The organism is Amycolatopsis sp. NPDC049252 (assembly GCF_043197175.1).
In the GTDB taxonomy this organism is placed as follows: domain Bacteria; phylum Actinomycetota; class Actinomycetes; order Mycobacteriales; family Pseudonocardiaceae; genus Amycolatopsis.
Window position 1 is genome coordinate 1 of sequence record NZ_JBICSQ010000018.1, and the last position, 56,572, is coordinate 56,572.

51 protein-coding genes and 1 pseudogene (1 of these 52 cut by a window edge) are annotated in these 56,572 nt (G+C 69.6%); 26 read left to right on the forward strand and 26 right to left on the reverse strand.

The features are described 5' to 3' along the window. Positions 1-180: pseudogene (locus ACGFMK_RS21080) on the reverse strand (hypothetical protein); the annotation flags it as partial. A gap of 299 nt (positions 181-479) precedes the next feature. Beyond that, on the reverse strand, positions 480-1,163 hold the full coding sequence (locus tag ACGFMK_RS21085) for a DNA-binding response regulator (protein WP_392765560.1): 684 nt from the start codon (positions 1,161-1,163) through the stop codon (positions 480-482). A gap of 114 nt (positions 1,164-1,277) precedes the next feature. Between ACGFMK_RS21085 and ACGFMK_RS21090 the strand changes: the two genes are divergently transcribed. Further along, positions 1,278-2,120, forward strand: coding sequence for an NAD(P)H-binding protein (locus ACGFMK_RS21090; protein WP_392765562.1), 843 nt, complete (start codon positions 1,278-1,280; stop codon positions 2,118-2,120). Positions 2,121-2,164: 44 nt separating this feature from the next. Here ACGFMK_RS21090 and ACGFMK_RS21095 read toward each other — a convergent pair whose 3' ends face one another. Beyond that, on the reverse strand, positions 2,165-2,758 hold the full coding sequence (locus tag ACGFMK_RS21095; RefSeq protein ID WP_392765564.1) for a TetR/AcrR family transcriptional regulator: 594 nt from the start codon (positions 2,756-2,758) through the stop codon (positions 2,165-2,167). Positions 2,759-2,838: 80 nt separating this feature from the next. Between ACGFMK_RS21095 and ACGFMK_RS21100 the strand changes: the two genes are divergently transcribed. Further along, positions 2,839-3,741: an SDR family oxidoreductase gene (locus tag ACGFMK_RS21100; RefSeq protein WP_392765567.1), complete on the forward strand. Its 903-nt coding sequence runs from the start codon at positions 2,839-2,841 to the stop codon at positions 3,739-3,741. Positions 3,742-3,873: 132 nt separating this feature from the next. Here ACGFMK_RS21100 and ACGFMK_RS21105 read toward each other — a convergent pair whose 3' ends face one another. Next, a complete protein-coding gene (locus ACGFMK_RS21105; protein WP_392765568.1) occupies positions 3,874-4,440 on the reverse strand; it encodes a TetR family transcriptional regulator in 567 nt (188 codons plus the stop codon). A 180-nt stretch (positions 4,441-4,620) separates the two neighbouring features. Here ACGFMK_RS21105 and ACGFMK_RS21110 point away from each other — a divergent pair, with 180 nt between their 5' ends. After that, on the forward strand, positions 4,621-6,870 hold the full coding sequence (locus ACGFMK_RS21110; protein ID WP_392765571.1) for a CocE/NonD family hydrolase: 2,250 nt from the start codon (positions 4,621-4,623) through the stop codon (positions 6,868-6,870). A gap of 190 nt (positions 6,871-7,060) precedes the next feature. On the opposite strand, the gene ACGFMK_RS21115 is transcribed toward ACGFMK_RS21110, so the two are convergent. After that, the gene (locus tag ACGFMK_RS21115; protein WP_392765573.1) at positions 7,061-7,690 is read right to left on the reverse strand and encodes a TetR/AcrR family transcriptional regulator; all 630 of its coding nucleotides are present in this window, start codon (positions 7,688-7,690) and stop codon (positions 7,061-7,063) included. Positions 7,691-7,833: 143 nt separating this feature from the next. Between ACGFMK_RS21115 and ACGFMK_RS21120 the strand changes: the two genes are divergently transcribed. The 3 genes from ACGFMK_RS21120 to ACGFMK_RS21130 all read left to right on the forward strand — a co-directional run bounded on the left by ACGFMK_RS21120 (position 7,834) and on the right by ACGFMK_RS21130 (position 10,812). Continuing rightward, a complete protein-coding gene (locus tag ACGFMK_RS21120; RefSeq protein WP_392765577.1) occupies positions 7,834-8,622 on the forward strand; it encodes an SDR family NAD(P)-dependent oxidoreductase in 789 nt (262 codons plus the stop codon). Positions 8,623-9,083: 461 nt separating this feature from the next. After that, complete coding sequence (locus ACGFMK_RS21125) at positions 9,084-9,722, forward strand: SDR family NAD(P)-dependent oxidoreductase (RefSeq protein WP_392765580.1); 639 nt, start codon at positions 9,084-9,086, stop codon at positions 9,720-9,722. A gap of 157 nt (positions 9,723-9,879) precedes the next feature. Next, complete coding sequence (locus ACGFMK_RS21130) at positions 9,880-10,812, forward strand: cupin domain-containing protein (RefSeq protein WP_392765583.1); 933 nt, start codon at positions 9,880-9,882, stop codon at positions 10,810-10,812. Positions 10,813-10,864: 52 nt separating this feature from the next. Here the strand turns inward: ACGFMK_RS21130 and ACGFMK_RS21135 are convergent, their stop codons facing one another. After that, positions 10,865-11,473, reverse strand: coding sequence for a TetR family transcriptional regulator (locus tag ACGFMK_RS21135; RefSeq protein WP_392765586.1), 609 nt, complete (start codon positions 11,471-11,473; stop codon positions 10,865-10,867). Positions 11,474-11,613: 140 nt separating this feature from the next. On the opposite strand from ACGFMK_RS21135, the gene ACGFMK_RS21140 reads away from it, so the two are divergent. Next, positions 11,614-12,105: a nuclear transport factor 2 family protein gene (locus ACGFMK_RS21140; protein ID WP_392765589.1), complete on the forward strand. Its 492-nt coding sequence runs from the start codon at positions 11,614-11,616 to the stop codon at positions 12,103-12,105. A gap of 46 nt (positions 12,106-12,151) precedes the next feature. Continuing rightward, entirely contained in the window at positions 12,152-13,102 is a 951-nt protein-coding gene (locus ACGFMK_RS21145; protein WP_392765591.1) for an NADP-dependent oxidoreductase, read from the forward strand. A 605-nt stretch (positions 13,103-13,707) separates the two neighbouring features. Here ACGFMK_RS21145 and ACGFMK_RS21150 read toward each other — a convergent pair. Both ACGFMK_RS21150 and ACGFMK_RS21155 read right to left on the reverse strand, forming a co-directional pair. Beyond that, positions 13,708-15,798: a hypothetical protein gene (locus ACGFMK_RS21150; RefSeq protein WP_392765593.1), complete on the reverse strand. Its 2,091-nt coding sequence runs from the start codon at positions 15,796-15,798 to the stop codon at positions 13,708-13,710. A gap of 642 nt (positions 15,799-16,440) precedes the next feature. After that, entirely contained in the window at positions 16,441-17,166 is a 726-nt protein-coding gene (locus ACGFMK_RS21155; protein WP_392765596.1) for an MIP/aquaporin family protein, read from the reverse strand. A 463-nt stretch (positions 17,167-17,629) separates the two neighbouring features. On the opposite strand from ACGFMK_RS21155, the gene ACGFMK_RS21160 reads away from it, so the two are divergent. The 3 genes from ACGFMK_RS21160 to ACGFMK_RS21170 all read left to right on the forward strand — a co-directional run bounded on the left by ACGFMK_RS21160 (position 17,630) and on the right by ACGFMK_RS21170 (position 21,088). Continuing rightward, entirely contained in the window at positions 17,630-18,895 is a 1,266-nt protein-coding gene (locus ACGFMK_RS21160) for an FAD-dependent oxidoreductase (protein WP_392765598.1), read from the forward strand. Positions 18,896-19,211: 316 nt separating this feature from the next. Beyond that, the gene (locus ACGFMK_RS21165; RefSeq protein WP_392765600.1) at positions 19,212-20,213 is read left to right on the forward strand and encodes an amidohydrolase family protein; all 1,002 of its coding nucleotides are present in this window, start codon (positions 19,212-19,214) and stop codon (positions 20,211-20,213) included. Further along, positions 20,210-21,088, forward strand: coding sequence for a patatin-like phospholipase family protein (locus ACGFMK_RS21170; protein ID WP_392765602.1), 879 nt, complete (start codon positions 20,210-20,212; stop codon positions 21,086-21,088). Before ACGFMK_RS21165 ends, ACGFMK_RS21170 begins: the two co-directional genes overlap by 4 nt. Before the next feature lie 19 nt (positions 21,089-21,107). Here ACGFMK_RS21170 and ACGFMK_RS21175 read toward each other — a convergent pair whose 3' ends face one another. Further along, a complete protein-coding gene (locus ACGFMK_RS21175) occupies positions 21,108-21,797 on the reverse strand; it encodes a TetR/AcrR family transcriptional regulator (protein WP_392765605.1) in 690 nt (229 codons plus the stop codon). A gap of 165 nt (positions 21,798-21,962) precedes the next feature. Here ACGFMK_RS21175 and ACGFMK_RS21180 point away from each other — a divergent pair, with 165 nt between their 5' ends. From ACGFMK_RS21180 to ACGFMK_RS21200, 5 genes are all read left to right on the forward strand, one after another. Then, positions 21,963-22,835, forward strand: a complete 873-nt coding sequence (locus tag ACGFMK_RS21180) for an NmrA family NAD(P)-binding protein (RefSeq protein ID WP_392765608.1) — start codon at positions 21,963-21,965, stop codon at positions 22,833-22,835. Continuing rightward, complete coding sequence (locus tag ACGFMK_RS21185) at positions 22,832-23,704, forward strand: SDR family oxidoreductase (RefSeq protein WP_392765611.1); 873 nt, start codon at positions 22,832-22,834, stop codon at positions 23,702-23,704. The genes ACGFMK_RS21180 and ACGFMK_RS21185 overlap by 4 nt, the downstream gene beginning before the upstream one ends. A gap of 62 nt (positions 23,705-23,766) precedes the next feature. After that, entirely contained in the window at positions 23,767-24,609 is an 843-nt protein-coding gene (locus ACGFMK_RS21190; protein WP_392765614.1) for an alpha/beta fold hydrolase, read from the forward strand. A 37-nt stretch (positions 24,610-24,646) separates the two neighbouring features. Further along, entirely contained in the window at positions 24,647-25,180 is a 534-nt protein-coding gene (locus tag ACGFMK_RS21195; RefSeq protein WP_392765617.1) for a cupin domain-containing protein, read from the forward strand. A 422-nt stretch (positions 25,181-25,602) separates the two neighbouring features. Next, a complete protein-coding gene (locus ACGFMK_RS21200) occupies positions 25,603-26,496 on the forward strand; it encodes a hypothetical protein (RefSeq protein ID WP_392765620.1) in 894 nt (297 codons plus the stop codon). A gap of 264 nt (positions 26,497-26,760) precedes the next feature. On the opposite strand, the gene ACGFMK_RS21205 is transcribed toward ACGFMK_RS21200, so the two are convergent. Together ACGFMK_RS21205 and ACGFMK_RS21210 are read right to left on the reverse strand one after the other, a co-directional pair. Further along, complete coding sequence (locus ACGFMK_RS21205) at positions 26,761-27,612, reverse strand: alpha/beta fold hydrolase (RefSeq protein WP_392765622.1); 852 nt, start codon at positions 27,610-27,612, stop codon at positions 26,761-26,763. Beyond that, positions 27,609-28,619, reverse strand: a complete 1,011-nt coding sequence (locus ACGFMK_RS21210) for a VOC family protein (protein WP_392765625.1) — start codon at positions 28,617-28,619, stop codon at positions 27,609-27,611. The genes ACGFMK_RS21205 and ACGFMK_RS21210 overlap by 4 nt, the downstream gene beginning before the upstream one ends. A 124-nt stretch (positions 28,620-28,743) precedes the next feature. Between ACGFMK_RS21210 and ACGFMK_RS21215 the strand changes: the two genes are divergently transcribed. Then, positions 28,744-29,217: a MarR family winged helix-turn-helix transcriptional regulator gene (locus ACGFMK_RS21215; protein ID WP_392765628.1), complete on the forward strand. Its 474-nt coding sequence runs from the start codon at positions 28,744-28,746 to the stop codon at positions 29,215-29,217. A gap of 198 nt (positions 29,218-29,415) precedes the next feature. Here ACGFMK_RS21215 and ACGFMK_RS21220 read toward each other — a convergent pair whose 3' ends face one another. Then, positions 29,416-31,125, reverse strand: a complete 1,710-nt coding sequence (locus tag ACGFMK_RS21220; RefSeq protein WP_392765631.1) for a serine/threonine-protein kinase — start codon at positions 31,123-31,125, stop codon at positions 29,416-29,418. A gap of 978 nt (positions 31,126-32,103) precedes the next feature. Between ACGFMK_RS21220 and ACGFMK_RS21225 the strand changes: the two genes are divergently transcribed. Together ACGFMK_RS21225 and ACGFMK_RS21230 are read left to right on the forward strand one after the other, a co-directional pair. Further along, on the forward strand, positions 32,104-32,727 hold the full coding sequence (locus tag ACGFMK_RS21225; RefSeq protein WP_392765634.1) for a hypothetical protein: 624 nt from the start codon (positions 32,104-32,106) through the stop codon (positions 32,725-32,727). 306 nt (positions 32,728-33,033) lie between these two features. Then, on the forward strand, positions 33,034-35,064 hold the full coding sequence (locus ACGFMK_RS21230) for a serine/threonine protein kinase (protein ID WP_392765636.1): 2,031 nt from the start codon (positions 33,034-33,036) through the stop codon (positions 35,062-35,064). Between the two features lie 622 nt (positions 35,065-35,686). On the opposite strand, the gene ACGFMK_RS21235 is transcribed toward ACGFMK_RS21230, so the two are convergent. The 3 genes from ACGFMK_RS21235 to ACGFMK_RS21245 are packed head-to-tail and all read right to left on the reverse strand — an operon-like array spanning position 35,687 to position 39,052. Then, a complete protein-coding gene (locus ACGFMK_RS21235; protein ID WP_392765639.1) occupies positions 35,687-36,985 on the reverse strand; it encodes an NAD(P)/FAD-dependent oxidoreductase in 1,299 nt (432 codons plus the stop codon). Further along, positions 36,975-37,829 carry an alpha/beta hydrolase gene (locus tag ACGFMK_RS21240; protein ID WP_392765642.1) on the reverse strand — a complete coding sequence of 285 codons (855 nt, stop codon included), beginning with the start codon at positions 37,827-37,829 and terminating at the stop codon, positions 36,975-36,977. The genes ACGFMK_RS21235 and ACGFMK_RS21240 overlap by 11 nt, the downstream gene beginning before the upstream one ends. Continuing rightward, entirely contained in the window at positions 37,826-39,052 is a 1,227-nt protein-coding gene (locus tag ACGFMK_RS21245) for an amidohydrolase family protein (protein WP_392765644.1), read from the reverse strand. The genes ACGFMK_RS21240 and ACGFMK_RS21245 overlap by 4 nt, the downstream gene beginning before the upstream one ends. 51 nt (positions 39,053-39,103) lie before the next feature. On the opposite strand from ACGFMK_RS21245, the gene ACGFMK_RS21250 reads away from it, so the two are divergent. Then, positions 39,104-39,679 carry a TetR/AcrR family transcriptional regulator gene (locus ACGFMK_RS21250; protein WP_392765646.1) on the forward strand — a complete coding sequence of 192 codons (576 nt, stop codon included), beginning with the start codon at positions 39,104-39,106 and terminating at the stop codon, positions 39,677-39,679. Positions 39,680-40,530: 851 nt separating this feature from the next. On the opposite strand, the gene ACGFMK_RS21255 is transcribed toward ACGFMK_RS21250, so the two are convergent. Then, on the reverse strand, positions 40,531-41,109 hold the full coding sequence (locus tag ACGFMK_RS21255; protein WP_392765648.1) for a TetR/AcrR family transcriptional regulator: 579 nt from the start codon (positions 41,107-41,109) through the stop codon (positions 40,531-40,533). Positions 41,110-41,179: 70 nt separating this feature from the next. On the opposite strand from ACGFMK_RS21255, the gene ACGFMK_RS21260 reads away from it, so the two are divergent. Next, positions 41,180-42,724, forward strand: a complete 1,545-nt coding sequence (locus ACGFMK_RS21260) for an FAD-dependent monooxygenase (RefSeq protein ID WP_392765651.1) — start codon at positions 41,180-41,182, stop codon at positions 42,722-42,724. A gap of 227 nt (positions 42,725-42,951) precedes the next feature. Here ACGFMK_RS21260 and ACGFMK_RS21265 read toward each other — a convergent pair whose 3' ends face one another. The 5 genes from ACGFMK_RS21265 to ACGFMK_RS21285 are packed head-to-tail and all read right to left on the reverse strand — an operon-like array spanning position 42,952 to position 46,783. Further along, a complete protein-coding gene (locus ACGFMK_RS21265; protein ID WP_392765653.1) occupies positions 42,952-43,494 on the reverse strand; it encodes an SRPBCC family protein in 543 nt (180 codons plus the stop codon). Between the two features lie 22 nt (positions 43,495-43,516). Next, positions 43,517-44,746, reverse strand: coding sequence for a cytochrome P450 (locus ACGFMK_RS21270; RefSeq protein ID WP_392765655.1), 1,230 nt, complete (start codon positions 44,744-44,746; stop codon positions 43,517-43,519). Then, a complete protein-coding gene (locus ACGFMK_RS21275) occupies positions 44,743-45,957 on the reverse strand; it encodes an NAD(P)/FAD-dependent oxidoreductase (RefSeq protein WP_392765657.1) in 1,215 nt (404 codons plus the stop codon). Before ACGFMK_RS21275 ends, ACGFMK_RS21270 begins: the two co-directional genes overlap by 4 nt. Then, a complete protein-coding gene (locus ACGFMK_RS21280; RefSeq protein ID WP_392765659.1) occupies positions 45,954-46,148 on the reverse strand; it encodes a ferredoxin in 195 nt (64 codons plus the stop codon). Before ACGFMK_RS21280 ends, ACGFMK_RS21275 begins: the two co-directional genes overlap by 4 nt. Continuing rightward, positions 46,145-46,783, reverse strand: coding sequence for a VC0807 family protein (locus tag ACGFMK_RS21285; protein WP_392765662.1), 639 nt, complete (start codon positions 46,781-46,783; stop codon positions 46,145-46,147). Before ACGFMK_RS21285 ends, ACGFMK_RS21280 begins: the two co-directional genes overlap by 4 nt. 191 nt (positions 46,784-46,974) lie before the next feature. Here ACGFMK_RS21285 and ACGFMK_RS21290 point away from each other — a divergent pair, with 191 nt between their 5' ends. Both ACGFMK_RS21290 and ACGFMK_RS21295 read left to right on the forward strand, forming a co-directional pair. Beyond that, entirely contained in the window at positions 46,975-48,087 is a 1,113-nt protein-coding gene (locus ACGFMK_RS21290) for a sensor histidine kinase (protein ID WP_392765664.1), read from the forward strand. After that, a complete protein-coding gene (locus tag ACGFMK_RS21295; RefSeq protein WP_392765667.1) occupies positions 48,084-48,755 on the forward strand; it encodes a response regulator in 672 nt (223 codons plus the stop codon). The genes ACGFMK_RS21290 and ACGFMK_RS21295 overlap by 4 nt, the downstream gene beginning before the upstream one ends. A gap of 357 nt (positions 48,756-49,112) precedes the next feature. On the opposite strand, the gene ACGFMK_RS21300 is transcribed toward ACGFMK_RS21295, so the two are convergent. After that, entirely contained in the window at positions 49,113-50,507 is a 1,395-nt protein-coding gene (locus ACGFMK_RS21300) for an MFS transporter (RefSeq protein WP_392765669.1), read from the reverse strand. A 201-nt stretch (positions 50,508-50,708) separates the two neighbouring features. On the opposite strand from ACGFMK_RS21300, the gene ACGFMK_RS21305 reads away from it, so the two are divergent. Beyond that, the gene (locus ACGFMK_RS21305; protein WP_392765671.1) at positions 50,709-51,281 is read left to right on the forward strand and encodes a TetR/AcrR family transcriptional regulator; all 573 of its coding nucleotides are present in this window, start codon (positions 50,709-50,711) and stop codon (positions 51,279-51,281) included. 816 nt (positions 51,282-52,097) lie between these two features. Here the strand turns inward: ACGFMK_RS21305 and ACGFMK_RS21310 are convergent. Further along, positions 52,098-52,955, reverse strand: a complete 858-nt coding sequence (locus tag ACGFMK_RS21310; protein WP_392765673.1) for a PaaX family transcriptional regulator C-terminal domain-containing protein — start codon at positions 52,953-52,955, stop codon at positions 52,098-52,100. Positions 52,956-53,074: 119 nt separating this feature from the next. On the opposite strand from ACGFMK_RS21310, the gene ACGFMK_RS21315 reads away from it, so the two are divergent. Both ACGFMK_RS21315 and ACGFMK_RS21320 read left to right on the forward strand, forming a co-directional pair. Next, the gene (locus tag ACGFMK_RS21315) at positions 53,075-54,376 is read left to right on the forward strand and encodes an MFS transporter (protein ID WP_392765676.1); all 1,302 of its coding nucleotides are present in this window, start codon (positions 53,075-53,077) and stop codon (positions 54,374-54,376) included. Further along, the gene (locus tag ACGFMK_RS21320; RefSeq protein ID WP_392765679.1) at positions 54,373-55,734 is read left to right on the forward strand and encodes an alpha/beta hydrolase; all 1,362 of its coding nucleotides are present in this window, start codon (positions 54,373-54,375) and stop codon (positions 55,732-55,734) included. The genes ACGFMK_RS21315 and ACGFMK_RS21320 overlap by 4 nt, the downstream gene beginning before the upstream one ends. A 313-nt stretch (positions 55,735-56,047) precedes the next feature. On the opposite strand, the gene ACGFMK_RS21325 is transcribed toward ACGFMK_RS21320, so the two are convergent. The 3 genes in view from ACGFMK_RS21325 to ACGFMK_RS21335 are tightly spaced (at most 15 nt apart) and all read right to left on the reverse strand, a layout consistent with a single transcriptional unit that may run on beyond the window. Beyond that, entirely contained in the window at positions 56,048-56,302 is a 255-nt protein-coding gene (locus tag ACGFMK_RS21325; RefSeq protein WP_392765681.1) for an SDR family oxidoreductase, read from the reverse strand. Next, a complete protein-coding gene (locus ACGFMK_RS21330) occupies positions 56,299-56,493 on the reverse strand; it encodes an SDR family NAD(P)-dependent oxidoreductase (RefSeq protein WP_392765684.1) in 195 nt (64 codons plus the stop codon). The genes ACGFMK_RS21325 and ACGFMK_RS21330 overlap by 4 nt, the downstream gene beginning before the upstream one ends. 15 nt (positions 56,494-56,508) lie before the next feature. Continuing rightward, positions 56,509-56,572, reverse strand: the 3' portion of a protein-coding gene (locus ACGFMK_RS21335; RefSeq protein WP_392765687.1) for a putative quinol monooxygenase. The gene runs 224 nt beyond the window's last position; only the last 64 of its 288 coding nucleotides appear in the window; its start codon lies off the right edge, out of view; its stop codon occupies positions 56,509-56,511.

Below are 56,572 nucleotides of genomic sequence, written 5' to 3' on the forward strand. Positions count from 1 at the left end.
CCCGAGAGCCCATTCGAACGGCGACAGCGTGTGGCGCCTGGCCAACGGGACCACGACGGCCATGATCACCCAGAACAGGCCGAACCCGGACTGGTGCCAGTCGAACCGCGCGAGGATGAACCGCTGCGGCCGTCCCGACCACAGCAGCCGCTCACCCGGCAACAGAACATTCGTCGGCACACCCACGGAGACCTCCCGGTGTTCTTTGCCGGACTGACGCCCGGAAAGGCCCTGCGGGTTGCCCAGGCGGCGGAACTGCCCGGTTCCGGCTGAGCCGGCGCTGGACACCGGAGCTGCTCGGAAGACCGCATCGCGGCGCCGTCGCGGAATTCGGCCACCCCACTCCACCACACCCCCATCCCTTCGCGGGCGGTCACCGCGCCCCTGACCGCCCGCGACCAGAACGACACCTTCGGCACCGCGGCGATCACCTTCCCCGACGAAGACCGCATCCGTGCGGCGTGTTCGGGCATCGGCAGCTAGTCGAGCTCTCCCGACATCCCCGCCAGTCCGAGTTCGCCTGCCCGCACCCCGCCCTGGAACCGCGAGCGGGCTTCGAGCACGGCCATCAGGTCGGCGACCCGCCGCCGATACGTGCGCAGCGAGGTGCCGAGGCTTCGTGCGGCCGCCTCGTCGGTGTTGCCCGCGCAGAGCGCCCGCAGGACCACTCTTGCCTCGGGAGCGAGTTCGGGTATGTCGCCGCGCAGGTAAACGTCGAGATCGGTGGCTGTGTCCCAGGCCGCGGTGAACAGCGCATGAATCCCGCTCACCAGGATCGGGGAGGCGGTCACCGTGTATTCCCGGCCGAGCGGTGACGGCGCTCCGGCCACGATGGCCACCCGCCGGTCCAGGATGATCGTCTCGTGCGGGAACGGCGCGGAACCGATCCGCATCCGTGTGCCGCCGGCGTCGAGCCGCCGTACCAGGGCACGCTGCGCCTCGGCGGCGAGCGCCAACGGGCTCAGCAACTTGCGCACGGCGACGTTTCGCTTGCCGGGCTCCAGGACCCTGCGGGCGAGTGCCGATCGCAGCTCTGGCTGTGACCAGGCATCCAGGTCGCCGGCCACGAGCACGAACTCCTCCCGCACCGCGTCGAACAGATCGCCCGCCCTGGCCACGAGTTCCGCGTCGCCACGCACCGTGCTGGTCTGTGTATCGGTCACGTCTCCAGTTTGACAGGCGCTGCCGAGGAGGCCAGGTGGCAGGAAGTGGCCAGTGCCTCGCCGTGGCCGCGGGACCGGGAAAGACTCGTGGGTGCCAACATGAAAGGACTTCAGATGTACCTCGTCACCGGAGCTACAGGCAACGTCGGCGGCCCGGTCGCACGACAGCTGTTCGCACAGGGCGCCGACGTGCGGGCACTCGTGCGAGATCCCGCCAAAGCCGACCTGCCGGCGGGCGTCGAACTCGCCGTCGGCAATCTCGACGACCGCGACAGCGTGTCGAAAGCGGTTCAGGGCGTCGATGCCATTTTCCTCATGCACGGTGCAGGCGGGACCGAGCAGACCGAGACGATGATCGCCGCCGCGCAGGACGCCGGCGCGCCGAGGATCGTCATGCTGTCCTCCGCCGGCGCGCGTCTCCTGCCGCTGGACGGTCCCATGCCGGCCGTGCTCGCGGCTCGCGAGGAGTTGCTGCGCGAGTCCGGTCTCGGGGTGACCTACCTTCGGCCCAGCGCGTTCGCGTCCAACACGCTCGGATGGCGCGACGCGATCCGAGCGGGCAAGGTCGTCGACCCGACCGGTGACGGCCGGCTTGCCGTGACCGACCCGGAGGACATCGCCCGCGTCGCCGTAGCCGCGCTCACCGAAGAAGGCCACGTCGGCAAGGGCTATCTGCTCACCGGCCCCGAGGCCCTGACCTCACGTCAGCAGGTCGAGATCATCGCCGACGTGATCGGGCGGCCGATCGAATTCGAGGACGTCACTCCGCACGAATTCGCCACGGCCGCCATCGAGCAGGGAACCCCGCCCGAGCACGCGCACCGCATGGAACGCCTGCACGAGGTGTTCCGCGCCCGCCGCCAGGTGGCCATCACCGACGACGTCCAGAACGTCACCGGAACCGCACCGAACAGCTTCCGCGACTGGTGCGAGCATCACGCGGACGCCTTTCGCTAGGCAGGACGCTGCCGGCGGTGGTCGCCAGGCTCAAGGCCGGCCTTTCATCCTTGGGATGCGCGCTGACTCACGTTCGAGACCATCTCGACGAGGGTGTCGACGAGCTCTTCCGCCTTGACGCCCCACTTCGGGTCGGCGAGCTGGTTGCTGACCTCCATGCCGGTGATCCCGTTCACGCTGCCGATGAGCAGGGCACCGTAGCGGCGGGCGTTCTGCTCGCCGACCAGGTCGGCGACGATCATCAGGAACTCGTCCTGGCTGCGCTGGGCGGCACGGGCCATGGCGGTCGGGTCGCCGGCCGGATTGCTGAACATCAGCCGGTAAAGGTGCGGCTGCCGGCGGCCGAGGTCGAGGAATGCGGTGACGAGGCCGCGAAGTTTGTCGGCGGAGGAAACCCTGGTGTTCGCGCGCAGCGCCGCCGACTGGTCCGCGAGCCGATCCCATGCTCGTGTCCCGATCTCGATGAGCAGGCTCTCCTTGTCGGCGAAATGGGTGTAAGGCGCACCGCGGGTCACCCCGGCACGGGCCCCGACCGCCCGAAGCGTCACGGCGCCGAGACCACCGAGATCGAGCAGTTCGGCCGCCGCTTCGATCAAGGCTCGGCGAGTGGCAGCAGCGGATTCGGCACGACTGGTCACCCGGCCATGCTACCGCAGCTCCGGTGACAACGTCATCTCATTCGCTTGACAACGTCATGCGAAGTCGCGATGCTAATTGCATGACAACGTCATCCGAAATTCGAGAGTTCGTGGTCGTGACCGGTGCGTCGACCGGGATGGGTGCGGCCACCGCACGCGAACTGGCTCGCCGTGGCTTTCACGTCCTCGCCGGGGTCCGGCGTGAAAGCGACGGTGCGGCTCTGCGCGCCGCGGCCGTCGAGCCGGTGATCCTCGACATCACCAACCCGGAGCATGTAGCGGCATTGGTGGCACGCATCGACGGCGACCCGCAACGGCGTACGGTGCGGGCGCTGGTCAACAACGCCGGCGTCCCCGGCGCCGGCCCGGTCGAAGTCACGCCGCTCGACGAGTGGCGGCGCATCTTCGAGGTCAACCTGTTCGGCCACATCGCCGTGACTCAGGCCCTGCTTCCCGCGCTGGTGCGCAGCAAGGGCCGCGTCGTCAACATCAGTTCGGTGAACGGCAAGCTCTCCATGGCCGGCTACGGCCCCTACGCGAGCAGCAAGCACGCGATGGAAGCCCTGAGTGACGCTTTGCGCAACGAACTGGCTCCTCACGGCGTGCAGGTGGTCGTCGTCGAACCGGGCGGTGTCAAGACCGAGATGGCCGGCCACGGCCTAGCCGGACTGAGCCGGCTCGGCGCCGGCATGACACCGGAGCAGGATGCCCGTTACGGCACTCTGGTGCAGGCGTTGCCCTCCCACGTTGCCGCGTTCACCAAGGCCGGTGTGACCTCCGACGTCGCGGCCAAGACGATCGTCAAGGCCGTGACCGACCGCAGGCCCCGCACCCGCTATGTCATCGGCGCCATGGCCGGGTTCCTCATCCGTGCCTCTCGCTTCCTCCCCGACCGGCTGCTCGACCGGATGACGACCTCCGACCTGCGCAAGCACTACCCGGCCGAGAAGCACGACCGAACCGCTGCGGCGCACCACGCCTGATCGGCGACCCGCGCCGCCGCCCGATCTCCCGAAACGCAGGTACCGCGCACGCGGCCAGACGTATGTGCCGCTGCGAGTCCGTCCGGTGTTGCGATGCGATCCAGGAGGTCGGTGCCGGCCGGCACCGGGCGGTCAGGTCCTGTCGTCGTGACCCGCCTCGGGTGGAGGGGCGAGGATCGTCTGCAGCGCCGGGCCGATGTGCCGGACGATCGCCTCGGTCTCCTCTTTGGCGAGTACGGCCACTTGCACGATCTGCCGGCCGACGACGATGCCGACGAGCATCGAGGCCGCCAGAGCGACGCGGACTTCCGTGTCGTGACTGTCTGAATCGGACTGTCGGGCACCTTCGGACAGGCGCGCTTCGATGAACTCCCGGAGCAGCGTGTTCGCCTTCTCGTTGGCTATCGCTCCACGGAGCATCGCGCGCAGCGCGTCGGCGTCAGGCTGATCACTCTCCCAGACGGCGAGGTGTGCCCGGGCCACCCGCTCGCCGACGGACTCGGCGGGACCGCGGTACGCGCTCGCGATGCGGGAGAGCGCTTCGGGCGAGATCGACATCACGGCGCCGAACAGCTCGTCCTTCGACCGGAAGAACTGCATGACGAGCGCGGCGTCGACGCCGGCGTCCGCGGCGATCGCCCGGATCGTCGTGGCTTTGAAGCCGTCTGACGCGAAGCGCCGGCGGGCGGCGTCGAGCACCGCCTGGCGGGTCGTGTTCTGCCCGGGCCTGCGGCCGCGCCGGGCGGGCGACATCGGCCCTTCGGGTTGCTCTTCCACGTCGGCAGTCTACGATCGCCAGATATCAACAAATGTTGATATACTCGCCGGTGGTGAAGGGGCTTCTCGGCCGAGACCCGCGAGAACCGTTGAGAGGAACCGATGACGCACACAGGAGTTCTGGCCGGTCCGATCAGCGGTCTGAAGTACGAAACCCCGACGCACCAGGGGCTCACGGGCAAGCGGGGCGAGTTCCAGTACGAGGAGGGGGAGCGAGTCGCCTTCCTCGTCGGAGCGACGCCCATCGGCAACGTCTCCGCGCGCCCCTGCGTGAACCTGGCGCAGATCGTCGCCCGCGTGGACGGCGACGTCGCCAAGCTGCGCGATCCCGGGCTGACGAACGTCGCCCGGTTCGTGTTCACCCTCGGCCGGCGCGCCATCCGGGACGAGGGGACGGACATCGCCCCGGAGGTCCACGACATCGTCGGCCACCGGCCGATCGACTTCCGGCACGACGCCGACTTCGCGGGCACCGCCGTCGCCGACAAGGTCCAGGCGTTCGCCGACGACCCGGTCGTCGCCGGACTCCTGCGCGACCTGAACGAAGCCGGGGTCTTCGAGGACGCCGGGCCGCGCACGCTGTGCACGCCGGCGAGCGCCCGCAACGAGGTCCGCCGCAACGTCATGGGCATCCTGCGGTTCCGGGACGTCGAGATCCCGTTGCGGAACGGCGGACACGTCCTCGCGGACGTCTTCCGGCCCGCCGAACCGGGGAACCACCCGGTCGTCATCAGCTCGGGTCCCTACGGCAAGGCGTTCAACCACCACTCCATCGCGACGGCCGCCGACCTCGAAGCGCACGAGCTCATGGAGGACGACTACTTCTCGGGCAATCCCGGCGGCCAGCCGTTCGAGAACCACGAAACGGTCAACACCGCGTCCTGGGTCCCCGACGGGTACGTGGTCGTGCGGACGGACATGCCGGGCGCCGGCGCCACCCCCGGGCAGCTCGCCCCGTGGGGCATCGCCGGGGCCGAGGCGCTGCGCGACTGCATCGAGTGGGCGGGCGGGCAGCCGTGGTCCAACGGGAACGTCGGCACCTGGGGCATGTCCTACCTCGCGATGAGCCAGCACCAGGCCGCGAGCCTCCGTCCGGAGCACCTCAAGGCGATGATCGCCATCGGCACGGACGTCGACCTCTACGAGGAGGTCGCCTACAACGGCGGGATCTTCAACGAGCAGTTCTGGTCTGTCTGGAAGGCCGCCGGGATCGACCCCGCGATCGTGGGGGAGCCCGACGTCGCCGACTTCGTCCGGATCCTGAAGGACAGCCCGTTCCGCGACAGCGCGCCGGACGCCGTCTTCGGACCGCGGGCGAACCTCTTCATGAGTCCCGACCTGACCGGCGTCACCGTCCCGCTCTGGGCGGTCGCCGCGACCACCCACTCCGCGCACTTCCACCAGCTCGGCGGCAGCAACGCCTACCTCGCCACGCCCACCTCGGACAAGAAGCTCGACCTCTGGGACGACTGGTTCCAGAAGGCCTACGCCGACGAGACGGTGGCCGCGCACAAAGCGTTCTTCGACCACTGGCTCAAGGGGATCGACAACGGGATCATGGACGCCCCGCCCGTGCGCCTCGAGATCCGGTCCGGAAACGGCGCGGCGGTCGTCCGCCACGAGAACGAGTGGCCGGTCGAAGGCACCGACTATCGCCGCTGGTACTTCGACGCGGCTTCGACGGAACATCGGTTCTTCCGCCTCTCGACGACCGAGCCGACGACGGCGGCCGAGGCGTCGTACCCCGCGGAGATCGCGCTCGTCCCACCCGCTGCCGGAGCGGCCCTGCGCGTCGACCCCACGTCGGCCCGGTCCGATCCGCGCGCGACCGGAATCTCGTTCCTCAGCGCGCCATTGCCGGCCGACGCGGTTCTCGCCGGGTACGGCAAGGCCGGCATGGTGGTGTCGTCCACCGGCCACGACATGGACATCTACGTGTCGGTCCGGGTCCTCGACGAGGCCGGCGGCGAGGTCGACTTCACCGGATTCGCCACGAGTGGCTTCGGCGACCGCCCCATCCCGCTGATGAAGGGCTGGCTCAAGGCGTCACACCGCCGGATCGACGAAGAACGCAGCACGAACTACACGGTCAAGCACACCCATCGCAAGGCCGACTACGCGCCGCTCGTCCCGGACGAGGAGGTCGAGGTCGAGATCGAGCTGATCCCGAGCACCGGCCTGCTGCGGAAAGGACACCGGATCCGCGTCGACGTGCAGCCCTACGACGGGGTCGCGCACGGCATGCACCACGCCTACGACCCGGCTTACCACGACGGAGCCACCAACCGGGTGCACACGGGTCCGGCCCGCCTGGGCTACGTGCAGCTGCCGATCATCGAAGAAGGCCGGTGAAGATCGGGGACACGGTGATCGAGCGGAGGCCACGTGGCTGCGCTTGCGCTACCGCCGCGGTCACGGCCGTGTAGCAGGGGTTCCGCCACCCGAGCACCCGTTGTCCCGCAACGGCCTGGCCGGACCTCTTCCTGGCGCCACTCGCCGGGATCGCCGACATCGGCGTAACTCGATGTGCCCGGCGCGAAAATCAGGAGCTGGGTTCCTCGTGCGGCTCGAGGTGCGGCCGGTCGCCTCCCAGTGCGGCCAGCACGGTCCGGTAGGTCAGGTCGGCCCGCGCGCCCACGTCACCCGCCGCGACGGCCAGTGCCGGTGAGTCCGCCGGCAGCTGCGCTGCTTCGTGAACGACGGCCAGGTAGATGGCGCAGCACCACGCCGGGTCGGTGGCGGTGATCTCGCCGGCTTCGCGCAACCGCCTGAACAGCCGCTCCAGCCCGGTCGTCACCTCAGGACTCAGGGGTGTCATCTTGGTGGTCGGGTCCGCGGTGAGTTCCATGATCGCCCGGCTGTCGACCTTCAGCTCGAAGAGCAGCTCGGTCAGCCGGTACAGCGCCGCGACGGGCGGCGCCGTCGCCACTCGTGCCTGCTCGAGCCCGCGCAGGTAGCGCTCGTTGAGCAGGCTGGTCAGCGCCTCCAGCAGGGCCTTCCGGGACGAGAACCGGCGGTGGACGGTGGCGCGCGCGAGTCCCGCGGCGTCGGCGATTCGTTCCAGCGTGGCGGCCGGGTCGACCGCGAGCAGCTCCTCGGCGGCCGCCAGGATCCGCGCCGTGCTGCGCTCCGCGTCCGCCCGCAAGCGCCTCGGTTCGGCGTCTGCGCTCACCCGGACCCCCTCTTTCTCGCTCGGCTCAACCGAGACGTCCCGAATCAGCTTACATCTGAGTCATGAACGTCTCGACTCGCCAGCTAAGTGAGACTTCGGTGTAGCATTTGCAGGGTCAACTCAGACGTGAACGGAGAACCACCATGGATCTGGATCTTGCGGGCAAGCGTGTCCTCGTGACGGGGGCAAGCCGGGGCATCGGGCTGGCGACGGTCGAGGCGTTCGTCGCCGAGGGCGCCGACGTCGTCGCCGTGTCGCGGAAGAACACCCCTGAGCTCGAAGCCACCGGCGCGACGTTCGTGTCCGCCGACCTCCTCGACCGCGCCGCGCCGCAGCGGGTGCTCGGCACCGTGCTCGCGAGCGACCCGCGCCTCGACGTGCTCGTCAACAACGCGGGCGGCGGGGAAGCGTTCGACGCGGACCTCCTCGACCCCGTCGGCGGTTCCGGCGCGGTGTGGGACGACGTGCTCGCGCTGAACCTGCGCGCCGCCGTGGAGATGACGCGGGCCGCGCTGCCGGCGTTGTCGCGGGCGCGGGGCGCGATCGTGAACATCGGCTCGAGTTCCGCGCGCGACCCGCGTGGGGTGCCGCTGTGTTACGCCGCGGCCAAGGCCGGGCTGAGCGCGTTCTCCCGTGGGCTGGCGGAGAAACTGGGGGAGACGGGCGTCCGGGTCAACGTCGTCACCCCCGGCGCCACCCGGACCGCGATCCAGACGAGCCCGGACGGCTACGTGGGACGGCTGGCGGCGAGCATGGGCGTGGACCACGAGTCGTTGCTCGCGGCCATGCCGGAGCAGTCGGGCATGGTGTCCGGCAAGCTGATCGAACCCGCTGAGATCGCCCGGGCGGTGCTGTTGCTGGCGTCGCCGTCGATGCCTAGCGCGGTCGGCTCCAACTGGATCGTCGACGGGGGCGCCCTCAAGACTCCGTGAAAATCTTGCCCAGGTGCGTATAGCTCAAGTAGCGCGGCCGGCACAGCGCGAGCCCCACACTCACGAGGGTGACCCGCGCTCAATGTCGGGGCGCTGCCCCGAACTCATCACGATCCGCGCGTTCGGCGCCCCCGTCCAGGCGGCGAGCAGGGCTTGGAGTTCGCGCAGGACTGCGTAGAGGATAGGGGCCTTCGGAGTGCGGCGGAGCTGGGTGCAGACGGCTTGGGCGACGGCGGCGAGGGTGATGTGGCGGTGCCAGCCGGGCCAGGAGCGGCCTTGGAAGTGGTCCGAGCCGTCGTTGAGTTCGCGGATTCGTGCTCGATTCGGATCCACTGTGGACTCCGGTGGGCCGCATCCTGAGGCAGCCGGTCACGTATTCGATCCTCACGGCGCCACTCGCCGGGTGCACCGTTCCTAGCATCGGTCGTAGCTCGAACGCCGGAAGTGTGGATCGGAGAACGATGAAGATCGAGAATTGTGTAGCCCTGGTCACCGGGGCGAACCGTGGGATCGGCGAGCAGTTCGCCCGCGAACTGGTGGAGCGTGGCGCATCGCGGGTGTACGCCGGTGCGCGGGATGCCGGTGCCGTCTCCGTTCCCGGTGTCGAGGCCGTCGCACTCGACATCACCGACCCGGCATCGGTCGCGGCGGCCGCTTCACTGGCCAGGGACGTGACCTTGCTGGTCAACAACGCCGGCGTCGCGCGCGCTCAGAATCTCGTCGTGGGTGATCTCGGGAAAATCCGCGACGAGGTCGAGACGAACCTGTTCGGCACGCTGTCGATGATCCGCGCGTTCGCGCCGATCCTCGGCCGCAACGGCGGGGGAGCCGTGGTGAACGTCCTGTCGGCGGCGTCGTGGTTCACCTATCCGGGCAGTGGTTCGTACGCGGTGAGCAAAGCGGCGGCCTGGAGTATGACGACCGGCGTGCGGATGGAGCTCGCCCACCAGGGGACGCAGGTGGTGGGCGCGCATGTGGGATGGTCGACACCGACATGTCCGCCGCACTCGACGTCGAGAAGCTCGATCCGGCCGAGTTCGTGCGGATCACGCTCGACGGCCTGGCGAAGGGCGAGATCGAGGTCGTGGCCGATGACCTGAGCCGACGGGCCAAGGCCGCGCTCTCGATGCCACCCGGTTCGTTCGTCCCGTGATCGTCATCGACTCCGCGCCTGGGTGAGGTGCCCGCTCGGCCTCGTCGCCGTGATGCCTGTCCCAGGGCGCGGCGGCGCGACAGTGCGCGTGCGACGCTGGATGAATGGACCTGCTGGCTGACGCGCTCCGCGTCTCGGGCGCACGTGGCTCTGTCGGCACCCGGCTGGTGGCGGGCGGCACGTGGGGACTGTGGCTGGACTCCTTCCCGGGAGCGGCGCTGCACGCGGTGTCGGCCGGGACGATGTGGCTCGACGTCCCCGGTGAACGGCCGCGGAGGCTGGACACGGGGGACGTCGTCCTGTTGCCTCCGGGCACCGCGCACGGGCTGTCGAGCGAGCCGGGCGTCGCGATGGGCCCGTGCGACAAGGAGGCGGCGGCCCAGGCGCGATCGGCGGGCCGCGTCGTCCGGCTCGGCTCGGGCCCGGTGCGAGCGAAGCTGCTCACCCTGCACTACGAGCAGGACGAGGAAGTGAGCACGCCGGTGTTCGCGGCGCTCACCGCCCCGATGCACGTGCCGGCGCGCGACAACGCGTCCCTGGAGGGGTGCATCCGGTTGCTGGCCGAAGAGCTGGCTCACCCGCAGATCGGCACCACCGCGGCGGTGAACAGCCTCATCGATCTCCTGCTGGTGCAGTTCGTCCGCGCGTGGCTGGGAAGCCATCCGGCGGAACGGTCGAGTTCCTGGCTGAATGCCGTACTGGATCCGGTCGTGCGGGACGCCTTGGCGCGCATCCACCAGGAACCCGGGCGCCCGTGGACCACGGCGACGCTCGCCGCGGCCATTCGCGTGTCCCGGGCGACGTTGTCGCGGCGCTTCCCGGCCGCGCTGGGGCAGACACCCGGGGCTTATCTGACTCAGTGGCGCATGGACCTGGCCGCGCTCCGGCTTCGCGACACCGACGAGCCGATCGACACGATGGCGAGCGCGGTCGGGTACGCCTCCCCGCAGGCGTTCAGCCGCGCCTTCCGGCGCGCCCGAGGGCTTGCCCCTGGTGAGTACCGCGGTGCCCTCCGTCGCCAGAGGAGCTCTCGATGACCCCTTGAACACAGCCCTGACCGGAGCGGGGTCCAAGGCCTCGGAATTCTCCTCAGGAAGGTGTGACGTCCGGCCGTGATCGGGTCAGGCGCCGGGCCGCCTCCACGACGAAGGCCCGCCGCCGGGCCCGCTCGTCCGGGTCGTCGGCCTCAGCGCCGGTCAGCATGGTGGCGAGTTGCGGGACACTGAACCACCACGCGGCGAGTCCGATGATCATGAACATGAGGTGGCCGGCGTCGATGCCGCTGTCGACGGTCCCGTCGCGTTGGGCCCGGGCGGTGGCGGCGACCTTGCGGCTGTAGTGCTCGACGCGGACGGAGGCGTTGACCGGTGGCGCGCCGCGCAGGCCTTCCCACTGCAGCAGGCGCGCCAGTTCGGGGTGCCGGCCGTAGTAGTCGAAGGTGCGTCCGGCGACTTCGCCCATGTCTCCGAAGCTCAGGCCGTCCGGTGCGACGACGCGGGAGAGTTCTTCCAGGGCTTCGGTGAGCACTTCGTCGAAGAGGGCGTCCTTGTCGCCGAAGTAGGCGTACAGCCGTTCCTTGTTGACGCCGGCGCGGGCGGCGATGCGGGTCACGGTGGTGCCGTCGGACCCGTGCTCGGCGAACTCGACCAGCGCGGCTTCCCGGAGCAGGCGACGCGTGTCGTCGACGGTTCGCTTCATGCGTGAAGGCTAACACCGACGCCAACGTTGCCGTTGGTGGAAGCGGGGTGCTACGTTCGGAATGAGCAACGCCAACGTTGGCGTTGGTGACCAGGTCGGCCCACGCACAGCCTGGGCCCCGCACCGAAAGGGGACTCGTGATGAGCTTGACCGAGGCAACGGCGTACACCGACCGGGACGGGATCGTGGACGCGGTCACCCGGCTCGTCGAGGGAATCGACTTCGGCGACGAGGAGCTGCTGAGGTCCGCCTTCACCGAGGACGCGGTCTTCGACCTCGGCGGCATCGACCACAGCATCCACGTGTTCGAGCCCTACGTCGGCCGCGAGCAAGTCGTCGAGACGCTGATGCGGACGGTGGGCACGGCGATGGACACCTTCCACGCCCTGTCCAACATCCGGGTGTGGGTGGAGGGCGACACCGCCAAACTGACCTGCTACCTGATCGGCCAGCACCACCGGACCGGCGAAGGACCTTCGGTCGACTTCCAGGACCACCTCCTGCTGGGCAACCGGTTCGAGACCGACCTGGTCCGCGACCACGACCACGTGTGGCTGGTCCGGCGCAACCGGATCAGCTCGCGCTGGTCGGTGGGCAATCCCGCCGCCGGCCAGATCCCCGTCGGGCACTGACTGCCGAAACCGCGTCGAGAACACAACCAAAACTGGAGGACTGGACATGCGTGCGATCGGCCTGACCGAGTTCGGCGGCCCCGAGGTGTTGCGGGTGATCGACTTGCCCGATCCCGTCCCGGGCCCCGGCGAGGTGCGCATCCGTGTGCACGCCGCCGCGGTCAATCCCACCGACACCGCGCTGCGCGCCGGCGTTGTGAAGGCCTGGTTCGACGGCCGCGCCGGTCCCTACGTGCCGGGTATGGACGCCGCCGGCGTGGTCGACGCGATCGGCCCGGACACGGACACCCCGCTCCGGCTCGGGGATCCGGTGGTCGCGATCCTGCAGGCCTACGGTCCGCGCGGTGGCGCCTACGCCGAACTCGTCGTCGCACCCGCGGATTCGGTCGTCTTGACACCGCCCGGCGTGGACTTCCCCGCCGCGTCCACATTGCTGATGAACGCCCTGACTGCCCGGCTCGCGCTGGACCTGGTGGCCGTCCCGGCCGGCGGCACCGTCGCGGTGACCGGAGCGGCCGGCGCCTTCGGTGGGTATGCGGTGCAGCTGGCCAAGACCGAGGGATTGCGGGTGTTCGCGGACGCCTCGGACGCCGATGTCGAGCTGGTGAAGGAATTGGGCGCGGACGAGGTGGTGCCGAGGGGCGACGACGTCGCCGGCCGGTTCCGCGCGCTCGTGCCGGACGGGGTGGATGCGGTGCTCGACGGGGCGGCGCTGGACGGGCTGATCGTTGCGGCGGTCCGGGACGGTGGCGGGTTGGCCGTCGTCCGCGGCTGGGACGGCCCGGTCGACCGCGATGTCCGGCTGCACAAGGTCTTCGTCACCGAGGCGGCGACCGACCAGGCCCGCCTGCTTCGTCTGCGGGAGCAGGCCGGCGCGGGCGAACTGACCCTGCGGGTGGCCGACGTGCTGCCGGCCGGCCAAGCCGCAGAAGCCCACCGACGGCTGGCCGAGGGTGGCGTTCGCGGCCGTCTCGTCCTGGACTTCACCGCCTTCTGACGGTTCGTACGGCTCGTGCGTCGGACTTCAGCGAACGAGCGGTTGTGGACAGAGACGATCCGTCGACCAACAGCTCGGGTGTCCCGATGCCGGGTCCTGGGTGCCGGCGTCGCGCTCGGGGTCTTGTTCCCGGGTGGCGAAAGGCGATGCGGACGCGACCTTCGCCGGCGAGCCGGTACGCGTCACCGAGTTACGGCCCAGAACCCTTGGGATTCGACGCGGCCGGGCTGCCCCCGGTTGGCGATCACAGCCATCACTACGTCCGCGTCCCCGGCCGGGCTCATCGCTCGCCTTGCCGTCGAGTACGAATCGGGTCCACCGTCGATCCTGGACAGCGGCGGCGAATTCCGGGTGGGCGAACAGGTGCAGGATCCGGGGTTCGACGACAGCTCCGGGCCCGGTACGGCAGAGGACCGTGGGGCCGCGGAGTCTCTCCGAAACGGAGGTCGTGACGCGCGCGCCGTTGCTGTGCCGCGGATTCACGGTGCGCGAAGACATCCGCCGGGCAAGTCCTTTCTCGACACCACGATTGAAACGTATCAGTCAGCCGGTGGGCGGCCGACGACCGCGGGCGGGACGGGGCCGGGAACCCGCTTCGCCTGGCCTCAACTGGCGAGTACGGCGACGGCGACCGCGTATCCGCCGAGGGTGATCGCACCGTCCGAGTTCCGCTCGTCCCGGATCGGCCCCCCGGCGGACCGCTGGTCCACGATCCTGACCCGTCCCCCGCGCAGTCCGTCGAGGCTGACCTCGACCGGCGCGTTGGTCTTGTTGATCACCAGCACCTTGCGGCGCCCGTGGTCCTTCAGCGCGAGTGCGTAGAGGCTGCCGGAGGACGACTGACCAGGGATCTCGACGAGGCGGCAGCCGGGCTTGACCTCGGCGAGGATCAGTTCCAGCACGCGGTACCGGGCGTTGGGCGCGCCGGTCGTCCAGTCCAGCATCGAGACCGACGGGAACTGGCCGGGATGGCCCACCAGCTGGCTCTCGCCGATGATGTCGATGCCCATGAGCGCGAGCCGGGCGAACACGTAGGCGTAGATGCCACCGGAGAAGTTCCAGTACGCGTCCGGGATGGGCGCCGGATCGGGCTGGGTGGACGACGCCGGGAGGATCGTGCCGAGCTCGTTGACGGTCGTGCGGACCGTGGGTGCGAGCGCCTTGCGGATCTCCTCGATCTGCCCGACGGTCGCGATGAATCCGTCCGCCTGCGCGAATCCGTCGGGTCCGTACTGGTCCACGGTGTCGGACGTGTTCGGCTGCGCGTAGAAGTGGTAGCTGATCAGGTCCAGCGGAACGCCCGGCCGGTGGTTCTCCGGGTCGAGGAAGTGCCGGTAGTAATCCAGGCTCGCGGCGTTGCCGAGCGCCAGCCCGACGAACTTCGTGTGCGGCGACACTTCGCGGATCGCGGTGACGATCGCGTCGTACAGCGTCGTGTAGTCCTGCGGGCTGATGGCGTGCTCGAAGTCGATCTCGTTGAGCACTTCCCAGTACGGCAGCGGGTAGTGGTGGTGTGAGGCGTGGAAGACGCCGTACTCGTCGGTGAATCCGCCGGCGGTGTACCAGGAGACCAGGCGCTTGTAGTAGTCGGCCACGACGCCGGGCGAGACCGCGAGCCGATTGCCTTGCGAATAGCCGAATGCCGCCTCGTCCGGATCGGCCGGATAGGCGGTGGGGGCGGCCCAGCGGGACAGATCGCGCGAGAAGTCGTCGGTGAGCAGCGTCGCGCCGGTGGCCGCCGTCACGACGACGTTGTCGAAGGTGGCCGACTCCGTGCCGTACTCGCGGAAACCGACCGTCCCCGCGGCGAAGGTGTCGTCGTGCACGGTCAGGACCTCGGTGCCGTTCACGGTGACGGCGAGGTCGGCGCCGGTCGCTGTCGTCCGCACCTGGTAGGTCCGGCCGGCCTCGACCGCGAAGGGCAGCGCCGTGGGCTGGACACTGGCCACCTGGCCGCCCTTGAACAGGACGAAGACGATGTACCCCACGGCCGCCGGTGAGCTGTAAGGGTAGTTCGACAGGAGGAAGCCGTAGCCGTTGCCGGTGTCCTGCATCCGGACGAGCCACCCCGCCTGCGCGTAGGACGTCCCGTTCTGCGAGCCCGTGCCCAGGGGTGTGACGTCGACGGCGAAGGTGTAGTCGGTCCAGTCCGTCCCGCTCGCCGCGAGGCCGTTGCCGCCGCCGATCACGCGCAACGCACCGTCCTGGAGCGTCCACGCGGTGGGTAGCCACATCCATTCGGGGACGGTGCTGAAGTTGAGGATCGGCGATCGGCCCCTGGTGGCGTTCTCGAAGTCCTCGACGAGCGGGTCGAGGAGCGAGAAGTCCCAGCTCGTACGGCCGCCGGCCGGCGGCTCCAGCTCGGCGACCCCGAGCTTCGGGTAGGGGTACCAGGGCACGAAGCGCACGTAGTCGGTGTCCAGGCTCCGCAGCGCACTGTAGACGCGGTCGTGGATCGGCGACTCCCGCCGGATCTTGGGGTTCACCACGACCTGGAGCGTCGGCGTCGAGCTGGACACCCGGCTCGGGCCGTTCCAGTCGATCGGCATCGAAGTGCCGGTACCCGCCGCGTTCGCGGGCGTGGCGCGCAGAAGCGGCAGTCCGGCGGCGGCGAACCCCGCGACGCCGAGGGACTTCAAGGCGGTCCGGCGGTCGATCGATGCCGGCTCGGCCGGCCTGCGGATCGGGCGGTTCATGACAGCTCCTGTCGGAATCAGGTCTGAGCCCGGTGATCACTGTGCCCAGGCACGGTGGTCTTCGACGGCGTATCGGCCGGTCGGAGGATGCTGAACGACCCGTCCCGCGCAGCCTGGGCAGCGCCGGATCGCCGGGGGTGCCCTGCCGGGGACGAACGTCGGATCTGTCCGTCAGGTCGCTTCACACTTGATCATCACCTCGGTGTGATGTTCTTCCCCGGTGGCGGGGTGCGCCGCGACGCACCTCCGCGATCCGGTGTCTGGAGCAGTGGTTGAATCGTTTCATATCGACGTCGTGACGAGAGACTATGCGCTTCGGATGCGAGCGTCCAGAGCTCGAGCCGAATATCCGCCCGGGCACTTGCGGTGCTGTCGGCTGTACCTCGGCGCGGACTCTCCGGATTCCGGCCCTCAGCCGGCCGGTTGGCGAGGGATCGGCGTCGTCGTGGCGTTGGACGGCACGTCGGTGCAGCCATCGCGCGCTGTCCTGGTCAGGGGTTCACCTTCAGCCAGTCGGTGACTCGAGAAGGTGACTGATACGCCGTCGATGACCCAGCCTTGAGCCACTGCTTGGCAGGTGCGTGCACAGATCAGGTGTGCTTCGAGGTCGGTCCTTGACGGTGGCGACGAGGTCATGGCCAGTCATACCTGTTCCGTGGTAACGGTTTTCGCTGACGCACGACGTGTCACGAGATCGTGCAGGAACGCCGCGGCCAGGCCACCCACGAGGGGTGCGACGAGGTATGCGGCCAGTTGGGACCAGGGCACGCTCCGGCCGGCCAGGGACAGCACGACGTCTGGGCCGAGGGTGCGGGCCAGGTTCACCGATGCGCCGGTGAGCGGTCCGAACGCCATGATCTGGGTCGCCAACGCCAAGCCGATGCCGAACCCGTGCACGCCTCGAGGGGCGTCCGGCGAGACGGCGAACGCGAACACGGCGGTGACCAGGATGAAGGCGCCCACGGCTTCGGCGAGCATGGCCTGTGCAAAGGAAACGCCCGGCCCGAAGGATGTCGCGCCGAGGCCGGCGTCGAGCGCGGTGCTCGTGTACGCCGCGTAGACCAGTACCGCGGCGAGGAATCCGCCGAGAAGCTGAGCCACCAGGTAAGCAGGAACCTCCCGCCAGGCGAACTTGCCGCGCGCGGCCAGGGCGAGGGTGACGGTGGGGTTGAAATGGCCGCCGGAGGTCGCGCCGAAGGCGTAGATGGCCACGGCGAGCGCGAGACCGTGCGCCAATGCGACGATCAGCAGACCGCCGCCGCCGGCCGAGGCGGCGGAGACCGCCACGGCTGCGCCGATACCGAATGTGCACAAGATTGCGGTGCCGGCCAGCTCCGCGAACAGACGGCGAACCAGTGCGACATGCACAGTGAGGAGTCCTCCCTTACCGGGGCCGCAACGTGGCCCGATGGACGTGCTTGCGTCTCCCAACCTGCCGCGAGCCGATATCGCGGCATACCGCCGAACCTCGTGAAAAGGCTTACGGATCCCTTACGCGGCAACGCTGCTCACCGCCCGTGAACCGTCCGCCGGCTGCGTCCACAGCCGGTAATGACCATGCGGACTCGTTCGGTCCGTCACAACTCCGTAATGTGCCGGCGGCCCCTTCGGCGCGGCCGGTGCGCGAAGATCCACTCCCACAACCCGAGGAGCACGCCGATGTTTCGCACCCGGCCTCGTCAGCCGAACCCGGGGCCGGCTGCTCGCGGTTGTCCGCCCGACTCCGACGGCAATCCCGGCAATGGCCCGTTGTTGGTGGCGCGATCGCGTTAGGGTGGCGCGTTTCCGCTCTCAGCCGGGGGTGCCGGCGGATCGGAAGGCAGGGGAGGGGATGGTTCCGGTGGAGCGGACGACGTGTTGTGTGGTCGGCGGTGGCCCGGCCGGGATGATGCTCGGGTTGCTGCTTGCCCGTGCCGGTGTTTCCGTGACAGTGCTGGAGAAGCATCGGGACTTCTTGGACGACTTTCGAGGCGATACGGTCCACCCGGCAACTCTGGACCTGCTCGACGACTTGGGTCTGGGCGCGCGGTTCGCGGCGTTGCCGCGCTCTGAAGTCACCGAGGTGGCTTTGCCCGGGGCGGACGGCGGGCTGCAGCGAATCGGCGATTTCGGTTTGTTGAGCAGGTATGGTGTCCGTCATCCGTACATGACGATCGTTCCTCAATGGGATTTTCTCGATCTGCTCGCCGCCGCCGGGCGGGAGGAGCCGGCGTTCGAGTTGCGGATGGGTGCCGAGGCGACGTCGGTCGTCCGGGCGCACGGTCGTGTCGTCGGCGTCCGGTACCGGACGGCGTCCGGTGCCGGTACCCAGGTCGAGGGCGAGATCCGGGCCGATCTCACGGTCGCCTGCGATGGCCGTCGTTCGGTTCTGCGTGCGGCGTCGGGCCTGCCGGTGAGGGCGTTCGAAGTTCCGTTCGACACCTGGTGGTTCCGACTTTCGCGCCGGAAAGGTGAACAGAGTAGCGCGCTGACCCGCAAGGCCGGTCTGGGGAGCTTCGCGGTGGTCATTCCGCGGCAGGACTACTTCCAGATCGGTTACGTCGCGCCAAAAGGGACCGACGAGCAGTTGCGGGCCCGTGGCATCGCGGCGTTCCGGGCCGAGGTCGCCGAACTCGTCCCGGAGTACGCCGATCGGGTCGGCGAGCTGATCTCGATGGACGACGTCAAGCACCTGGATGTTCAGTTCAACCGGCTCCGCCAGTGGCACGTCGATGGGCTGTTGTGCATTGGTGACGCCGCACATGCGATGTCGCCGGTCGGCGGCATGGGTGTCAACCTGGCCATCCAGGATGCGGTGGCGGCCGCGACACTACTGGCTGACCGGCTTCGTAGCGGCACGGTCAGCGGCAGCGACCTCGCGGGCGTGCGTCGACGTCGGTTGCCGGCGACGTTGCTGGTTCAGGCGTTGCAGCGGATCATGCACGCAGATCTCGCCGGGCCGCTCCGAGCCGGAACGTTGGCCGGCCCGCCGGGGCCGATGCTCGCGGCGGTCCGGCGGTTCCCGGTCCTGCAGGCCTTGGCCGCTTATCTCATCGGAGTCGGGTTTCGGCCGGAGCGTGCACCGGCGTTCGCCCGCCGCGCGCCAACGGCGTCCTGATGCGCCGCTCGTGTCGAGCGCAGCAAGTGGCTCGGCTGATTCGGCTCACCGTCCACTATGGAGGAGGCTCGATCGTGCCGTGGGTCGAAAGGCGCCACGGCTTCGGCTACTCACTCTCACGCTCGAGGTAGGTGTCGGTCTCGGACCTTCCGGTGGATGGTTCGTGGGCGCCGGGTCAGGGGACCGAACGCCGCGAGGGACAGCGCCTGAAACCGGCATAGGAGCAGGGACGACTTCACTCTACAGTCGTTGAGCGATTCGTGTACAGTCTCACTCAACGGCGGTTGAGCGGACTGCCCGGACCGGGGGACCTGGCGTGGCACTCATCGCGATCGAAGAACACTGGAACCTGCCCGAGCTCACCTCGGCGGTGAAGGCACTCCCGGAAGACCGCGGCGACCCGAGCGTGGTGTTGGACGAGCTGGGCGACAACCTCGAGCGCCTCCACGACCTCGGCGACGCCCGGATCGCGGCGATGGACGCCCAGGGCGTCGACCTGCAGATCCTCTCGCTGGCGCCACCCGGGACACACCCACTGGAGCCGGCGGACGCACGAACGCTCAGCCGTCGGGCCAACGACATCGCCGCCGAGGCCGTCCGGCGGCACCCCGCGCGGCTGCGGGCCTTCTCCACCCTGCCGATGGCGGACCCGGAGGCCGCCACCGCCGAGCTCGAACGCGCTGCCGGTCTCGGGTTCGTCGGCGCGATGGTCTACGGGCGCACGGCCGAGACGCCGCTGGACGACCCGCGCTACGACGAGCTGTTCGCCACGGCCGCGGCCCTGCGGCAGCCGATCTTCATCCACCCGCAGATTCCCTCGCGCAGGGTCCGTGAAGCCGTTTACCGCGGCTTCGACCCGATGACCGACCTGGCCTTGGCCACGTTCGGCTGGGGTTGGCACCTGGAGGCGGCGCTCGCCGCGTTGCGCCTGATCGTCCGCGGCACCTTCGATCGCCATCCCGGCCTGCAGCTCGTGCTCGGCCACTGGGGCGAACTGTTGCTGTTCTGGACCGACCGCGCCGACAGCCTCTCGAACGTCGCGGGTCTGGACCGGAAGGTGCCGGACTACGTCCGCTCCCACATCCACATCACCAGTTCCGGGATGTTCGATCCCGCGCTGCTGCGCCATGTCCTGGCGGTCACGACGTCCGACCGGCTGCTGTTCTCGACCGACTACCCCTTCCGGCGGCCGGACAAGACGGACATCGGGAAGTTCCTCACCGAGTTCCCGGCCGACGAAGACCGCGACAAGTTCACCGCAGGCAACGTCTGCTCCCTTTTCGGTATCGACATCACATCACGGAAGGAACAGCAATGACTCTTCAAGGAAATGGCTCGCCCACCCGCGCGGTCGTCCTCGGCGGCGGCGGCACCGTTGGCGTCGCTTGGCAGACGGGTCTGCTCGCCGGGCTGCGTGAAGCCGGTGCCGACTTGGCGGAAGCACCGGCGATCGTGGGAACGTCGGCGGGATCCCTGGTCGGCGCGGTGCTCGCCGGCGGCCGTGACGTTACCGACGCGCTCGCCATCTTGGCTGAGGTGGGGCAGAAGCTCGACTTCGACAGCTTGGGAGCAGGGTCGCAAAGCTTCCTGGACGCGTCACGCCAAGCCGTCTTCGCTGCCGACCCGCGGCAAGCGCTGCGAGCGATCGGCGCCGCGGCACACGAAGCGTCGACCACACTCACCGAAGACGACTACCTCGGTCTGCTCGGAACACTCGACGGTGTCGCCTGGCCCGCCGGGTTCCGCTGCACGGCGATCGACACCGGCACCGGCGAGCTTGTCGTGTGGGGCGAAGAATCCGGTGTGCCGTTGCTGCACGCGGTCGCGGCCAGCTGCGTCGTACCGATGCTGTTCCCCACCGTCACCATCAACGGAAACCACTACATGGACGGCGGAATCGTCAACCACCTGAACGCCGCGGCGGCGCCACCGAGCGACGTTGTCGTGGTCGTGTCCTGCCTGCCGCTCGAGGCCGCACCCGGCATTGATCGATCGCCTTCGACGATCAAGGCGGACGCCGAAGTGGCCCAGCTGCGCGAAAACACCCGGCTGGTGGCCGTCGACCCCGACTTCGGTGACCTCGAAGCACCCGTGAAGATGATGGACCCGGAGACGGCCGGCCGGGCGTTCCACATCGGCAGGCGCCAGGCCGAGCGCGAAGCGGCAGCGATCCGGGCCGTCTGGGACTTCTGATCTGCTGCGGTGCCGGTGGTCACGAGAGGCTGAGCCAGCGGTCGAGTTCGTCGAGGACGTTCTCCACCATCGGGCGCAGTTCGCGGGCGATCTCGGTCTGGCTCTGGCCTTCGACGGTACGGCGGCCGGCATCGCCGATGATGATCCGGAACACCGCGGCGAGCGCGATGCCTTGAAGCCTGGCGACTTCCGGCGTCACCGCCGTGGTGTCACCGATGGCGGCGGCCAGGGCGGTGGCTTGGCGGTCGGTCAGCTCCAGCATCAGCCGGTGCACGGTGGGGCTGATGGCGGCCAGGTGGCCGAGTTCGCCGCGCCAGATCTCCGGTGGGATGGCGGGAATCCCGGCGAGGGTTTCGTCGAGGACGAAGTCGCGGATCGCGGCGGCCGGGGTGAGGGCCGGCGGTCGGGAGCGGATCAGGTCGCACAGCCGGTCCTGGATCTGCTGTTCGCGATCGGTGACCAGCTTGTCCTTGGTCGGAAAGTAGTTGTAGACGGTTTGCTCGGCGACTTCGGCCTCCCGCGCAACGTCGCTGACCGCGACACGTTCGTACCCGCGCTCAGCGAACAGGCGGGCCGCCGTCTCGGCGATCAGTCGGCGCGTGCGCGCCTTCTTCAGTTCACGCAGTCCCGTAGTGGCCACTCCGGCAGCGTAGCAGGGTAACTCCAAGTTTGTACTGGACTCTATACATCGACCTGACTCAATCGCCACCGCCTGCTTGTGACGCGCACTCCGCCTCGGACGCGATGAAGAGTGCTATGGTTAGAGTCGACTCCAAAATTAGAGTTCACTCAATCAGGGTGAGCCGATGCTTGCGGCCTAGCGAGCCAGGTCGGCGTTCCTGAGCACTCGTCCCGACCGGAAGGAAACGGCACGATGATCCTCGTCACGACAGCAGGCAAAGTGGGTGCGGAGACAGCGAGGTTGCTTGCCGGGCAAGGAGAACCGGTGCGGATCCTGGTCCGCGACCCGGTGAAGGCCGAGCCGCTCGCCCAGGCCGGCGCCGAGGTCGTCGTCGGCGATCTGGGTGTCCCGGCGACCGTCGAGGCGGCGATGAAGGGCGTCTCGGCCGTGGTTCTCGTCAGTCCGGCCATACCCGCCGAGGAGCTGAACGTGATCGCCGGTGCCGTCCGCGCCGGCGTCGGGCACGTCGTGAAGATCACCAGCAAGTCCTCCGCCGACTCTCCCATCGCGCGGCGGCGTGACCAGGCCGAGATCGAGAACGGCCTGGTCGCCAGCGGGCTTGGCTACACGCTGCTGAAGAACAACGCCTACATGCAGAACTTCCTCATGTCGGCCCCCGCGATCGCCGGGACGAGCAGCTTCGGGTCCGCCGCCGGTGACGGCCGGATCGGCATGATCGACACCCGCGACGTCGCCGCCGTCGCCGCGGCGATCGCTGCTTCGCCCTCGGAGCACGCCGGCAAGACGTACTGGCCGACGGGGCCGGAGAGCCTGTCCTACCCCGACGCGGCAGCGGTCTTCTGGACGGTGCTCGGCCGGCCCGTCACGTTCCACCCGTTGACCTTTTCCGAGCAGAAGCAGGCCATGGTCGAGGCCGGCGTCCCGGAACACATCGCCGAGATGAACACCCAGGCCATCACCTTGTTCGCCGAGGGCGACTCCGATTGGGTCACCGGCGACGTGCCCGCCGTCCTCGGCCGGCCGGCGCGGACGTTCGCACAGTTCGTCCGCGACAACGCCTCGGCGTTCTCCGGCGGGCGGCATGCGCGGGAGGAATCACGATGACCGTCTACGGCGTCACCGGCGGATCCGGAGCGCTCGGCCGCCTGGCCGTCCGCGCATTGCTCGCTCGCGGCGTGGCCGCCCACGAGGTCGTCGCGCTCGCCCGTACCCCGGGCAAGGCCGCCGACCTGAGCGCGCTCGGCGTGCAGGTGCGTGCGGCGGACTACGGCGACCCCCAGGCGCAGACCGCCGCGCTGGCCGGCGTGGACCGGCTCCTGCTGGTGTCCAGCAGTGAAGCGGGCCGGCGGGTGGCCCACCACACCAACGTCATCGAGGCTGCCGAGAAGACCGGTGTCTCGCGCATCGTCTACACGAGCATGCTCAACGTCGACGGCTCCACCAATCCGCTGGCCGGGGAACACCGCGACACCGAAGCGATTTTGCGCGCCGCAGCCGTGCCGTTCGTCTCGCTGCGCAACGGCTGGTACACCGAGAACTACACCGATCAGCTGGGGGCCTATCTGGAGCGCGGCGAAATCGTCGGCGCCACCGGTACGGGCGCCATCTCGGCGGCGACTCGCCAGGACTACGCCGAGGCCGCCGTGGTCGTGTTGTCGCAGGACGGCGACGAGGCACGGACCTACGAACTCGGCGGTCCGGCTTTCACGCTCGCCGAACTGGCTCAGGTCGTCCACGAGGTCACCGGCACCCCGGTGGTCTGTCGCGACCTCCCCGCCGGGGAATATGTCGCGGCTCTGCAGAGCACGGGCATGGGCGAGGACACGGCACGGTTCGTCGCCGCGCTGGACGCCTCCATCGCCCACGGCGACCTGCAGACCGACAGTCAGGACCTCGCCCACGTGCTGGGCCGGTCGCCGACCAGCCTCGCCGATGCCATCCAAGACGCGTACGCCCGGAGCCGCCGAGAATGACCGGCCGGCCCGGCACCGTCGAGCTCGCGTCCGGCCGAATCCCTGGAGAACCGATGAGCCCCATGACAGCACTCCGAACACCCGACGATCGCTTCGGCGACCTCGCCGGCTTCCCGTTCCCCCCGAACTACGTGGACGATCTTCCCGGGTACGAAGGACTTCGTGCGCATTACCTGGACCTGGGGCCGCGGGACGCCGGACGTACCTTCCTCTGCCTGCACGGTGAGCCGACGTGCGTTGCCCCCGACTTCTTCGGATTCGGCCGCTCGGACAAGCCGATCGAGGATTCCGCCTACACCTTTCCCTTTCATCGAACGTTCCTGCTTCGCCTGGTCGAGCGTCTTGCCCTGGGCACCATCACCCTGGTCGTCCAGGACTGGGGTGGGACGCTGGGGCTGACGCTGCCCGTGGACGCGGCCTTCCGTTCCGCGCTCGACAGGTTGTTCGTCATGAACACGAGCCTGCCGGTGGGCGAACCGCTGGGCCCGCACTTCCACGAGTGGCGATCGCAGGTTCGCAACACCCCTGAATTGCCGGTGGGGCAATGGATCCGGGACTCCGCACCGGGGCTCACGGACGCGGAGGTGGCCGCCTACGACGCTCCCTTTCCCGACGGTCGCTTCCAGGCCGGCGCCCGGACGTTTCCCGGCCTGGCCATGGTCGAGCCCGAGATGGACGGCGTCGCCGAATCCCGGGCGGCGCTCGAGTTCTGGACCGAAGAATGGTCGGGCGACTCGTTCATGGCCATCGGCGCGAACGACCCGGACGTCGAGGCGGTGGAAGCGTTGCGAGGCCACATCCGTGGCTGCCCGGCTCCGCTGGTCCTCGGCGATGCCGGACATTTCGTACCGGAAGCGGGGGAGCGGGTCGCACGAGCGGCGTTACGCTCGTTCGGCGACCTCTGAAAGTGCGACACAAACGTCCATCAGCCGAGGAGGATCGATGTCATCACCCGGAAACACCCGAAATTCCACCACCGTTTTCCCGGACCGAGACGGCTTCGTCGCCAGTAAAGACGACGCGCCGGCGTATTGGTTCTACGGCACGCTCTGGATCATCCTCGCCGACATCCACCAGACCGGCGGCTCGTTCTCCGTCATCGAGCAGTGGATGCGGACGGGGGTCGGGCCGCCACTGCACGTCCACAACGTCGACGAGTGGTTCTTCGTCTTCAGCGGAGCGATGGCCATGCAGCTGGGGGAACGCCACGTCACGGCCACGGCAGGAGACTCGATCTGGATACCTCGCGGCACCGATCACGCCTTCACGACCACCCAGGAGACGCACGTCCTCAACGGCTACGCGCCTGGCGGCGTGGAGCAGATCATCGCCGGGATCGGCCTGCCGGCCCAGCGCCGCGAGTTGCCACCGGAGGACCTCGAGCTGCCGAACTCCGACGCCTTCGGTCGATTGCTCGACAACTACTGGTCCTCCCTCAGCACCAACAGCTGGGCCCAGACCGCACCTCAACGCTGAGCCCATCCGCCTGGCAGGGGTGCTGTGATCGGCAGAGTCAACCTGGCCCTGAGCGGCTGGATCAACCGCTTCCGGCACGCCACCTGCAAGCTGAGGGTTCTCCCGTGCGGTGGACACCGAGTTGGCGGGACACCGGTCCGGCCGGACGGATGAGCCGGCCGTGTCCTGGCTGGTCGAGCCGGCCGCGCTGCACGTCGAGGCTGCACCCCGGCCTCTGACCAGCGGCGGCGGGTGCGTACCGGGCTGTGGATGTTCAGTGGGTGGCGCCCAGGTTGCGAAGCCGGCCGAGTACTGCCCGTAGGAACAGGACAGCCGGACTTTCGGGCAACCCTGCGGCCTGGCGGCCCCCAGGAGCAACGTGATTCCGTTTCCGACGTCTTCGGAGACAAAGCTTCAACAAAAGCTGCGAGAGGGGCGCCAAGATGGAATTCACCGCTAAGAAGACAATCAAAATCGCCATGGTCGCCGGGGCATTCGCCACCACCGCTCTGCTTTCCGCGTGCACCGGGAACAATGCCGCGGGCACGGGTTCTCCGGTGCAGAACGCGGCGGCGCCGGCGGCCGCGGAGCAGGTGCCGGAAGGCGGCGGCCAAGGGGCGGCCACCGGAGGTTTGAGCGCCGCGGATTCCGGCACCGCGCCGAACGGCGACGTCAACTGCAGCCTGCACGGCGGCCAGGTCGGCGCACCAGGACGGCCGAAGATGGACCTGATCGCGGTGGCCGCCACCGACGGCACCACGCCGGGCTGCACCGAGGCTTTCACCGTGATCACCGAGTACTACCAGAAACTGCCGCAGGCCGAAGGCCCGGGCGAGCGGGTTCTCGACGTCCAGGGAAAGTGGACCTGCGCCCGTCAGGCGGACTCCGCGGGCGGCAGTCAGGGTGCGGTGGTCTGTGGCGTGCCGAACAGCTCCCTGCAGCTGGAGACCAGGCCCTCGGCCGGTGTCGGCAAGACGCCGGTCCGCCTGTTCCCGAACACCACTCAAACGGTGCAGTTCGCCGGGTATGACGCCGGCGTGCAGATGGTCCGCTTCCAGCTGGTCACCCGCCAGGACGGCGGTCCGGACAACAGCCACTACGTGCCGCTCGACGGCAAGACCTACCGGCTTCCGCTGCAGAAGGGCGGAAAGGTGTTCAGCGCGGCCACCCTGTGCCCCGGCGAATCGGTCACCATCGACGGCCAGGGCTACGGCAACGGGCCGTGCAGCCAGGACCGGCTGCTCCAGCAGCTGAAGGACGCCAACCCGGTGCTCGCGCAGATCAGCGTGAACGGCGACGACCAGATCGCCACGGTCAAGGAGATCTACCACCCCTGATTCCAGGGAAATCGAAACCGGCAGCCGGGAATCCGCCCGGCTGCCGGTTTTCTCGCCGCCGTCGGGCGGGGGAAGCAGGACCCGACCCGGGCCTGATCACGGCGACGGAGGGGACGCGCGGCCGCTGGACCTGCGCCGCGGCCCCTCGATGCGTTGCCTGTCGTCGGACGTCAACTCGACGACTGCGTCTGACGTGCGGTGGGAATCCCATGATCGGCGCACGCCGCAGCGCACTGCCCGCTCCGGCCGAGCGCGAGAGGGAGATCAAGTCCTGTCGGTCTTGAGGAATGAGGTGACCAACGAGGCGAATTCGTCCTGCCGCTCGATCTGCACCCAATGACCGCATTCGCCGAACACGTGTAGCTGTGACGGCCTGATGAGGCGGTGGAGACGCAAGGACGTCTCGAGCGGGATGACCTGGTCGTCGCGTCCGTGCAGAATCAGGGTCGGGCGGGTCAGCGAGGCGATGTCCTGTTCGGCCACGGCGAGGGCTTGGAGCCGTGCTTGGCGAGGGGCCGGGAACATGGCCGCGAAGGCGTCCTGGACTCCCGGCTGGGTGGCCGCGGCGAGCCGGAGTTCGGCGAGGTCATCGGTGACACGCGTACGGTCGTGGGCGAACAGGTCGAGCAGGTCTCGCATGTTCTTGAGCGACGGCGTGAATCCCCAGACCTGTTCCAGTCCCGGGGTGATCGGGAAGTCGATCCCGACGCTGCCCATGAGGACGAGGCGGTCGATCCGTTCCTCGTGGACGGTGGCCAGCTTGAGCGCGAGAGCGCCGCCGAAGCTGTTGCCCACCAGTGAGATTCTGCTCAACCCGAGCGCGTCGGCGAAGTCGGCCAGGTGGGTCGTCCAGGTGTCCAGATCGTACCGGGTGCCCTCCGGCGCGACGGTGTTCCCGAAGCCGAGCAGGTCCGGGGCGATGACCCGGAAGTTCTTCGCCAGCAACGGAATCACGGCGCGCCAGTTGGCCTGCGCAGTCACTCCGGGGCCGGAGCCGTGCAGGAGCAGCACCGGCGGGCCGGAACCGATGTCGTGGTAGTAGGTCTTGATGCCGCCGGCCGAGACGCTCCACCCGACCTCCGGGGCGTCGGCACCGATGGCCGCTCGGCCGGTCATGTCCGTGCGCCGGCGGTTCGCCCGGTCACCATTCCGGCCTGCTCGGCGGTGGGCGGGGTGCCGTAGATCATGAACTCCGGAGGCATGGTCGTGCCGCCGATCGCGAGCCCGGCGCCCGTGGCGAACTCCTTCAGGTCCCACACGCGGGTCTCGTAGTCCGGCTCGAACTGGAGGATGCCGGTGTTGCCGAAGAGCTCGATGCGGTTGCCCCCGGGTTCGAAGACGTAGAGGAACGCACCCTGGGTGACGCCGTGCACGTCGGGACCCGCTTCGATGCGGACTCCGTAGTCGCGGCAGATCTCGGCGAAGTCGGTGTTGTGCTGCGGGATGCCGTACCAGAAAGCGAGGTGGTGCAGCCGTCCCCGGCTCCCGGTGGCGTCCTTCATGATGGCGAGTTCGTGTCCCAGCGCGTTGACGCTCATCCACGCGCCCATCTCGGTCGGTCCGTCCACGACCGTCTCCCGGGTGCCGAAACCGAGCGTCTGCTCGAAGAGCGTTTTCTGCTCGGTCACGTCGGACGCCATCAGGTTGACGTGGTCCAGGCGCCGCGGCGGAATGCCTTGCAGGGGACGTTTCGAAGGCCGGGTCAGGATCGGCGAGCGCAGCGATTCCGATGCCCGGTACTTCTCCACGTCCCAGACGAGTTCCATCGGGTGCCCGTCCGGTGAGGTGAAGCCGAAGGTGGGGCCGACCCCGAGGTCACCGTCGGTGGGACCGGTGCCCAAGCCGGCCTCGTCGAGTGCCACCGCCCGTCGGTCGAATGCGTCCCGTGACGTGGTCCGCCAGCCGAGCATGCCGAGTCCCGGCTGGTCGGCGGCGGTGAGTTTGAGGCTGTGGTGGTAGGGGTCCTCGTAGCAGCGGAGGTAGACCGAGTCGCCCCGGCGGCCGGTTTCCCGCATGCCGAGCAGGGTCTGAAAGAACCAGAGTGACCCACCGAGGTCGGCCGTGAAGAGCTCGGCGTGGGCGAGGTGGGCGATCTCATGGCGAACGAGAGATGAAACGGACATCGTCGTCTCCGGGTGGTCACGTAGCGCGGTTCGCTGACCAGTTGATAGCTGACGGATCAGCGATCTAAGGTTCCACCGTGGTCCCTGTGTTGTCAACTACTGACTGTTCAGCAATAGTGGAGGCGTGCCTGATCCCGACCCGCTGCTGGACGATGAGCGACTGACGGCCATCGGCCTCTTCGTCGAGGCAAAAAGCGCGCTCGTGCGCCGGCTCGACGAAGAGCTGCGCCGGGACGTCGGCATGTCCCTGAGCAGCTACGAAGCGTTGATCCGGCTCGGCCGGTCTCCCGGACGCCGGCTGCGTCAGGTCGAACTCAGCCGGCAGCTCTCCCTCACCACGGGCGGCATGACGCGCATGATCGACCGCCTGGCCGCCGACGGGCTGGTGCGCCGGACGCCGTGTGCCGACGACCGACGCGTGTCCTACGCCGAACTGACCGAAGAGGGTCTTCGTGCCTTGGAGCGGGCAACCGAGGTGCATCTCGTGAGCTTGCAGAAGCATTTCGTCGAGCCACTCGGAGAAGACGGCGTCGCGGCTCTCGCCGTCGCGGCGCGTCGTCTGCGTGACGCACTCGTCCCCCAAGTCGACCTTCGGTAGAAGCCGTTGCCGCAGTTGATGCCGGCTCTCCGGCCCGATGCCTCGCTCGTTTTCGTATCCGCCCGGCAAGGGGTGGACGGCGCACCCGTGTTGTCGCGTCGGCGACCGGCAGGACCGCAGGTCGGAAGCCCGGCCAAAATTCGCCCGCGGGACCCAGGACGATGTCGATGACGGATCAGGCCCGGATCCGCAGGGGCTTCAGCCGGACGGTGTGAAGCTGGGTGCGACGTCGGCGAACAGCCGGGGCAGGTCCGGTTCGTGGTCGATGGGGACGGTGATCGCCACCGTCCACAGGTCCCGGCCGTGGGGCAGCGCACGGAGCTTGGTGCTGCGGCCGGGGGCCTGTCCGAGGTCGCGGCTGCGGTAGAACACGTCCACAGTCGCAGGTGAGGATGGTTCGGCCGTGGTCACCTGGGCGCCGTCGTGTACCACTCCCGGCAGTATCAGCAGGTTGTCGACGTAATCCTCGGTGCTGGGATGGATGTCGTAGAAGCCGGCCAGGCGTTCGACCCTGATCTCCTGGCGGGCGTCCGGCGAGACGTAGTTGACGATGCCGACGGGCGGCGGGCCACCACTCGCGTGTGGATCGGCGTACTCGACCCAGGTCTCGGGGACCTTGAGGGTGAAGGCCGTACCCGGCTCGTCACCCACTCTCATGGTGCCGGTGTGGTCGGCGAAGTTGACCTTCGGGGAGGGGGTCGGTGAAGGACTGCGGGCGGGAGCCGAGGCCGGGGCAGGAGGGTTCTCGCCGGTCGGCCGGAAGACGATGATCCCGCCGACGGCCAGTGCCGTGACCGCCAGCGCGGCGGCGGTCAACCCGAGGACGCGGCCACGATGCCGGTGGTGGGACTTCGCGGCCGGGGAGGTGCGTGGCTCCGCGAACGGCAGCGGTCCCGGGCCGGAGGCCAACGGAGCGGGCTCGCTCGCCGACGCGGCCCCGACGGCCGAGGCGAACGCTCCACCCTGCGGGGAATCGCGGGGGAGCGCCCAGGCGTCGCCCGTGGCCGGGGGAACGTCCCAGAGCGACTGGCCGGGGTCGGGCAGCACGGGCCGCACCAGCCTGCGCACCTCGGTCAGCGGCATCCGCGCTGCCGGGTCCTTGACCATCAGCCCGGCGACGACCGTGCGCAGTGGCCCGGTCGCTGCCAGTCTCGGCACGTCACCGTGCACGACCTCGAGCACGGTGGCCAGCGGGTCGTCGTTCACGTCGTAGGGCGGCCGGCCCGCCAAGGCGGCGAACAGGGTCGCCCCGAGCTCCCACAGGTCCGCCGCCGGGGTGGTGGGCTTGCCGCTGGCCAGCTCCGGAGCGATGTAGGCCGGAGTGCCCATCATCAGCCCGGCGCCGGTCAGGGTGGTCTCGGAGACGCTGCGGGCCAGGCCGAAGTCGGTGAGCTTGACCAGCCCGTCCTCGCCGAGCAGCACGTTGCCCGGCTTCACGTCGCGGTGGGTGATACCGCGCCGGTGGGCCGCCTGCAGCGCCGCGGCCACCGCGTCCGCGACCGCGGCGGCCCGCGCCTGGTCCAGCGGACCACGCTCGGCGATCAGCGCAGCCAGACTGACCGAGGGGACCAGTTCCATCACCACGAACGGCTCGTCGTCCTGACGAACCACATCGTGCACGGTCACCAGGTTCGGATGCGACAGCGCGGCGATCGCGCGCGCCTCCCGCATGGCCCGTTCCCGCAACTCCATGGCCGCGCCGTGGGGCATCCCCGGCGGCAGCAGGACTTCCTTCACTGCCACGTCCCGCCGCAACAGTTCGTCGTAGGCCGCCCACACCGTGCCCATCGAGCCGCGCCCGAGCATCGTGCCCAACCGGTAACGCCCGCCGATCACCCGCGGCGCTGAAGGGGCTTGCCCAGCGTCATCGGGCTGGTCAGGCGCGTTGTGCAGGTCGGCGGAAGCCACTGCCGCATCCTCCTCCACCGCCAGAACCGCGCGCACCCGGGCCATCCGCTACACCCAGGGGGCTCGACGAGGCCGGCGGAGTCACCTCGGTCGGATCCGCCGGCGAGGCCGAACTCGTCCGCAACCAAAGGTCCCTGGCGCGGTCTCGACGACCTGGAAATCGCGACCGTCGAGTACGTCGACTGGCGCTTGCCCGCCACGACGCCATCGCCTGATTTGCACGATCCTCGACCACGAGGAGTACGAAGGGGCGTCGCTCGTTGCACGATCGGGCAACCAGGCAACGGTGCATGCGACAGCACGTCTTTACGGGTGCTCAGGACATCAATCCAGGAGGCGAACCCATGAAGACTCCCTTCGGTTCGAAGAGGCCAGTCGCGCCTGTGACCAGCGGAAAGCGCATGGGGCTGGCGCTGACCGGGTAGCCCGCCCGCTGCTCCAGCCGGTGGCTCTGGCGGCGGCGCGCCGGTCGCGGCGACGCGGGCTGGGTCGTGCACGGACTTGCGTGACTACACGGGGGATCCGCGTTCGAACGCGGAGATCAACTCCATTGGCGCCGAGACCGGCGAATGCCCGCCACCCCGGCACTGACCTCCTGGATCAGGGCATGCCGCCGAGCTCCGGACCCACGTACGGCGCATCCGAGGCAACACCGTGATCTGGGTTCTCTCGGAAGGGTTCGGTACGCCGGAGACTCGATCGTGCTTGTCGGAGCGATATGCCACGGGCTACGTCTCACCTTCGGTTTCGTGCCAGGGAAACCTGGTTGTTGCGGCCTCCGTACTCACAGCCGGGGCCGAAGCTCCGGTGGCCGGTGTCGACGCTGAGACACCCCAGATCTTCAAGCGCGTCCAGGAAGGCCCGGAGATGGCTGCTCCCCGGCGCCGGCGGACGGCGCGAAGGACGAGCGTACAACCGAAATGCAGGAACGAGATCAGGGTGAGTGTGGTGACAGTGGACAGTCGACGAGGAGTACTGGTGGAAAACGAACGGTCTGGTGCCGTGAGTCTTGGCCGCGTGTCTCGTGCAGGAATCCTGGCGGTGGCGGGAATCGGTCTTTCGCTGGGGCTGACCGCGTGCAACGGGAAACTCGGTTCGGTGAGCGGGACTGCGGTGCCGGTTTCTCCGGCACAGGACCAGGTCGCCGGTTCCGCGCCGTCGACGACGTCGGAAAGCGCGAGCATCCCGAGTGGCGGTCATACCGCCGGCCTCGCGGTGGTCAAGTGGGTCACCCAGGTCCTCAACGAGGACTACGTCAAGGCCTGCCAGTCGAGTGCGGCCGTGGCGCCGCCCGAAGCCGGAGACCCGGCGAAGATGTGCGCGAGCGGCGGTGACGCTGTCAACGCGATGAAGCAACTCCACGACGCGTGGGCCAAGCCGGGTATCCCGTTGCCGCCCGAGGTGAACGTCGAAGTCGACGACGTCGACGTACAGGGTGATTCCGCCTCGGTGCCGGACACTTCGATCAAGATCGGCGACAAGACGCTGCGCGACCTCGAGCTGATCGGCTCGTCGGGTGATACGAGCTCGTTCACCCTCTCTTTGAAGGTGAAGAAGAAGGAAGGCGTGTGGTACGTGGGCGACATGAACATTCACATCTGACGGTCGTTCGTTCACCGGGGCCGCCGGGGAGTTGGCCCTTTTTGCGGAACCGGCCCGGAAAACCAACCGGCCATCGGCGATCGTGCGCCCGTTTCGGAGATCACGGCGTGCCTCTCGCCGCGGCGTCGCGCTTGGTGCCTCCGTCGGGACGGACGGTCAGCCGATGAGACGGAGCGCCGCCCTTGGCTGCCCGATCCGACGTGAGTATCCTCGCGGAGAACGTGAACGGAACGTCCATAAGAGTTCGAAGGTGCTTTTCTTCTTGCTGGCCGGCTGGATGCCTTCCGCAAGGCCGCACTCCCGGGAATGGAACACCTGCTCCACAGTTCGACTGATCGCGAGGTTGAGATGAGACCGTTGGGGACGTCCGACCCCGCGAAGGTCGGACCGTACCGGACGATTGCCGAACTGGGCCAGGGAGGAATGGGCCGAGTGTTGCTGTGCGCCGCTCCGGACGGGCGGCTGGTCGCGCTCAAGCAGGTGCATTCACGGTTCGTCCAGGATGACGAGTACCGGTCACGGTTCCGCCGCGAAGTGGCTGCTTCCCGCAAGGTGTCCGGCGCCTACACCGCCGCGGTGATCGACGCAGATCTTGACGTGCAGGAACCGTATCTTGTTTCGGTGTTCGTGCCCGGGCCGTCACTGCGCGCGATGGTGGACGCGATCGGCCCGCTGCCGGAAGAACCAACCTGCCGCTTGGCTGCAGGACTCGCTGCCGCGCTGATCGAGATCCATCGTGTTGGCTTGATACATCGCGATCTCAAGCCGACGAACGTTCTGCTCGCCGCGGACGGCCCGAGGGTGATCGACTTCGGCATCGCGCGGGCCACCGATGGCCACGGCAACACGTTGACCGGCTCCGGTCAGGTGGTCGGTTCGCCCGGATACATGTCGCCGGAACAGGTCATGGGGCGGCCGACAACCCCGGCCAGCGACGTTTTCTCCCTGGGTGCGGTGCTGTTTTTGGCCTGTACCGGACATGATCCGTTTAGCGGCGCCTCGGTCCTGCAGACCCTGTACAACGTTGTGCACTCCGAACCGGACCTCAGCACAATCCCGCTGCGACTACGTGAGGTCGTCGGCAGGTGCCTGGACAAAGACCCGGGGCGGCGGCCCTCTGCGGCTCAGCTGCTGACATTGATCGGGGAAGTGCTGCCGTCGGAGTCGGCCTGGCCTCCTGCGGTGCACGAGCTCGTCACGCGACAGCAAGCCGACCTTCGCCGGCTGCTCACGGGAGTCAGTGACGGACACACTCTGCTGGAGGGTGTGTCATCGCCCCTCACCCGGATACTGCCGGCAGCCGGTCCGGCCGCGACCCCGGCATCCCGGTGGAGATCCGCCCGCCGGCGCTGGCCTATCGCAGCTGGGGGCGTAGCCGTTGTCGCCATGGTGGTTGCCGCGGTGATCCTGGGTTACAGCTACGCCGGCACAACCGGCCCGGCTGCTGCCGGCCCGCGGAACACGGCCGGCACAACACCGCCACCCGCGTCAGGCCGCGGCACCGAAACGTCACCAGCCGCAGTGAAATCGAGCTTCGCGACATCGCTGTGGGCCGGCGAACTGCCCGACGGGTACACGTTGTGTGCTCCCGAATGGCAGAATTGCGTGCCGAGCGGTACCCAGGTGATCGCCTTCGGCGCGGGCACGTACTCGTACCAGGTGATCACCGGTCCGGCCCCGTGTTCGTCAGCCAGCTTCGGCGGTCGTGATCCGGTCCCGGGAATCCTGAAGTCATGTTATCTGGCGCCGCTCGGTGGTCCGAGCGGGTACACGTCCTGTGCGGCTGAAGGGGGCGCCTGCAATGTCGATGGAACGCGGGAGGTGGCCTTCGGCGCCAACGGCGCCTTTCGTTTCAAGACCATCACCGGCGGGACCGACTGCACCGCGACCGCTTTTGGCGGCGATCCACTGGCCGACGTTCCGAAGAATTGCTATTCAGCTCCGAACGGTTCGCCGGGCACCTGGACTCAATGCGCATCCCAGAATGGCACATGCGCCGTCGCGGGCGCGCAGCCAGTTGCCTATGGCGCAAACGGAGCTTACGCCTTCGGCACAGCAAACGGCCCCATCGACTGTGACGTCGGCACGTTCGGAAACGATCCGATTTACGGCACGGAAAAGCAATGCTACTCCCGGACTGGGCCGCCGGCCGGATATCCCGTCAAGTGCGCCGAGGAGACCGGGAATTGTTCGTTCGCCAACGAACAAACGGTGGCCTTCGGTGCGAATGGCGCCTACCTTTACCGGACCTTCAGCGGTGGCACCCCTTGCACCGCCTCGGTTTTTGGCGCTGACCCGTTGGCGAACGTACCGAAGTTCTGCTACTTGACCCATTAGTATCCCGGCTGCACTTTTCCTGACGTCGCCACCCGTGACCAGGCGTGGACGCGGTCGGGTAGTCGGCGGCGCTGTCAGCTGGGCGGCGTGAGGTCGCTGCGGCCAGGGGATGCGGCGTGAGGTGCCAGCGTCGAAGGTGGCAGCGCCGATCGGGCCGTGTCCGGCGATGAGGTGCCCGGCCATGTCGCGCTGCCAGCCCTGTGACGACGCGCGGTCTTGACGGCCTGTCGAGCCGCCTACGCCTGTATAACGTCCTACACGGCGAGGCTTCGCCGTTGCCCGTTGTCGAAGACCGACCGTCGGCGCTGCCGCGGCTACGTCGGCGACATCGCCGCGTCCATGAAGGACGGATGCGTGCGACGACAGCCGGTCGGCCAACGTGATTTCGGCACGCAGAAAGCCGCAGCATCGTGGTCGGGCTACTCGGATCGTCCGTACACCGGGCTCAGTCGACCAGCTTGCGCAGGGTGCGCCCGGCCAGGTCGACCACGCCGGGTTCTGGGCCGGCGGGGTGCAAACCCACCCCCGTCAGAGCCGCCCCCTGACGTTACGAGGAGCCATGAGCGTGCGTGGTGACGATCGACCAGCGGCATGGGCGGTCGACGGCTGTCCGAGGTCCGGCTCAACCCAGCACCGTGCCCGAGTTCGCGGTGTTTCGGTCGCGTTTGCGGGAGAACGCACCCAGGTCGATCTCCAGGCCGGTCCGCGGGGCCCGGAACCGGACGGGCACCGCGTCGTGGTCGGCGCCGTTCTCCACCCGGTTGATCAGCTCCGTCATCAGCTGCCCCACGACCGGTGCGTTCTTGAACTGGTTGCCGCTCGTTCCGATCGCGACGTAGAAGCCCTCGAGCTCGGTGCGGTCGTAGATCGGCGTCCAATCGTCGGCGACGTCGTACACGCCCACGACGCCGCGCGCCCGGTTCGGAACCGCCAGGTCGGGCAACCGCCGCGCGGCCCGCGTCACCTGCGCCTCGAAGACCGCGGCCGTCGGGTGGACGTCGACGGTGTCCGGGTCGTCGGTCCACTGCAGCGGATCGCACTCCGGTTCCGTTCCGCCGACGAGCAGGTCCCCGCCGACTTCACCGCGGAAGTACGTGCCCAGATCCATGTCCGCCACCACCGGCCCGCCGTAGCCCTCCCGGACGGGCACGTGCGCCACTTCCTGCCTCATCGGGCGCACCCCGACCGTGAAGCCGGATCCCACGCCGGCCAACCGGTTCACCGCGCCCGACCACGGGCCGGCCGCGTTGACCACGACGGCGCAGGGAATCCGGGTGCCGTCCGACAGCCGCACCGACCGCACGCGCCCGCCGGCCTTCTCCACCGCTGTCACCGTGCTGCGGAAGCGGAACTCCGCCCCGCACGCCGAAGCCGCGGCGGCGAGGTTCACGGCGGCGAGGCCCGGGTCCGAGACGTACCCGGCATCCGGGGTGTACACGCCACCGAGCGAGGTTTTCGCGTCCTCCCAGAATTCCTCGTCGTCGAGTCGCTTCGGCGGCCAATAGCGGCCGGTGTCGATACCCGGAACGCGCTCGGCCAGGGTCGCGCTGTCCCATTCCTCGTAGGGGACACCGATCTCGTCGAACAACGGAAGCCATGACGCGCGCGGAGCCGCCTCGACGTCCAGCATGACCAGCCCGCTCTTGCGGAACACCGCGAGGTCGCCGACGTCGTGTCCGAGGTGGCCGGCCCAGTCGAGCCAGCCGAAGTGCGCCTCCCACGCCGTCGCCACCCCGGCGGTGGTGGAGAAGGTGAACCGGACGATCGCACTCGAGGCCGAGGTGGACCCCTGTCCGGCCCCGGCGGCCCGATCGAGCACGACAACGCGGTGCCCCGCCCGCGCCAGCTCGAGGGCGATCGACGAACCGATCACCCCGGCCCCGATCACGACCACATCGGCACTCGGGCGCTCACCGGGCACGGCAGGTCCTGAGGTAGCTGAGGAACGAGGCCTGCAGGCCGGTCACGTGCGTTTCGCGCAGGACCGCGCTGGTGACAGCCGCGCCGCGGGCGGTCAGGCGGTGCAGGACGGTGGCCGCGTTCTTCGCGAGGTTCTGGTAGACGGCCAGGTCTCCGAGGAGCTCTCGGTCGTTGACGGTCAGGTGGAGCTTGGCGGCAGGCAGGCTGTCACCCCTTTTCTCGAGCATCGCGAAAACCTGGCTGTCTTCACCGACGACACCGGGGCTGCCCGCCCCGATGCTCTCGAAGAGCGTGCTGCCGGTGAGCCAGGTGTAGAGGCTGAACAGTCCGCCGTAGGAGTAGCCGAAGAGGCCGTGACCGCTCGCGGCGGTGCCGTAGTCGCGTTCGATCCGCGGGTGCAGTTCCTCGGTGAGGAAGCCCAGGAACTCGTCGGCGTGGGTTTCCTTCAATTCGGCGAGGTAGGCGTCGGCTTCCTCACGGGTCATCGCACCCGTTCGGATTCCCGTCTCCACGGCGTCGACGAACTCCGGGGCGATGGGCTCGCCGGGCGGCACGAGGTCTCGGTTGCGCAGCCGTGCCCAGTGCTGGGCATGCTCGCCCGCGTAGCCGACGCTGACCTGGATGTAGGGCCGGAGCTGCTGCATGGGGTCTTTCTGGGTGACGATGAGCGGTGCCGTCATGCCCACGGCCCAGTTGCCGTCGAGCACGTACACGGCGGGCGCCTGCGTCGTGGCGGGGTCGTAGCCCGGTGGCGTGGTGACCCAGACGCCGTAGTCGTGCCCTCCACCGGAACGCAGCTCGAAGTAGTCGGTGTCGGCGAGGCAGCCCTGCCACATGGTGCTCATCGGAGGTCCTTCACAATTCGGCCGGCCTTCAGAACGAGGACGGCGTTGGCGGGATCGGCGAACAGCTCCGGGTCTTCGACCGGGTTGCCGTTCCACAACACGAGGTCGGCCTGCGCGCCGGGAGCGATGACCCCGACCTGGCCGGACAGGCCGAGGATCTCGGCGTTGGTCTTGGTGGCCGCCACTAGGGCGTCCATGGGTGTTTCGAGCTTCGCGCGCAGCCTGAGCTCTTCGCCGCGGCGGTCCTGAGCCGGGCCGATGAGGTCGGAACCCAGCCCGATCCGCACGCCGGCCTCCTTGGCGACGGCGAGCGCCTCGGTCATCCGCTCGCGGACACCCAGCACCCGATCGCGGGTCGATGCGTCGAGGCCGGCGCCGGCGGTGTCGTGCAGCAGCTGCTCGACGACGGCGAACGTGGGCACGAGGGCGACGTCGTGAGTGGCCATCAGGGTGGCCGTGGATTCGTCGAGATCGGTGCCGTGCTCGACGCAGCGCACCCCGGCCTCGACCGCGTTGCGGATGCCGTCGTTGTTGTGGGCGTGCACCGTCACGTAGGTGCCCCGCGCCGCGGCTTCTTCGACGGCGACGGCGATTTCCTCGACGGTGAACTGGGTGTCGGTCAGCCGGTCGTGCGCGCCGACCACCCCGCCGGTCACGCAGAGCTTCAGGAAGGAGGCTCCGCGGCGGAAGGCCTCGCGCACGTTGTGCCGCAGCTCGTCGGCGTTGCCGGACATCGTGGACAGGGCGCACAGGCCGGGGAGGTGGTGACTGCTCCACAGCTCGGTGGGTTCCCACTCGGCTCCGTAGTAGCCGTGGCCACCGATCTGGCACTGGACCGGTCCGCACGACAGGACGCGTGGCCCCCTAACCTTGCCCTTCGCGATGGTGGTGACGAGGCCGCCGTCGACCCCGCCGGTGTCCCGGACGGTGGTGAAGCCGGCGTCGAGCGTCGCGCCGGCCGCGGCGAAGATGTCCGCCGCGAGTTCGGCGGCGCTGATCCGGAACGAGAACTGCGGCTGGATCGGGCTCGACAGGCCCAAGTGGACGTGCGCGTCGATCAGGCCGGGCGTCATCGTCAGGCCCTCGGCATCGAGTCGCTCGACGTGGGCGCCGGGGGCACCGACCTGGGTGATGCACCCGTCTTCGACGCTGACGTCGACGTCGACCGGGTCGCGCCCCGATCCGTCGACGACCGTCGCGCCGACCACTTGACACCGTTTCACGAGTCGGTCCCTCCACTGGCGTCTCTCTTTTCCAATGGATAAACTGTCGGAGTGAGCCTGTCAAGCACGGAACGCAACGGCGACGCACGCGAGCGTCTCCTGGCCCGGCTTCTCGACGCCTTCGGCGAGGCCCTTCCCGCGCCGGAGGTGTCGCTCCGTGAGATCGCCGCCAGGGCCGAGACCAGCCACGCCCTCCTGCGATACCACTTCGGTTCGCTTCCGGGCGTCTTGGCGGCCATGCTCAAGGCGCAGCGGTCCCGGGACAACGAGGTACTGCTCGAGGCCGCCCGGCAAGGCACCTTCGAGGACCTCGTCCTGGCGATCTGGCGGACCTACACGCGCCCGGAGCAGCTGTCGCGGGTCCGCGGCTTCTTCCACGTCGTAGGGCTCGCCGCGTACCGCCCCGAGGACTTCCGCGAGTTCATCGACTCGCTCGACGACCTGACCAAGATGCTGGCCTCGCTCGCGGAACGCGAAGGTCTCGACACCGAGGAAGCGCTGACTTTGGCCACCGTCACCGTTGCCGCGATACGCGGCCTGCTCTTGCAGGAGGTGCTGACGCCGACAGCCCACTCGAAGGACGCGGTCGCCTTGATCCTGCGCATGGGCAAGCGCGCGTCGTCATAGGACTCGCGAGTGCGACCGGCTGGATGCGTCGCATCCCCTTGCGGCAGCAGGTCCGACGAGAGCGCCGAAGCGTTCGGTGCCGCGACGATCACCCGACTCTCGAGCGCGGGTCAGGGCGGCCCAGGCGTCTTCGGTGAGTTCGTCGATCTTGGCCATCGATGCCGCAGAGCTGGAGACCTTGATCGCCCGGATCGACGCGGGGATCCGTCCGCCGTGCCGGGCCGCGGCTCGCAGATCTTGGGCCGCCGCTGCGTCATCAGCCTGGTAGAGGCGAACGGGCAGCCAGCTGATCGGCGTAGCCGGTCGTGTTGTGAACCCAGCCGGGAACGGCCCGCCCCCACTTGTCGGCCGGCAGTCGCGCGGCCTCGCCCGAGACACCCCCTGGTAAGCCAGGACCGACTTGGGCCAGGGCGTCGCCCAGATCCACTTGGGCGACTGCGTTCGACGCGCGACGAGGTGCACCGGACGCCGTTCGCAATGCCTCGAGCGTGACCGCAAAACCGCTGCTCAACCCGCGCTCCTCCCCGTAGCGTCACCACCAGACCACACTATGATGCGGTCCGGGCCGATGCCGCTCCCAGACCGCCGCGAGTTGAGTAGCTCTACGCGGCCGCGGCCATCTGCGAAGGCCGACGTCGTGGCCGCAGAGGAACCGGGTCCGCCGGATGCGGAACTCATCGGGCGGGAGGTGACCTCGTCCCCGGTGAGTGGGGTGGACACAGTCGGGCGGTCGCGCCCGCGCAGGGAGTGACCCGGCCTGCGCGCTGGTTCTTCGCCGGCACCGCAGTCACCTGCTCGGGCGAGCTTCGTGGTGCGGGCGGACGGGGCGGTGGGGTCACCTGAGAAGCAGCTCAGCGTGGTGCGGCGCCCCAGCCGTGTTCGAGGATGGCGAACGCGACTTCGACGGTGCAGGCCGGATCTTCGGCGCGGATCGCGAGTGCCGAGGTTTCCAGCGCGAAGTGGGCCAGTGCGGCGCATCCCGGATCGGTTTCGGGTGCGCCGGTTTCGGCGGCGAGGACGCGGCTGAGCGCGTCCTCGTGCCGCATCCACATTCGGCGCCAGTACTCGCCGAGCGCCGGCGTGCTACGCACGAGGGTCGCGAATTCCGACGCCCCGTCGTCGGCGGCGCCGCGCTCGACGCGGGCCAGCGTGTGGTCCCGCAGCGCGGCGAGCACTGAAGTGCCCGACGCGCGGTCGCGCACAGCGGCGATCAAGGCCTCCTCGATGTCGGCGTCCCGGTCGAAGACGAGGGATTCCTTACTGGGGAAGTGTTTCTGCAAGGTCGTGGTGGACACGTCGGCGGCGTCGGCGATCTCGCGGACGCCCACGTTGTCGTAGCCGCGTTCGAGGAACAGCCGCAGGGCCGCGTCGGCCAGCGCCTGGTGGGTAGCCGCCTTCTTGCGCTCCCGCCTGCCCATCCCGGTAGTCATGGATTGACAATATCACTAGTTGTACGGTGTACTCAGTTGCACCGTGCCACTTTTACTTCGAGGAGTCCCCATGACCACTCACGTTCCGGTCCTGATCAGCGGTGGCGGCATCGCCGGACTGACCGCCGCCCTGCTGCTGCGCCGGGAAGGGGTGCATCCGGTGCTGGTCGAGAAGCACACCGGTGTGTCGCCGCAGCCGAAGGCGCGCCGGTTCAATCCGCGCAGCACCGAGGTGTTCCGCCTGCTCGGCCTCGCGGCCGAGGTCGCCGAGGCGAGTGCGCCGTTGGCGTCGTTCACCGAGGTGCTGGCCGGTCCGACGCTGGCCGCGGCCCAGGTCCGTGAACTGGGCGGCACCATGCGGCAACGGCGGCAGCAGCAAGCGAGGATTCCCGAGCTGAGCCCGGGTCCGAACGTCCTGTGCCCGCAGGTCGTACTGGAACCGATCCTGCGCCGGGCCGCCCGGGAACGGGGCGTGTCCGTGCGGCTGGGCACCGAACTGGTGTCCTTCGCCCAGGACGACGAGGGGGTGACCGCGCTGCTGAAGCCCACGGACGGCGCACCCTACGAGCTGACCGCGGACTACCTGATCGCCGCCGACGGCGCACGCAGCCCCGTCCGCACTGCCCTGGGCATACCGCGCAGCGGGCACGGCCACCTCGCCGACAACCTCGACCTCTACTTCCGCGCCGATCTCACCGAGCTGGTGCGGGACAAGCCGTTCAACCTGTGCGAGATCGACAACCCGGTGGCCTCGGGCGCCTTCCTCTCGGTCAACGGCACGGACCGGTGGCTGTTCTCGACGGCCGACTTCCCCGAGGCGCACACGCTCGGCGACGGTGACTGGCACGACCTGCTGCGCATCGTGATCGGCGTGCCCGATCTCGACGTCGAACTGCTCAGCCGGTCGCCCTGGGAGTCGGCGATGCGCGTGGCCGACCGGTTCCGCGACGGCCGCGTCTTCCTGACGGGCGACGCCGCGCACATGATGCCGCCGATGGCCGCGGCCGGAGCCAACACCGCCATCGCCGACGCGGCCAATCTCGCCTGGAAGCTCGCCGCCGTCGTGGCCGGGCAGGCGGCGCCCGCCCTCCTCGACACCTACGAGGCCGAACGCCGCCCGGCCGGCTACGCCATCGCCGAGGCCTCCAGCACCGTCCGCGGGCACGTCGGCGACATGCTGGCCGCCTACACCAGGCCCGACAGCCGGCACGACGACCTCCTGGCGACGATGTTCGGCACCCAGTACACCGACGGCGCGTTCGTACCCGACGGCCGCGATCCCGCGCCCGTGGACCACTACGCCCCGGCGGGCCGCCCCGGCACGCGCGTACCCCACGCCTGGCTCGACGAGGAAACGTCCACTGTGGACTTCGCCGGGCCCGGTCCGACCTTGCTCACCGGCCCGGACAACGGACGCTGGATCGCCGAAGCAGATCGTCTCGGGTTGCGCCTGGCCACGGTGTCGCACCCCGGGTGGCTCGCCGAGGTCTGCCTGCCCGCCGACGGCGCTCTGCTGCTGCGTCCGGACGTCATCGTCGCCTGGCACTCGGCATCCGGCACGCCGCTCGCCGAAGCGGTGACGCGAGTCCTCGGCACCGTGGCCGTCCCCGCGTAGCGGGCAAATCGGCTCCAGCGGAACGCCGTCGGCTTCGACGTGCTGTGCGGTCACGATCCAGTCGTGCTGGTAGCCTTCGCAACGGTCAGGGGCAACGATCGATCTGGCGGTCGAGCCCGAGGAACGGGGCAGCGCTCATGACCCTCGAACGGGAAACCGGCCGGTGCCGTGCGTGGTCATGGGGGACAGCAACCGCAACGACAAACGATCAGCCACAACCAAGATCATCATCCGAGTTCCGAAGCCAGCTCCATCAATGCATTGGCACGGAATTCCTGAGCGGCCCGCGCCTGCCGCACCGCAAATTTTCGCACCAGCACAGGAACGGTCAGTTCAATCGAATCCCGAATTTGAGTGCCGCCGTCAACCTCCGCGATTTCGGTTTCAATACGTACTGATATTCCACCCTTGGCGGTGACATCGTATGCTACACACTTATCGGCATCGGAAGAAACTTCGATGCGCAACAAGTTGTTTCGACGGATCGAACCCAAGACCTTGATTCGTTCGACAGCGGTGAACGTGGCAGACTCGTCCAGACGGTGAACATCCCTGACTTCGGTCACGAAAGGGTTCAGGTTGACATAGTGCACCGGGTTGCGAAGGTACGCGGCAACCCAAGCAGGCGTGGCCGAGATCGTGAACCGCTTGACGAGCAACTCGGTGGACAATGCACAACCTTTCGCGGGGGGCACGCTCTTTGAATCGCGCCAGTCTTCAGGTCGATCCCATTGACTCGCCACAGCTTTGCCGGTGAGCGTTCTGGGCATATGGTTGCACACCTTGGCAGGGTCACGCCGTGGTGAACCGCTGCGCCGACGCGCCGACCGCCACGCGCAGCTCGGCCGGGCCGCGCAGGATCGTGTTCGGCCGGTACGGCGGAGGATCCGCGACCAGCCGCGGGGCCGCCAGTCGCGTCGCGATCGCGGTGAGCGCGGCCTGGCCCTCCATGCGGGCCAGCGCGGCACCCAGGCAGTAGTGGACGCCGCTGCCGAACGCGAGGTGCCGGTTGTCCGGGCGTTCCGGCCAGAACCGGTCCGGGTCTGCGAACCGCCGCGGATCGCGGTTCCCGGCGGCCAGCAGCAGGAGCACCCGGTCGCCCTCGGGCACGTTCGTGTCGCCGATGCGCACGTCGGCCGTGGTGAGGCGGCTGGTCAGCTGCACCGGTGGGTCGTAGCGCAGGACCTCCTCGACGACGGCGGGCGCGAGGTCGGGGTCGGCGCGCAGGCGAGCGAGGACGTCCGGGGTGCGCAGCAGGGCAAGCGTGCCGTTGGCGATCAGGTTCACCGTGGTCTCGTGACCGGCGATGAGCAGCAGGCCCAGGGTGGTCGCCAGTTCGACCATGGTCATGCGCTCGGCCGGGTCGCCGTCGGTGAGCAGGCCGGAAATCAGGTCGTCGCCGGGTTCGGTGAGGCGCTGCACGATCATCGGCGTCAGGTAGGCGCGCCAGTCCTCGCGCGTCTTCGCGACGTCGGCGAGCTCTTCGGAGGTGAAGGACTCCGGTGGGTCGAGCGCGCGGGTCAGGCGCGCGGCGAAGCCGTGGAACACCGGCTCCTCCGACCGCGGTACCCCCAGCAGTTCGCAGATCACCGCGACGGGCAGCGGGTAAGCGAGCGCGGACACCACGTCGAGCTCGCTGGCGCCGTCGAGACCGTCGACCAGTTCGGTGACCAGGTCCTCGATCTTCGGCCGCAGGCCGAGGATTCGCGGCACGAACTGGTGCATCGTCTGCCCGCGCAGGGTGTCGTGGTGTGGTGGGTCCTGCCGCAGGAACGGGCCGCGGAACGGCTGGCCGTCCGAGCCCAGCGGCGTGTCCGGGCCGAATTCCGCGGGTTCCTGCGCGGACAGCCGCGGATCGCGCAGCAGCCGGCTGATCTCGGCGTGGCCGCCGACGGCCCAGACGTGGTCGTCGATCCGGTGCACGGGCTCGCGCGCCAGTTCGGCGAACTGCGGGTACGGGTCGGACCGGTGCGCGGGGTCGAGCAGGCGGCCGTAGGGAACGGCTGCGGGGTAGGGGGTCATGCCACTCCTCCGGGGACGGTGACGAGTTCGGGCGAGTCGGTGGCGCCGATGGCGGGCGGGAACGGGGCACGTTCGGCGATCATGGCCGCGTAGCCGTCCAACACCCGTGGCGAATCGACCGCCACGGCGCCGACGGTGATCCCGCCGCGGCCGTACACGGCGACGAACGAACGGCGTTCGAAGGAGCCTTGGGCGAGCACGACGTCGTCGGCGAGCTGGGGCAGGCCGATCGCCTTGATGTTGAGCCCGAACTGGTCGGACCAGAACGCGGGCAGCGCGGTGACCTCTCGCCGGGGACCACCGCACAGGTTGTGAGCGGCGACGTCCGCCTGGTCGAGCGCGTTGCCCCAGTGCTCGAAGCGTCGTGGCGGAGCCGCGAACCGCGGGTGCCGCCACCGCGCGACATCGCCCGCGGTGTACACCCCGGGGATGACGGCACCGCCGGTGTCGAACACCCGGCACGCGGCATCGCAGTCCACTCCGGACGGGCCGGCGGACACCCCGCTGCCGAGCAGCCAAGCGGTGTGCGGCACGGAACCGGTCGCCATGACCACCGCCTCGGCATTCAGGCGGGTGCCGTCGGAGAGCGTCGCGAGGTCGCCGTCGAGCCCGGACAAGGTCGTCCGAGTCCGCAAGTCGACACCGTGGGCCCGTTGCCGGGTTCCGAGAGCTGCCCCGACGGTGTCGCCGAGCACGCTACCCATCGGCGTGGCGCCGCGGTGCACGACCGTGACCGGCAGCCCGAGCTCGACGCAGCTCGACGCCACTTCCGAACCGGTGAACCCGGCGCCGACGACCAGCACCCGGCTCGGCCCGGCGGCGAGGGCTCGCCGCACCCGGTCGGCGTCGTCGCGCGTGCGGACGACGTGCGTGCCCGGCGGGCCGGGGCGGGCACCGGCGCCGGTGGCGATGACCAGGCCGTCGAATCCGATCCGGTCGGCGCCGGCCAGCACCTCGCGGGCGGTCAGGTCGAGCCCGGTCGCCGGGCAGCCGAGCCGCCAGTCGGCGTCCAGTCCCCGGGCGACGGGGAGCTGCAGGTGGTCGGTGCCCAGCCGGCCGGCGAGCACCGCCTTCGACAGTGGCGGCCGGTCGTAGGGTTCGTGCGGTTCGGCGCCGATGATCACCAGCTCTCCGGTGAACCCGTTGCCGCGCAGCGATTCCGCCGCGCGCAGCCCGGCGAGCGAGGCACCGGCCACGACGATCCGCTTCACCGGTCCTCCCCGATGGTGACCGCCCCGACGGGGCACGCGAGTGCCGCACGGCGCACCTCGCGGGCGGCGGCGACGTCCGGCACGTGGTCGTACTCCAGTGACTCCTCGCCGCGGAACCGGAACACGCCGGGGGCGGCGAACACGCACTGGCCGTAGCTCTGGCAGCGGTTGAGGTCGACCAGCACCTTCACGACCGCACCACCATCGCCACGGACTTCTTCCGCGAAGACGTGGCGAGCAGCGTCCACGGCACGAGCCCGACGTACACCGCGACCATCAGAACCTGCGAAAGACCGGCGGCGATGTCCACCGGCAGCAGGTAGATCGCGGCCACGCGCACCAGCGAGTCCGCCAGCAGCGCGCTGCCCCAGACCAGGGAGATCCGATACCAGTGCGCCTGTCCACCCGGCGCGTCCGCCGCGGCCCGGAACTGCTCGGTCCGCCCGGAGGACCGGGCCATCCGCTCCGCCGCGTAGTAGGCGAACGGCCGGCGGACCAGGCAGCTGCCGGCCATGACCAGTCCCGCGAGCAGGGACGTCGCGGCGTCCTTGGCGAGCAGCAGCCGCGCGTCGCCACCGACGAACGCCAGCACCAGGCTCGCGCCGAACAACAGGAGCAGGAACACCGCGAACGGCTCGATCCGCCGCTGCCGGGCCACGACCCACAGCACCCGCAGGCCGGCGGCGACCGTACCGATCAGGAGCGCCTGGTAGGTGCTCGCGCCGGCCAGGCCGGCGACGAAGTACGCGGCCACCGGCATCCCCACGTCCAGGGCCAGCGTGCCGATCAGGGTGCGCGCGGCCGACGCTTCGACAGCTCTCCACATTCGGTTTCTCCTTGCTGGAAAGGTTTTCTGGTGGTGTCCGGAAACCTACGGACCGCGCGGCGCCGGGTCTTGCACCCGCGGTTCGAGCGCGGGTGGAGATGCCTCTCCACCCGGACTACACCGGCGCTCTCACTCCTGACGGGCGCGTTGCCGGTAGGTTTTCCCTGACGGAATCGAAAGCGGAGGCAGCGATGAACGCAGCGGCGCCGGAACGGAAGCCCGGGCCCGTGCGCGTCGCTGACGAGCAGACCCTGGCCATGCCGCCGGACACCTTCCGCGACCAGTTGCTCCGGCCGTTCCTGATGCTGTTCGCGATCGGCGGGACCATCGCGTGGTGGCACGTCGTGCTGGCGCCCGGCGTCGCACTGCCGGTGTTCGCCGTGGCCTGTGCGTCCGCGATCATCACCCTGTTCCCGTTGCGGCGGCTCGCCATCGGCTGGCACGTAACGCTCTTGTCGATCGCGATGCTGTCGGGCGCGGTGCTGCTGCCGCTGACCGAGCACACGACGAGCGGGCCGTTCTTCGCTTACCTCGCGGCCGGTGCGGCGGGCGGCCGACTGGCCTCCCGCCGGATCGCGGTCGCGATCGCGGCGGCCGGCGCCGTGGTCGCGACGATCCTCGCGGCCGTGACCGGAGCGCTGGCCCCGGCCGCCGCTCCGTGGCCGTGGTGGCTGGCGCTGACCGTCGCGCTGCCGGTGTACATCGGCGTCGCGCAACGGGACCGCGGCGTGGCGCTCGGGCTCGCCGAGCGTGGCCGCATCGCGCGGGAGATCCACGACGTGCTCGGGCACTCGCTGTCCGGGATCGCGCTGCAGCTGGACATGGCCGAGGCTCTGCGGGAAAGCGGCCGCGGCGACCAAGCGGACGCGGCTGTGCGCAAGGCCCGCGCGCTGGCCGTCGACAGCATGGCCGAGACGCGGCGCGCGGTGCACGCCCTGCGGCAGGGGGCGTTGCCGCTGACCGAATCCTTGCGTGCGCTGACCGAGGACGTGACGATTTCGGGCCGGGCCCGGGACGTCGGCACCGAGGCGGCGCACACCGTGCTGCGGACCGCGCAGGAAGCTGTGACGAACGTGGCGAAGCACGCCCCGGGCGCGACTGTGTCCCTCGGGCTTGCGTACCGCAAGGACGGTTTGCGGCTGACTGTGCACAATGGACCTGCCACCGGGGAGCGCACCGACCTCGCCGGGGGCACCGGGCTGGGGCTCGTGGGCATGCGCGAACGCGCCGCGCTGCTCGGAGGAACTCTCGAAGCCGGACCGGACGGCGAAGGCTGGACCGTGGAATTGGAGCTACCGCGATGACTCCCGCACCGATCACCCTGGTCGTGGCCGACGACCAAGCCACCGTACGGGAGGCGCTCGTGGTGATGCTCGATCTCGCCGCCGACGTGAGCGTGGTGGCGGGCGTGGCCGACGGCGAGGCGGCGGTGCGGGCGGTCGAGGAGCACCGGCCGGACGTCGTGCTGATGGACCTCACAATGCCCGTGCTGGGCGGGGTCGAGGCCACCCGGCGCATCCGCGAGGCCGAGCCGGACATCGCCGTGCTGGTGCTCACCACGTTCGACGACGACGAGTCCATCCTGGCCGCGCTGCAGGCCGGCGCCACCGGTTACCTGACCAAGGACGCCGACCGGGCGACGATCCTCAACGCCGTGCGCACCGCGGCGCAGGGCCAGACGGTACTGGCTCCGGAGGTCCAGCGCCGCCTGCTGGCCCTGGCGACGCGCTCGGCCCGGCGCCCGCGAGACGACTTCGGTCTCACCGCTCGGGAACGCGAGATCCTCGGCTTGATCGGAGAGGGCCTGCGGAACCCGGAGATCGCGGCCCGGCTGGTGATCTCCGAGGCGACGGTGAAGACGCACATCAACAACCTGTTCGCGAAGGCCGGGTTCCGCAACCGCGCCGACGCGGTCCGGTACGCGCTGAACCCCGGGCGTCAGCCGGACGTACGCGGCCGGCCCTTTCCCTGATGTCAACGGGACTTGCCGGTTCAGGAGGCCGACGGCTCGGCCGGTCGTTGCTCCGGCGCGTCGGGGTCACGTGTCATTCTCGGGGCGAGACCGGCGCAGGGCTGACGATCGACGGTCGAGGGCAAGCAGGACCTCCTGGTGCGCGAACTGCTCGTCCACCAGGCCGGGCAACGGGGTACCACGCACTGGTGGTGGCCGCGCTGAGAGGGGGAGCCGTGCGCCGCACCGTCCAGGAGCACTCCGCCGAACGGCTCCAGGCTCCGCTGAAGCTCCGTTGCCGTCGATGACCGGATCGGGGAAGAGCGGTGTGCCCCTTGCGGTCGTCTCCCGCAAGCGTTCCGCAGGGGGCGTTGACGATCACCGGACTTCTTCCCGGACGGGCTTGAGCAGCAGCGCCAAGGCGGCGGTGATCAGGCTGACGACGGCAAGGGCGTCGAAGGCGATGCGGTAGCCGTCCACGACGGCCGCGTTCCCGCCGCTGCCGCTGCGGTCGGTGACGGTGGCGGCGACGGTGACCAGCGCGGCCAGGCCGAGCGCGGCCCCGAGCTGCCGGCACATGTTGAGCAGCCCGGAGGCGATGCCGGCGTCGCGCGGGTCGACGCCGCCGGTGGCCGCCACGATCGCCGGCATCATCGTGAGGCTGGTTCCCGCGCCGACCACCAAGGTGGGCAGCAGGACCGGGGTGACGTAGCCGTGGTGCACGGGCAGCTGCCCCAGCCAGGCCAGCCCCAGGGCGGCGGCGACGGCGCCGACGACCAGCAGGCGCCGCGCGCCGATGGCGGGGATCAGCCGCTGCGAGAGAAGCACTCCCACGCTGATGACGGCGACCATGGGCAGCAGGGACAGTCCGGTGCGCAGCGCGCTGAGTCCCTCGACCTGCTGCAGGTAGAGCGACAGGAAGAACAGCGGAGCGGTGAGCACGACACCCAGGCACAGGGTGAGGATGTTGCCCATGCGCACGGCGGCGCCGGAGAAGATCGCCAAGGGGATGAGCGGTTCGGCGCTGCGGCGCTCGATGGCCACGAACGCCGCGAGCAATACGACGCCGGCGATGAGCGCGACGACCACGCGCGGGGCTCCCCAGCCGCCGTCCGGTACGGCCGAGACCCCGTAGACGATCGCCGCGGCCGACAGGGTCACCGCGATCGCGCCGGGCACGTCGACGCTCGAGCGGCGGTGACCGGTCTCCGCCGGCGCGAGGCAGACCCGGCCCGCGATCAGCAGGCCGACGCCGATGGGGACGTTGACCAGCATCACCCAGCGCCAGCTCACCGACGCCAGCAGACCGCCGACCACGATGCCGGCGGCTCCGGCGCTGGAGGCGGCCACGCCCCACCAGGTCATCGCCCGCCTGCGCCGGGACGGGCCGGAGTGGCTGGCGGTGATCAGGCTCAGGCTGGACGGCGCCAACGCCGCCGCGCCCGCGCCCTGCACGACTCGCGCGGCCAGCAGCATCCAGCCGTCCTGGGCCAGCCCACCGGCCAGCGACGCCACCGAGAAGACGGCCAAGCCGATCTGGAAGACGCGCCGGCGGCCGAACAGGTCGCCGGCGCGCGAGGCGCACAGCAGCAGGCCGCCGAACGTGACCAGGTAGCCGTTGACCACCCACTGCTGGGCGCTGGTCGACAGGCCCAGGCCCGACTTCATGGAGGGCAGGGCCACGTTCACGATGCTGGAATCCAGGACCACCATGAACTGCGCCACGCAGGCCATGGCGGTGATGGCCGCGAGGGCGACGCCGCGTTTGGCCACCCCGTTCGAGGGGTCCGCCGGCGCGGACGGCCCTGCGTCCGGGGTGGGTAACGGGGGTGTTCGGTGGGGCACGGCTGTCTCCCTGAGTTGCCGGATAGGCTATCCACCAATCGTAGGCCGATACCGGATAGGCTGTCCACCATGGCGGCGTGCAGGCTGCCGGGCAGCGTCGCGGCGTCGGCACGGTGAGCGGAGACAGTGATGGAGACGGGTAAGACGGCGTTCCCCAACCGGCGGGCGGCCGCGCAGCGCAATCGCGCCAAGATCCTCGACGCGGCACGGGCCGCGTTCGCCGATCCCGCGGCCGAAATCTCGATGGCCGAGGTCGCTCGCCGCGCCCAGGTGGGCATGGCCACCCTCTACCGCAACTTCTCCGGCCGCCAGGAACTGCTGGAAGCGCTCTACGCCGACGAGGCCGACCAGATCTGCGCCGCCGCCAGGATCGAGCCCGGACAAACCCCCGAGGCCGCCCTCACCGCCTGGCTGCGCCTGCAGCTCGACTTCATCCCGCACAAGCGGCTGATCATCGCCGAACTGCTGGAGCACACCGACCGCGACGACATCACCAGCCACCGGGCCCGCGCGATCGAGGCGGGCCGCCCCCTGCTGACGGCAGCCCAGAAAGCCGGACAGGTCCGCGCCGACGTCACCCTCGAGCAGATCTTCGACCTGATCGTCGCCATCGCGAAGATCAACGGCTCACCCGGTTATCTGCGACCGCTCTTCGAGACCGTGCTCGACGGCCTGCGCCGACCGCCGGCCCGAGCCGGCTGACCGAGCACGGGCCTGCCGGCACGCCAACGTGCCGTCCTGACGACTCGGTCAACAACGCACTCAAACGAGCTCACGCCACGCTGGAACGGCGAATCCCGCCGAGCGGGAACGGACGGATTCACCACCTGCGCCCGCCTCGCCGGCTGAAGAGGCACTTGTGGCGAAGAGCCAACCGGCATTCGTACTTGTCTGCGCTCGGGCAGCGATGGCATCCGGCGTGGGAAGGGGCTTGTGGTCCTCACCTCGGCCGGCGATCGAATCGGCGCTGTGACCCGTTTCGGCAACAGCGTCCTTCCGTGGTTCGTTCTCCCGCGGTCCCATCCCGGCGACTGGCCGCCCTGCTTTCAGCCCGCTTCCCGGAAGAGAAATGAGAAAAGCTGACCATTGCCGGCGGTTCACCATCCACCGGAAGCGCCAGTGAGAGTCACGTTCAGTGAGACGCCGGAATCGATGCCACGGTCCGGGCAGGCGGTTGTCGGAAGCCGCGCCTTCTCGATCAACCGCGGCGAACTCGCGCGCGGCTTGGTGCCACCGCGTCGTCATCGGGCCCGGATCAGGGCACCGGGCTCGGTCTGCCGATCGTGGCAGACGCGGCGCGGGTGTGGGGAAGCAGCCCACGCTGGTCCGGCGGCAAGATCGTCCGGGCGGTGCTCGCCACCGGGCAGCGCCACTCATGTCGGCACGCAGCAAACAAGACGACCAATGTGTCTACTAAGGACTATGTCCGGTGATGGAGGGACGGGCGACGAGGGGACAGTCCTGATGAAGCCTTGCGCTCCTGCCCCAAGGGCGGTCCCTCGGCCAGGCTTGGCGGGGTCAGTGGTCGCTGGCCTGTTTGTCGGTGATCGTGTCGAGGATGCCGGCCGCGATGGCGCGAGCGGTGGGCTTCAGCTCGGTGCTGAGGGCGTAGAACAGCTCCTGCGCGGATTCGGCCGGCCAGTCGCTTGGCAGGTGCTCTCGGGGCAGGCGCGGGTCGCCGCGAATCGTCTGCAGCCAGTCGGACTCCAGGAGCAGGTCGCGGGCGAGGCGGTCCGGCGCCTGGGTTTCCGGGTCCTGCCAGCGGGCCAGGAACGCCCGGTAGTGCTCGGCGAGCCGGTCGATGTCCCAGGCTTCCCGGACGATCTCGGTGACCTCGGTGGGCGGCAGCGTGCGGGCCTGGAACACCCGTACGTGGCCCTGGGCGTCGAGACCGTCGAGCAAAGGGACCGTGTCGATCTTTCCCGGCGCGATCCACAGGCCGCCCTGCAGGCTGCCGAAACCCGCCCAGAGCAGGCGTGAGCGCAGGGCGTGCCGCTGGCGCTGCCACGACTCGGGCATCGAGAACCCGAGCAGCGTCCAGGTGCCGTCCCACTGCCGGTTGACCGCTCCGGCCCGCCAGATGCGCTGCTCGCCGTCGTGCAGGATCGCCCGCGACCGTTCGGTCAGGCCGACGTAGACGTGCCGGCCGCGACGCACCCGGTGCAACAGCCCGCGTCGCGCCATCCGGCTGAGCGTGGAACGGGTGGCGTGCTCGGAGATCCCGGCCCGCTCCAGCACGTCGAGCACGCTCGCGGTGGCGACGTGGATCCCGCGGTCGAGGACGTGGCCGCCGAGGAAGGTCAGCAGCAGCGTCTGGGGACGCGGTGCGTCGGCGCCGAGCTCTTCGGCGGCGACGGGGACGGCCAGGTCGGTCACACCGCGAGCATAAGCCCGCCTTGATGTTGGGCAGAGTGTTGACGGCGGTAATATAAGTGCTTAACGTTCGTCGCGGCGTGACGCGGGTCACGCGGGTCGGCGACGAGGCAGGACACGCGATGGCAGAAAACCTCCGGTCGCGCGCGCAGCTGCGCCGCGCGGTGTTCTCCAGCTACTTCGGCAGCGTGATCGAGTACTACGACTTCCTGCTCTACGCCACCGCCTCGGCGGTGGTGTTCAACAAGGTCTTCTTCTCGAACCTGGATCCGGCGATCGGCACGATCGCCAGCCTCGGCACCTTCACCACCGGCTACCTGGCGCGGCCGATCGGGGGGATCGTCTTCGGGCACTTCGGCGACCTGCTGGGGCGCAAACGGATGCTCGTGATCACGATGACGATGATGGGCGTCGCCAGCACGCTGATCGGCGTCCTACCCACCTACGCGCAGATCGGCGTGTGGGCGCCGGTGCTGCTGATCGTGCTCCGGGTGCTGCAGGGCATCGCCGTCGGCGGCGAGTGGGGCGGCGCGGTGCTGATGTCGGCCGAGCACGCGACCACCCGCCGCGGGCTCTGGGCGAGCTTCACCAACGCCGGCGCGCCCAGCGGGATGGTGGTCTCCACCCTGCTGCTCACCCTCATGGGCGCGGTGACCACCGACGCACAGTTCCTCGCGTGGGGCTGGCGCGTGCCGTTCCTGCTCAGCGTCGTCCTGCTGGCCATCGGCCTGTTCGTCCGGCTGAAGGTGGACGAGACCCCGATCTTCGCCGCCACCTCCAAGCGGGCAGGCACCCCGCTGCTGGAGGTGCTGCGCGGCCATCCGAAGAACCTGCTGCTGGCGATCGGCGTGGGCTTCGGCGCCTTCGTCGCCCAAGGGACGCTCACCACATACGTGCTTTCCTACGCCGTGCACGCGGGGTTCCCGCGCCAGACGGTGCTCAACGCGATCACGGTGTCCTCGGTCGGCGCGGTGTTCGCCATCGTCGGCTACTCGGCGCTGTCCGACCGCGTCGGCCGCCGTCCCGTCGTCATCGCCGGGGCGGTGGCCACCGGCATCGTCGGGTTCCTGCTCTTCCCCCTGATCGACAGCGGCTCGGCGGTTCTGCTGACCCTCGCGGTCGTGCTCGGCCAATCGGTCGCGCACCCGGCGATGTACGGACCGCTGGCCGCCCTGTACACGGAGCTGTTCTCCACCCGCACCCGCTACACCGGCGCGTCGCTCGGCTACCAGATCGCCGGGCTCGGGGCCGGCATCGCGCCCGTGGTGTTCGCGGCGCTGGCCGGGACGGGCACGGGCGTGATCTCCGCGGTGATCGCGGCCTGCTGCCTCGTCACGGTGGTGTGCGTGCTGGTCCTGCGCGAAAGCCACCGGGTCGACCTGGCTGATCCGGCTGAGGCGCGAGCGGTGGGGGTCGAGCGATGAAGTGGCGTTCCGGTTTGGTCTCCTTGACGATCACGACGCTCCTGGCGGTGGCCCTGGCGCCGGCCGCGGACGCCACCGAAGCCGGGCACCACACCGGGCAGCTGCCCGACGGCGCGACCTGGGTGGCGGACGTGCCGGAGTCGTGGAACGGCACGATCATCCTCTACAGCCACGGTTTCGGACCGCTCGCCGCGCAGGACGCGCCGGACGCGGCGACCGCGGAGGCACTCCTGGCCGAGGGCTACGCTCTCGTCGGCTCCTCCTACTCGGGACCGTCGTGGTGGGCACTGGAGTCCGCGGTCGGTGACCAGTTCGGCGCGCTGGCCGCGCTCGAGGCGAAGATCGGCGCGGCGAAGCGCACCCTCGCGTGGGGGACGTCGATGGGCGGACTGGTCAGTGCCCGGGAGGCCGAGGATCCCCACCGCCGAATCGACGGCGCGCTGACGACCTGCGGGCTGGTCGCGGGTGCGCTCAACCTCAACGACTACCAGCTCCACGGCGAGTACGCGCTGTCGCACCTGCTCGCTCCCGAGCAGGCGATCAAGCTGGTCCGCTACGGCAGCCAGGACGAGGCCGCCGCCGCGGCCGCGACCCTGTCGGAGGTCACGAGCGACGCCCAGGCCACCCCGGCCGGCCGGGCCCGGATCGCGCTCGCCGCCGCGCTCATGAACGTGCCCACCTGGTACACCGGTGCCGCGCCACCCGCGCCCCGGGACTACGAAACCCAAGAGGCACAGCAGGAACAAACGCTGGCCGGTTTCGTGCTCGGCTTCGTCATGACGGGCCGCTACCAGATCGAGCTCGCCGCGGGCGGGAACAGCGCCGCGACCCGTGGCACCGACTACCGGGCGCTGCTCGGCAGCAGCAGCCACGCGCAGCAGGTCCGCGCGCTCTACCGGCGAGCGGGGCTGAACCTCGATGCCGACCTGGCGAAGCTGAGCCGTGACGCGGACATCACGGCCGACCCGGGTGCCGTGGCCACGCTCACCCGGACGTCCATGCCGACCGGACGCCTGCGGGTGCCCGAACTGGCCATCCACACCGTCGCGGACCAGCTGGTGGCCGTGGAGCAGGAGAACTGGTACGCGCGGCGGGTGGCCGTGGCGGGGACCGGGCACCTGCTGCGGCAGGCCTTCGTCCGGGCCACCGGGCACTGCGCCTTCCAGCCCGCGGAGACGATCGCCGCGTTGCACGCGCTCGAAGCCCGCGTCTCGACCGGCCGCTGGGGCGATGGTGCCGAACCCGAGCGGCTCAACGCGGCCGCTGGAACCGGGCGCTACGTGCGGTTCCGGGTTCCTCGTCTCGTCGGCGCGGTAAGCATCGGAAGAGGGACCGGGGGAGTGCTGGTCAGGGAGTGACAGCGTGCTCTGCCTCGGCTTCCGCGCAGGGGCAAGGTAGGCAACGCCATAAGTCCATGGAAGTGGCGTCGAGGGGCGGGTCAGCATCCCCGACCTGGCCCTCGGCGCCTGTCTCGCGGCATGCGGAACGCACTCGACGAGCCGAGATCGTGGCGCCGCACCATCGGGTGACTGTCGCTCACCCGGACCCTATTTCATTCGTCGCTGTTCGCGGGACGGGCAGTCACCGGCCGGCTGCGGGCCACCACCGAAACACCTGGCCCGGCTGAATCCCCCGCAAGTCGTGACGAGAGGGACTCAGCCGGCTGCCGGTTCAATAGTTGGCCCGGCCTCCTGAGGCGTCGAACACCGCGCCGGTCGTGAAACCGCACGACTCGCTCACCATGAAACAGCTGACGTCGGCGATCTCCCGCGCGGCCGCGATGCGTCCCATCGGCACCATGCGTTTCATCTTCTCGATCGCGTCGGCCGGGACGTCGTTCACCATGGCCGTCTCGGTGGGTCCGGGGGTGATGGTGTTGACGGTCACGCCGGACGGGGCGAGTTCCTTGCCGAGGGTCTTCGTCAAACTGATGACACCGGCTTTCGAAGCGCCGTAGGCGGCTCCACTGTGGTCCGGGCGGTCTCCAGCTTGCCGGCGTCGAGATCCCGCAGTGCGACTTGGCCTCCCTCGGCCGCGATCTGCTTGGCGACGGCGAGGCCGATCCCCGAAGCGCCGCCCGTGACGACGGCGACGCGGTTTGCGAATCCATCGTTCATGGTCATCTCTCACCGTCAGGCGACGACGCGGGTGTGCTGGACGGCAGCGGGCCCCGCGGGGTACGGGCTGATCGCCTTG

Coding starts and splice junctions, on each gene's coding strand:
- ACGFMK_RS21090 (WP_392765562.1), top strand. CDS start 1,278: ATGTACCTCGTCACCGGAGCTACAGGCAACGTCGGCGGCCCGGTCGCA.
- ACGFMK_RS21100 (WP_392765567.1), top strand. CDS start 2,839: ATGACAACGTCATCCGAAATTCGAGAGTTCGTGGTCGTGACCGGTGCG.
- ACGFMK_RS21110 (WP_392765571.1), top strand. CDS start 4,621: ATGACGCACACAGGAGTTCTGGCCGGTCCGATCAGCGGTCTGAAGTAC.
- ACGFMK_RS21120 (WP_392765577.1), top strand. CDS start 7,834: ATGGATCTGGATCTTGCGGGCAAGCGTGTCCTCGTGACGGGGGCAAGC.
- ACGFMK_RS21125 (WP_392765580.1), top strand. CDS start 9,084: ATGAAGATCGAGAATTGTGTAGCCCTGGTCACCGGGGCGAACCGTGGG.
- ACGFMK_RS21130 (WP_392765583.1), top strand. CDS start 9,880: ATGGACCTGCTGGCTGACGCGCTCCGCGTCTCGGGCGCACGTGGCTCT.
- ACGFMK_RS21135 (WP_392765586.1), bottom strand. CDS start 11,473: ATGAAGCGAACCGTCGACGACACGCGTCGCCTGCTCCGGGAAGCCGCG.
- ACGFMK_RS21140 (WP_392765589.1), top strand. CDS start 11,614: ATGAGCTTGACCGAGGCAACGGCGTACACCGACCGGGACGGGATCGTG.
- ACGFMK_RS21145 (WP_392765591.1), top strand. CDS start 12,152: ATGCGTGCGATCGGCCTGACCGAGTTCGGCGGCCCCGAGGTGTTGCGG.
- ACGFMK_RS21150 (WP_392765593.1), bottom strand. CDS start 15,798: ATGAACCGCCCGATCCGCAGGCCGGCCGAGCCGGCATCGATCGACCGC.
- ACGFMK_RS21160 (WP_392765598.1), top strand. CDS start 17,630: ATGGTTCCGGTGGAGCGGACGACGTGTTGTGTGGTCGGCGGTGGCCCG.
- ACGFMK_RS21170 (WP_392765602.1), top strand. CDS start 20,210: ATGACTCTTCAAGGAAATGGCTCGCCCACCCGCGCGGTCGTCCTCGGC.
- ACGFMK_RS21180 (WP_392765608.1), top strand. CDS start 21,963: ATGATCCTCGTCACGACAGCAGGCAAAGTGGGTGCGGAGACAGCGAGG.
- ACGFMK_RS21185 (WP_392765611.1), top strand. CDS start 22,832: ATGACCGTCTACGGCGTCACCGGCGGATCCGGAGCGCTCGGCCGCCTG.
- ACGFMK_RS21190 (WP_392765614.1), top strand. CDS start 23,767: ATGACAGCACTCCGAACACCCGACGATCGCTTCGGCGACCTCGCCGGC.
- ACGFMK_RS21195 (WP_392765617.1), top strand. CDS start 24,647: ATGTCATCACCCGGAAACACCCGAAATTCCACCACCGTTTTCCCGGAC.
- ACGFMK_RS21200 (WP_392765620.1), top strand. CDS start 25,603: ATGGAATTCACCGCTAAGAAGACAATCAAAATCGCCATGGTCGCCGGG.
- ACGFMK_RS21205 (WP_392765622.1), bottom strand. CDS start 27,612: ATGACCGGCCGAGCGGCCATCGGTGCCGACGCCCCGGAGGTCGGGTGG.
- ACGFMK_RS21210 (WP_392765625.1), bottom strand. CDS start 28,619: ATGTCCGTTTCATCTCTCGTTCGCCATGAGATCGCCCACCTCGCCCAC.
- ACGFMK_RS21230 (WP_392765636.1), top strand. CDS start 33,034: ATGGAACACCTGCTCCACAGTTCGACTGATCGCGAGGTTGAGATGAGA.
- ACGFMK_RS21240 (WP_392765642.1), bottom strand. CDS start 37,829: ATGAGCACCATGTGGCAGGGCTGCCTCGCCGACACCGACTACTTCGAG.
- ACGFMK_RS21255 (WP_392765648.1), bottom strand. CDS start 41,109: ATGACTACCGGGATGGGCAGGCGGGAGCGCAAGAAGGCGGCTACCCAC.
- ACGFMK_RS21260 (WP_392765651.1), top strand. CDS start 41,180: ATGACCACTCACGTTCCGGTCCTGATCAGCGGTGGCGGCATCGCCGGA.
- ACGFMK_RS21265 (WP_392765653.1), bottom strand. CDS start 43,494: ATGCCCAGAACGCTCACCGGCAAAGCTGTGGCGAGTCAATGGGATCGA.
- ACGFMK_RS21270 (WP_392765655.1), bottom strand. CDS start 44,746: ATGACCCCCTACCCCGCAGCCGTTCCCTACGGCCGCCTGCTCGACCCC.
- ACGFMK_RS21285 (WP_392765662.1), bottom strand. CDS start 46,783: ATGTGGAGAGCTGTCGAAGCGTCGGCCGCGCGCACCCTGATCGGCACG.
- ACGFMK_RS21290 (WP_392765664.1), top strand. CDS start 46,975: ATGAACGCAGCGGCGCCGGAACGGAAGCCCGGGCCCGTGCGCGTCGCT.
- ACGFMK_RS21295 (WP_392765667.1), top strand. CDS start 48,084: ATGACTCCCGCACCGATCACCCTGGTCGTGGCCGACGACCAAGCCACC.
- ACGFMK_RS21305 (WP_392765671.1), top strand. CDS start 50,709: ATGGAGACGGGTAAGACGGCGTTCCCCAACCGGCGGGCGGCCGCGCAG.
- ACGFMK_RS21315 (WP_392765676.1), top strand. CDS start 53,075: ATGGCAGAAAACCTCCGGTCGCGCGCGCAGCTGCGCCGCGCGGTGTTC.
- ACGFMK_RS21320 (WP_392765679.1), top strand. CDS start 54,373: ATGAAGTGGCGTTCCGGTTTGGTCTCCTTGACGATCACGACGCTCCTG.
- ACGFMK_RS21330 (WP_392765684.1), bottom strand. CDS start 56,493: ATGAACGATGGATTCGCAAACCGCGTCGCCGTCGTCACGGGCGGCGCT.